Here is a 54,280-nt window from a genome sequence, read left to right as displayed (position 1 = left end):
CCCGCCGCGGGCCTGCGCTCGCTGCGCCTGTCGTGCAGCGCCCTCGCCCCCGACCGGATCGAGGAGGGCGTGCGCCGCCTCGCCCGCCTCGTCGCGGACCGCACGCCGTGACCGACACCGTGCTGGTCTGGCTGGTCGCCGACCTCCCGCCCGGCCCCGCCGTGGACGCCCTGCACGCCGTCCTCGACCCCGCCGAGCGGCGGCGCGCGGCCGGCTACCGCAGCGCCGAGGACCGCCGCCGCTACGTGGTCGCCCACGGCGCGACCCGCCACCTGGTCGCCGCCCGCCTCGGCGTCCCCCCGGCCGAACTGCGCTGGCGGCACGGCCCGCACGGCAAACCCGCCCTGACGGGCCCGCACACCGGCCCCGAGGTCAACCTCTCGCACTCCGCGGACCTCGCCCTGGTCGCCCTCTCCCCCACCCGCCCCGTCGGCGTCGACCTCCAACGCGTCCTCCCCGACCGGCTCTCCGTCGCCCTGGCCGCCCGCTACTTCCCGCCCGAGGAGGCCGCCGCCGTCCGCGACCTCCCCGACCCCGCCACCCGCGCGGCCCACTTCGCCCGCCTCTGGGCCCGCAAGGAAGCCCTGGTCAAGGCCCACGGCGGCCGCCTCACCCAGGGCCTGCGCATCCCTCTCCAACACGCCCCCGCCCCCACCGACCCCGCCGACACCTGGTCCCGCCACTACCGGGTCCACGACCTCCCCGCCCCGCCCGGCTACCACGCCGCCCTCGCCCTCGCGGGCACCGCCCCCTTCCGCACCGCCCTCCACCACTGGCCGTGAGCGGAACTCTCACGCAGGGGAACAAACAGGGGCCCGGGGAACGGCGGTGCCGAGTGGCTGGTGTCCGACGGGCCGCGGGGCGCCACCCCGTTTCGGGCCGAAGGTCCTTGGCGCAAGCCCCGTAGCGCCCCACTGTGTCCCGACCCAAAGCCTCTCGGCCCCGCCGTTCCCCGGGCCCCTGATTTCTCCCGTCCCGCCTGCCTGAAAGTTTCCCGAAAGGAATCCCCCCGTGCCCCTCGACCCCCTGCTGCGGTCTCTGCGCGACGAGCGCTCGCGGAGCGGCGTGCCGCCCCTCTACACGCTCACCGTCGAGCAGGCCCGCGCCGCGGACCTGGCGGCGGTCCGGGCCACCGCCGCCCGCCCCCGTCCGCTGCACGAGGTGACGGACCGTCGGTTCCGGGGCCCGGCCGGCGACCTCCCCGTCCGGGTCTACCGGCCGCGTGCCGGGCGTCCGCTGCCCGTGCTGCTCCACTACTTCGGCGGCGGCTGGACCCTGGGCGGCATCGACACCTCGGACGCGCTCTGCCGCGACCTCGCGGTGGCCGCGGACTGCCTGGTCGTCACCGTCGGCTACCGTCTCGCGCCGGAGCACCCCTTCCCGGCGGCCGTCCACGACTGCTACGCGGCCCTGCGCTGGGTCGTGGAGAACGCGGCGGAGCTGGGCGCGGACCCGTCCCGCCTCGCGGTGGGCGGGGACAGCGCGGGCGGCAACCTGGCCGCGGCGGTGACCCTGTTGGCCCGTGACCTGCCGCTGACGGCGCAGCTGCTGGTGTACCCGAACACCGATCAGCTGGCCGACGACGGGTCGCTGCGCGAGCACACCGACCCGTGGCTGTTCAACCACCGCTCGGTGGCCTGGTACCGGGGCCACTACCTGCCGCCGCACCTGGACGCGGCCCATCCGCTGGCCTCGCCGCTGCGCGCCCCGGACCTGTCCGGCCTGCCCCCGGCCCTGGTGCTGACGGCGGAGTACGACCCGCTGCGCGACCAGGGCGAGGCGTACGCGGCCCGCCTGGCCGCGGCCGGCGTCCCGACCGAACTGGTCCGCCACCGGGGCATGGCGCACGGCTTCTTCACCATGACGGGCGTCCTCCCGGCGGCCCGTGCCGCCAACGCCCGGGCCGCCGCCTTCCTGCGCGACCGTTTCGCGGCGGCGGCCCGGCCCGGGAAAAGTGCATAAATACTTCATATAAATCGGCTATGCTTCGGCCATGGACTCCGAGGACGCCGCGCGCGGCGCCACCACCGACATCGGCTCGGCCCTCTACGGGCTGGCCACCAGGGCCGTGCGGCGCCTGCCCCGCGACCTGAGCCTCACGTCCGGCGCCACCCTGGCGACCCTGGACCGGACCGGGCCGCGCCGGATCACCGACCTGGCCGCGGACGCGGGCGTCACCCAGCCCGCGATGACCGTCCTGGTGCGGGTGCTGGAGGAGTCCGGGCTGGTCGAGCGCGGGGGCGACCCGTCCGACCGGCGGGTGACCCTGGTGTTCCTGACCGGGGCCGGGGCGTCCTACGTCCGGGAGCGGCGCCGGGCGGGCGTCGACGCGTTCGCGGGGCTGGTCGACCGGCTCGCCGCCGACGAGGTCGAGGCCCTGGCGGCCGCCCTCCCGGCGCTGCGGCGCCTGGCGGCGCTCGACGACCGGGACCGCGACGGGGCCGGGCGGGACGGGGCGGGGCGGTGACGCGGCGGCTGGTCCCCTCCCTGGTGTTCGTCGCCCTGGTCGTGGCGGCGGTCGGCAGCCTGGGGACGCCGCTGGTCACCAGCGTGGCGACCACCTTCCGCGTCCCGCTGGACAGCGCGCAGTGGACGCTGACCGCCACGCTGCTGAGCGGGGCCGTCGCCACGCCCGTCCTGGGCCGGCTCGGGTCCGGCCCGCACCGGCGGGCCGCGGTCCTGGCCACGCTGGCGGTCGTGGTGGCCGGCAGCGCGCTGACGGTGCTGCCGCTGCCGTTCGGGTGGCTGGTCGCCGGGCGGGCGGCGCAGGGCGTCGGGCTCGGTCTGACGGCGCTGATGATGGGCGTGGCGCGCGACCACCTCCCGGAGGAGCGCGGCGCGGCCGTGATCGCGCTGCTCTCGGTGGTCTCGATCGTCGGGGCCGGTGTCGGCTACCCGCTGGCCGCGCTGCTCGCCGAGGTCGGCGGGGTGCGCGCCGCCTACGGTCTCGGACTGGTCGTCACCTCGGTCGCGTTCCTGGCCGCGTGGCGCTCGGTGCCGGCCGCGCCGGGGGGCCGCTCCGCCCGGGTGGGCGCGGCGGGGGCGGTGCTCCTGACGGCCGGGCTGTTCCTGGTCCTGTTCCTGGCGGGCCGGACGGGCCTGTGGAGCCGTCACCTCGCCGCGGCGGTGGGCCTCGCCGTCGCGGCCGTGCTGCTGCTGGCCGCCTGGACGGTCTCGGAACTGCGCAGCGCGACGCCCCTGGTGGACGTCCGGGCGGTGCGGCACCCGGCGGTCGCCGGGGCGAACGTCGCGACGTTCGTCGGCGGGATCGGCATGTACCTCCTCCTCACGCTCGTCACCCGGTACGCGCAGACGCCGGGCGGCGCGGGCTACGGCCCGGGGTTGAGCACCTTCGTCGCCGGGCTGGTCCTGGTCCCGTTCTCGGCGCTGGGGTTCGTCGCGGGCCGCTGCGCGCCCCGGCTCGGGAGGCGGGTCGACGCGTCGCTGCTGCTGGCGGGCGGCGCCGTCGTCGTGGGCGGCGGGTTCGCCCTCTTCGCGGCGGCCCGGTCGCACCCGGTCGAACTGTTCGCGGCCATGGGCGTCCTGGGCTGCGGCGTCGGCGGTTTCTCGGCCGCCCTGCCCGGCGTCGTCCTGGCGGTCACGCCCCGGGGCGAGACGTCGAGCGCGATGGGTTTCAACTACGTGGTCCGCAGCGTCGGGTACTCGCTGGGCAGCGCCCTGGGCGGCCTGGTCCTGGCCGCCGGGACGGGTGCCGGCCGCCCCTTCCCGGACGACGGTGCCTACACGACGGCGGCGCTGGTCGGCCTCGCCGCGATGGCGGTCACGGCCGCGGTCTGCCTCGCCCTGGCCCGGTCGCGCCCGCCCGCCGGAGGCCCGGCGGTGCCCCGCCCGTCCGCCGCCGCCACCGCCGGGCGCGACCGCTCCGGAGCCTGACGTCCCATCCGGCCCCGTTCTCCGTTCCCTCCCACCCGTCCCCGTTCTTCCCCATGTCTATCTGGAGGCTTCCATGGCCAAGGGCTACTGGGTCAGTTCCTACCGCGCGGTCCACGACCCCGAGCGGCTGGCCGCCTACGACCGGCTGGCCGGTCCGGCCGTGCGGGCCGGAGGCGGGCGGGTGCTCTCCCGCGGGGCGCTGTCCGTCGTGCACGACGACGGGGTCGCGGGGCGCACCGTGCTGGTCGAGTTCGACAGTTTCGAGCAGGCCGTGGCGGCCCGTGGGAGCGCGGCCTACCAGGAGGCGCTGGCCGTCCTGGGCGACGCCGTCGAGCGCGACTTCCGGATCGTCGAGGGCGTCGACTGACCGGCGCGTCCGGGAACGCCGGAGCCCGCCCGGCCGGCAGCGGCGGGGCGGGCTCCGGGGCGGGTCACTTGGAGATCGACGCCCAGAACTCCTCGAAGGACAGGCGGCCGTCGCCGTTGGCGTCCTTGGCGTTGATGATGGCCTGCGCGACGGTCTCGGTGACGTGGTAGTCGCCGAGCTGCGCCATGACGCTCTTGTACTCGGTCGCGGTCACGCGCCCGTCACCGTCGACGTCCAGACGCGCGAACGCCGTCCGTGCCGCTTCGATGTCAGCCACGGTGGCCTCCCCTTAAGTGTTCTCGGTTGCTCATCGGTGCCGGTCGCTGGACCGGCGGGAGTCACATTATCCGTTCACCGGTACCGGCCCGGTCCCGGGTCCGTCGCAGCTCCGTCCCGAACCGGCCCGGACCGTCCCGCCCGGGTTCAGCCCCTGCTGACCCGGACGCCGCCGAGCAGGCCCCAGGCGGCGACGTGCACGGTCGGGCCGCCCGGCGCGGTCGGGCCGTCGTCGCTGACGCCGCCCAGCCGGATGCCCGTCACGACCACCCGGACGTCGGGGCGCACCCGCAGGTGGACGCCGCCGATCAGGCTGAGCTTGGTGATCCGCAGTTCGGCCCCGTCCGGGATGTCGACCTCGGTGAGGTCGATGTCCGCGCCGCCGATCAGCGAGGCGGTGAGCGTGCGGCCGTGGATCTCCGCGCCCTCCAGCCGCGCCCCGCCGATCAGGCTGATCCGGACCGTCGTGCCGTCGTCGCCCTCGGTGTTCCCCGTCTTCGTCATGGGGCACACCCTAGGGCCTGCCTCCGGGCCGCCCCGGCTGCTTCGGGGTGCGCGGGAGGGTGCGCCGGTGGATGGTGCCGCCGGGGGCGTACCAGCCGGACTTCTTGCGGACGGCCGGGCTCGGGTCCTGCCGGTGGGACGTCAGGATGGCGGCGAGGGCGGTGGCGTCGGTGTGGACGAACTTGCCGACGAGTTCGACGGCCCGGAGGCGGACCTGCGGGTCGGGGTCGCCGGCGAGGTGGCGCAGCGCGGGCTCCAGGACGCGGTCCGCGCCCGGGGCGCAGGTGTCGTTCTTGCAGCGGTCGCAGGCCAGGGCGTGGAACGCGGCGATCCGGACCTTGGCGTCGGGGTCGTCGGCCATCTCGATGAGCCGCGGCATGGAGTCGGTGTCGACCAGGTGGTCGAGCAGCCGGCAGCAGCCTTCGCGGACGGCCGGGTCGGGGTGGTCGAGGCCGGCCCGGACGGCGTCGAGCGCGTCGTCGGCGCGGCGCAGCAGTTCGTGGTAGGCGCCCACGGTGCGCTGGGGGTCGCCCAGGCAGGAGACGAGGGCTTCGTCGTCGGTTCTGAGAAATCCGAGCACGGTCCCAGTGTGGAACCGTGCTTCCCTTGCCCGCAAAGGGATTTCGGGGTCTCAGCCGTGCAGGCCGGTGAGCAGCCGGGCGATGTCGAGGCCGGAGCGCAGGTAGTCCTGGAAGGTCTCGTTGGCGAGGGCCCGGGGCGAGCGGCGCTGCCGCAGCAGCCGGACGGCGTCCTCCCGGTCGTGGCCGAGCGAGACCAGCGCCTGGGCGACGACCAGGCCGGAGCGGTTGTAGCCGGAGTGGCAGCGGACCAGCACCGTGCGCCCCTCGGCGAGGGCCCGGACGACGGCGTCGGCGAGGCGCTGGACGGCGCCGATCTGATCGGACGTCAGCGGGGCGTCGGGCAGTTCCGCGACCAGGTGCTCGACCCCGGCGTCGGGCCCGTGCCCGGGCCGCACGTACAGGCTGACCACCAGGTCGAATTCGGCCTCCACCACGACGGGTCGGAGTTCCCCGGCCGGGTCGGTCCAGTAGTGCCCGCCGATCCACAGGCCGGTCACCACCTCGTCCCACGGCGACCCCGGCCCCCGCAGCTCCCGGTCCCCCTGCCGTGTCCCGCCCACCCGTCCCCCTCGCCGCGCCGCCGCCGTCACCCTGTTCAACGCGCGGAGATCACCGGGCGGTTCCCCGGCGGGAGGACGCGGCCCGACCGGATCTGACGGGGCGTCACCGCGCGCGTCACCGCGCACGGCGGAGGGCACGGCGGAGCGCACGGCGGAGGGCGCGCGGTCACCCCGCCCCGGCGGGCCGCGGGTCGCCGAACTGGACGTACTCGACGACGGCGCCGCCCGGGTGGCGGAGGGTCGCGTTGCGGCCGGTGGGGACGGTGTTCGGGCCGTCCAGCACGGTGCCGGTGGGGAGCACGGCCTCCAGGTCGTCCACCAGGACGGTGGCCTGGGTCTCCCGGTACGGGGCGAGGGCCTCGGGGGTGCCGGCGATCAGCAGGAAGCCGCCGACCCGGGCCAGTTCGAGGTCGCGGTAGGGGAAGCGGAGCCGGGCGGGCTCGCCGGCGAGGGCGGTGAAGGTCGGCAGGGCGGTGTCCAGGTCGTCCACGTAGATGCGGGCCAGGGTGGCGAGCGCGGGCATGGCGGGGCCTCCGGGGTCGGTGTCGCTGTCGATGTCCGTACCAGCTTGATCATTTCGACTTTCCCGAATCGTCGAAACGATGGGCATACTACGGGCATGGCGGAGGACATGGAACTGGCGGCAGTGCTGCACGCGTTGGGCGACCCCGTGCGGCTGTCGCTGGTGCGGCGGATGGCCGCGCTCGGCGAGAGCGCGTGCAGCCCGGACGGCCTGGCCGTGCCGCGCTCCACCCTCTCCAACCACTGGCGCGTCCTGCGCGAGGCGGGTCTGACGACCACCCGGCAGGAGGGCAAGAACCGGATCATGGCCCTGCGCCGGGACGAACTGGACGCCCGCTTCCCGGGTCTGCTGGCGGCGGTCCTGGGAGCGGCCGGTCCGGGCGGGGACGGGCGGACGGGCCCGGCCTGACGGTGCGTCGGGCCGATTCCCGAACGGGCGTCCGATCGGCGGGCCGCGGCGGCTAGGGTGCGCGATGAGCTTGGGGACGGTGGCCATCGCGGTGACGGGCGTGGCGGGGACGCTGGGGGGCGCGCTGCTGACCCAGTGGGGCGCGGAGCGCAACAAGCGGCGGGAGCTCGAACTCGCCCGCGCCTTCCAGGAGTCCCGGGAGAGCGCGGCGCTGCGCCGGGACTGCTACACCCGGCTGTACCGGGACGCCCGCCAGTTCGCCACCGCCCTCAACCGCCACCTGCACGTGCTGCGCGAGCGCGACCCGGCCGAGCCGGACGTCCGCGCCCTGGAGGAGGCCAAGGACGCGCACCGCAACCACTGGTCGGAGACCCAGATGGTGGCCCCGGACCGGGTGATCGTCGCGGGCGAAGCCGCCAACCACGCCCTGACCGGGGTCTACGCCGCCGTCAAACGCCTGGAGCAGGGCCGGGCCCGGCCCGACGAGACCCTGGACTCGGCCGCCGCGGCGCAGCGCGAGCTGTGGGAACTGATCAAGGCGATGCGCCACGCGATGCGCCACGACCTCGGCGTGTCGAGCGAGTTCTGAACCTCCCCCGCCCGCCCGCGGGGTGACGGCCCGTCATGGACGTTTCGGCGCCCGGGCCCGGCCCCGCCGGGGGCGGCCCGGCCGGGCCTTGACGGGGTTCCGGCGCCCTCCCCAGCATGACGAGCCGGAGCCGCCCCCTCGCCCAGGAGCCCGCCATGCGCCCGTCCGCCGCCCCCGCCGTCCCCACCGCCCCCATCGCCCGCGCCCGCACCGCCGCCGCCCGGGTCGCCGGGCCGCTGTTCGCCTCCGCCGTGCTGTGCGGGTCGCTCGCCGCCCCGGCCGCCGACGCGGGCGACCTGGGGCACGCGGTGCTGGCGGCGAAGGACGGCTGGGCCTCGGCCACCACGGGCACCACGGGCGGGTCGAAGGCGGACGCGGCGCACACCGTCACGGTCTCGACCCGGGCGCAGCTGGTCGCGGCGCTGGGCGGGAAGAACTCCGGCAACGGCGCGAACGCCACCCCGAAGATCGTCCAGGTCTCGGGGGTGATCGACCTGAACACCGACGACGCGGGCAGGCACCTGGACTGCTCGGCGTACACCACCGGCGGCTACGCCCTGGGCGCCTACCTGGCGGCCTACGACCCGAAGGCGTGGGGGACGTCGAAGGTGCCCTCGGGGGCGCAGGAGGACGCCCGGGCGGCCTCGCAGAAGAAGCAGGCCGACCGGGTGCAGATCAACGTGGGCGCGAACACCACCATCGTCGGCGTCGACGGCGGGACGCTGCGCGGCGGCGGACTGGTCGTCAAGAACGTCGACAACGTGATCGTCCGCAACCTGTCCTTCGAGAACGCGGCGGACTGCTTCCCGCAGTGGGACCCGACGGACGGCTCCGACGGCAACTGGAACTCGATGTACGACGCGGTGACGGTGTACGGGGCGACCCACGTGTGGGTGGACCACGACACCTTCTCGGACGGGGCGGTGCCGGACTCCTCGCTGCCGAAGTACTTCGGGCGGCTCTACCAGGTGCACGACGGGCTGCTGGACGTGGTCAAGGGCGCGGACTACGTCACCGCCTCGTGGAACGTGTTCCGGGACCACGACAAGACCGACCTGATCGGCAACAGCGACGGCGCCTCGGCCACCGACGCGGGCCACCTGCGGGTGACCTTCCACCACAACCTGTGGCAGAACGCGGTGGAGCGGGCGCCCCGGGTCCGGTTCGGGCAGGTGGACGTCTACGACAACCTGTACGCGCCCAGGGCGGGGAGCTTCGACTACGGGATCGGGGTCGGCAAGTCCTCGCGGATCATCGCGGAGAACAACGCGTTCACCCTCCCGTCGGGGATCACGGCCGCCGACGCCCTCCGCAACTGGGGCGGCACCGGCCTGACCGCGCGGGGCAACACCGTCAACGGCGCCGTCACCGACCTGGTCGCCGCCTGGAACACCGCCAACCCCGGCAAGCCCCTCACCTCCTCCTCCGGCTGGACCCCCACCCTCCGCACCGCCCTCGACCCGGCCGCCGCCGTCCCCGCGAAGGTCACCGCCGGCGCGGGCGCGGGCCGGCTCTGACGGACCGTCAGGGAGATCCGGCCGGAGCGGCGAACGACGCGATGAACTCCCGCAGGGGGCGGGCCGCCTGCTCCGGCGGGAGCCGGGTGTCGAGGCCGAACACCTCGATCGCCCCGAGCGGCCCGCGCGGGCCCAGGACCCGCAGGGTGCGGTGGGAGGTCCCGCTGCGGGCGGGGTGGACGATGGCGGCCACGGGCGCGGCGGGGGTGGTGTATCCGGCGATGTAGGTCAGGAGTTGGTGCCGGTCGTCGGCGTCCACGTTCGTGTTCTGCAGGTCCTTGTGCTTCGCGTCGACGGCGAGGAAGCGGGTCGGCCCGGGGTGGTCGAAGGCGAGCAGCGTGTCGGGGCGGAAGGACCGGAGTCCCGGGGGAAGTCCGCCGAGGGTGACGATGCGGCCTTCGTCCGGCCGCGCCGCACGGCCGCCCGCCCGCCTGGCCGCGTCCTCGGCCATCCGTCCGACCACGAGTTCCCAGAGCCGGTCGACGCTCAGCAACAGGCTTCCGGCCCGGTGGCCGCGGTGGTCGAGCAGGTCGCTGACGCCACCGCCGCGCAGGACCAGCGCGGACCAGGCGTGTGCGGCCCGGTAGTGCTGGTTGACCCGGGTGTAGCGGGCCCGGTCCAGCAGGCGGGTGGCGGTGCTGTCGAGCCGGGGGTTCGGGAAGCCGGCCGCGACGGCCGCGAGCTCCCGGGCGAGGGCGGGCCGACCGGCGGCCAGCCGGACGGCGGCGGCGAGGGCGGCCCCGCAGATCTGGTTCTCCCAGATCACGGGTTGGCGCTCGTGGGTCCGGACGTGCAGGCGGTCGACCGCGCCGTAGCGGCGGACCACCTGGCGGCGGATGTCCAACTGTCCGCGCAGCCCCGGTTCGATCCGGTCGACGGGCCGGTACCCGCAGTTGGGGCCCCGGCGGAGCACGGCCTGGCACTCCGCCAGGAGCGCGGGCAGTACCAGGTCCGCGTAGCCGGTGCTGCTGGTGCGCCAGCGGCGAAGCGTCTGTTCGTGCGGTACGGGCGTGCCGTGGGCGTAGCAGAGCCAGGTGATGAGCTGGTCGCCGGGGACGGGGAGTTTGGGGGTCAGGGTGAGCCGGACCCGGTCGAGGACGAGGATGCCCGTGACCGACCTGGTGCTGATCGCCCAGCCCCGCCGGGTGTCCCGCAGCGCGAGGGCGCCCGTGGACCCGAGGGCGCGCAGTCGGCGGACGTCGTCCTCGGTGAGTTGTCCGCGGCCGAGCTCGACGGTGCTGTGCTCGCCGATCTCCACTTCGGGCGGGCCGGTGCGGCGGTCACGCATCGCGGGTGTCGTCCCGGCCGACGGGGGTGAATTCGGCGGCCAGCAGCGCGGGCAGGTCGGCGGCGCTGCTCCAGGCGATCCGTCCGGTGTCGGGGTCGGCGAGGCTGCCGAAGATCGCCCGCAGTTGTTCGGGGCGCCCGAGGCAGTGGTCGTCCACGAGCGGGACGATGTCGTGCCGGAAGGCGGCGGCGAGCTCCTCGGGTGTGGCGACGGGGCGGTCCTCGCGCATCAGGGCGGCCTGGCCGATCACCTGGTCCGGCCCGAAGGTCTCGTACAGCCGGACGTTGAGTTCGCCCAGCAGGTCGGCGAGTTCGAGGCCGCCGACGTTCCCCGCGACGGCCTCCGGGTCGGGCGGCACCTCGATGGTGGCGAAGCGCCGGCGGATCGCGGCGTCGAGGTGTCCGGTGCTCCGGTCGGCGCTGTTCATGGTGCCGATGATCCGGACGTTCGGCGGGACGGCCTGCTGCTCCTCGCTGATCGGCAGGGTGACGGGGATGCCCCGCTTGTCGAGCTCCAGGAGGGTGATCAGTTCGCCGAGGATGCGGGGCAGGTCACCGCGGTTGATCTCGTCGATGATCAGCAGGAAGGTCTCGTCCGGCTCGTCCCGGGCGGCCCGGCAGACCCGCCGGAACAGTCCCTCGCGCAGGTCGAGCCGGAGCCCGGCCTCGCCGGACGCCTTGACGGGCTTGAACCCCTCGACGAAGTCCTCGTAGCCGTAGGACGGGTGGAAGGTGACCATGGTCAGCCGCCCGGCGGGCGGCTGCTCGGCCGGGCCGGTCCCGGCGGGCGCCTGGGGCAGCGCCAGCAGTTCGGCGACGGCGGCGGCCCGTTCGGCGGGCCCGGCGTCGATCAGGTGGACCCGATCGGCCAGGGCCAGGGCGGTGCTGAGGGCGAGCCGGGTCTTGCCGGTGCCGGGCGGCCCCTGCAGGATGACCTGCCCCTTGTGGTCGAGCGCCTCGAGCACCCGGCGCACCTCGGCGGGCGGTTCGGCGGGCGGCTGCGGGGCGGGGGCCTCCGCCCCGGTCGCGGCAGGGTCGCGCACGGTCCGCCGCCGACTGCGGATCTGCCGGAGCAGCCGGTCCGGCACCTTCGCGAAGGTCTGCTGCCAGGCGTGGACGGGGCTGTCGAGGTACTGCGCGTAGGAGGTGTCCCAGTCGACCGCCAGCCGGTGAGGGTAATCGGGCCGGAAATCGTCGTAGACGTAGCCCCCGGTCACGGTACCGAGCGCCAGCACTTCGGACTTCCCGCGGTTGGCGACGATCTGCTCGCCGGGTTCGAGGTCGCGGAACTCCAGCAACTGGCGGGCGAGCCGGAGGTTGTGGCCGGCCGAGCCGGGCCGGTGGCCGTCGAGCACCTGCTTCAGGGCGCGGTCGCTCTCGTACTGTCCGAGGTCACCGACCTCGCCCCAGCCGACCCGGATGCAGCCGTCCTCCCGGAATTCCGGCCAGAGCTGTCCCTCCGCCCCCGGTGCGATCTTCCAGACGTCGCCGTCGGGAATCCTGGGGTCGAACTCGGTGTAGAGGAACCGCATCACCTCGAACGGCGACCAGCCGTCGAACTCCGGCCGCTCCTGGACGAGGCGGTACAGGTACCTGTTCGCCGTCCAGGTCCGCACGCCCGGCTGGTTGGGGAGTCCGATTCCGTCGAGCAGGGCGGTGAAGTGCCGTACATGCTCGGCGGAGAAGATCGGCAGGAAGTAGTGGGGGTAGTAGACCGACAGCGCCTTGGTCACCATCGCCTGTCCGAAGGACAACGTCCCGAGGTCGTCCAGGGCGCGGAAATCCCTGGCCCCGGCCATCTCCAGCGCCATGACGAACTCGGCCCGAATCCGCCGCCATGCCTCCTGCTCGTCCAGGTGCCCCAGGGGCGCGGGGTAGCGCCACTCCCCCGTGTTGTGCTGGTAGATGATGTGCTTGGCGGCGCTGCCGCCGCGGATGCTGCCGAGGGCGTCGGTGCCGTACTCCAGGACCCGGCAGAAGGACGACCCGACGGAGTCGGGCCCGAGCGCGTAGCGTTCGAGCGGCAGTCGGAGCCACTGCTTCTGGGGAAACTCGGACAGCACCCGCCTGCGCTGCCCCTCCCGTTCCTCCTCCGCCCCACGGACCTCGTCCCGGTCGAATTCCCGGGCCTTGCGTTCGAGGTCGATCTGCTGTCCCGCCCCTGCGTCCATGAGGCCATGATCCCCGACAGCCGTTCAGCGGCGGAACCCGACCTCCGGGGCCGGGGCGGCCGGGCCGGCGGCGGCCGGGTGCGGGGTGGAGGCGAAGAGGTTGAGGCCGAGGGCGCCGGAGAGGTGGTGGGTGACGCGTTGGCCGCGGACGCTGTTGCCGGCGTCGTCGAGGCGGGGGGAGAAGACAGCGATGCCGCCCTTGCCCGGGGCGACGGTGACGATGCCGCCGGAGACGCCGCTCTTGCCGGGCATGCCGACCTCGTAGAGCCAGTCGCCGCTGTGTTCGTAGAGGCCGGCGGTGGCCAGGGCGGCGAGGGTGTCGCGGCAGACGTCGGGGGCCACGACGCTCTCGCCGGTGAGCGGGTTGACGCCGCCGCCGGCCAGGGTCGCGCCCATCACGGCGAGGTCCCGGGTGGAGACGGCGAGCGAGCACTGCCGGGTGTAGAGGTCGGTGGTGGTGACGGGGTCGCGGGCCAGCGCGCCGTAGCTGTCGAGCAGGCGGGCGATCGACTCGTTGCGCTGGTTGGTGGCGGACTCGGAGGCGTACACCTCCGGGTCGAGGGCCAGTTCGCGGCCGGCGAACCGGGACAGGCCGCGCCGGACGAACTCCCAGCGCTGCTCGGGCGTTTCGCCGGGCACCAGCGCGGTGGTGGCCAGCGCCCCGGCGTTGACCAGCGGGTTCATCGGGCGGCCGTGGTTGAGTTCGACGGCCAGCACCGAGTTGAAGGGCAGTCCGGTGCTGTTGACGCCGATCCGGCGGCGGACGGTCTCGTGGCCGAGTTCCTGGTCGACCAGGGCGAAGACGAACGCCTTGGAGATCGACTGGATCGAGAACCGGTGGTCGGCGTCGCCCGCGGCGTGCACGGTGCCGCCGACGTGCGCGACGGCGACGCCGAACAGGTCGGGGTCGGCGGCGGCCAGGACCGGGATGTAGTCGGCGACCTGCCCGCGCCGGTCGTCGCGGAAGCGCCGCAGCACCCCGGTGAGCGCCGCCTCGACGGCCTCGCGGGACGGGAGCCGCCCGGTGGAGACCGCGGCCTGCGCGGTGCGGATGTCGACGACGTCGTGCGGGTCGTGGATGACACCGACCTCCTGCGGCGCACCGACCTCCCGCGCACCGGTCTCCCGCGCACCGGCCTGCGGCGCACCGGTCTCCCGCGCACCGGTCTCCTGCGGGCCGGTGTCCTGCGGGTCGTGGGTCGCGCTCTCCATCGGGCACCGTCCGTTCGTCCGTCCCGGCTGCCCGGGCCCTGCCCCGTCGGCCCCATCCTGCCCGGGCCGGGGCGGGGCCGCCCGGGTGTCAGGCCGTCCAGGTGGTGAGCAGGGCGGCGGCGGTGACGCCGGGGCCGAGGCCGAAGACCAGGCCGCGGGCGCCGGGGCGGGGCGGGGCGCGGTGGGTGCGGTCGAGGACGGAGAAGAGGGTGGCACCGCCGAGGTTGCCCTCCTCGGCGAGGACGTCGCGGGAGTGCCGGACGAACTCCTCGTCGACGCCGAGGACCTTGCCGAGCCGAGTGAGGATGGCGGGGCCGCCGGGGTGCAGGACGCCGAAGTCGAGCGGGCCGTCGGTGTTCCGGTCGAGCCAGTCGCGCAGCGCGGGGGCGAGGTCGGTGACGGAGCGCAGCGAGTCGCGGGTGGAGGAGAAGTGGTCGCCGCGCTCGTCGGTGACCTTGCGGTAGCGCTCGACGGTGCCGGGGAGGGTGTACTCCCAGGTGTGGTCGATCCGCAGGGTGGGGGCGGGGCCGAGCGGGCGGGCGGCGACCAGGGTGGCGGAGACCAGGTCGCCCCAGAGCGCCTTGTAGATCTGGTCCTCCAGGGTGCGGGCGCTGTCCTGGTAGAGCGCGGAGAGGAATTCGCCGACCAGCACCAGCACGATGTGCCCGGGGTGCCGGGCGAGGTGCTCCTCGGCCATGACCAGCGCGAGCGCGCCGCCCGCGCAGGCGGCCTGGGTGGTGCTGCGGATGCGGGTCTCCGGGCGCAGCCCGAGGTCGTTGAGCAGGTGGACGCCGAGGCCGGGGACCTTGTCGGCGGTGGCGCTGGAGACGATCACGCAGTCGAGGTCGGCGGGGGCGAGTCCGGTGTCGGCGAGGACGGCGCGGGCGGCCCCGGCGGCGGCGCGGCGGACGGTGTCGAAGGTGTCGTCCTTGCGGCGCCGGGTGTCGCGCTCGCCGACGATCTCCTCGTAGGGGGCGAGGTAGCGGCGGGTGCCGGGCAGGTTGGTGAGGGCCTTGCGGATGGTCTCGCGCTGCGGGTGGTCGGGGTTGCGGGCCAGGATGTCCTCGCGGATCCGGGCGGCGTCCACCACGTGCGGTCCGGGCACCAGCGCGGGGCGGGTGATGTGGACGGGTGTGCAGCTCATCGGCGTCTCCCTCGTCTCGGGTGCGACGGGTCGTCAGGCGGGCCCCGGCGCCGGGCGGAGGCCCCGGCGGAGGACGTCCGCGGAGTCGGCCTCGGGGTCGAGCAGGACGTGTTCGCGGACCAGGTCGACCCCGGCGACCCGGGCCACCACCATGCTGCCGGGCAGGGCGGCGCCCCGCAGCACGGCGGGCAGGCCGTCGAGTTCGGTGCGGCCGTCCTCGCCCGCGACCACGGCGACCCGGTCGCCGAGCGGCAGGGCGCGCAGCCGGGCCCAGTGGGCGTCGTCCGTCCCGGGTTCGGGGCGCCAACGGGCCCGGAGGACGCCGTCGGGGTCGGGGAGCACGGCGGTGAGCAGCGGCCGGCGCTCGTCGAGGGCGAGCGGCAGCAGCGCGGCCCGGCTCCCGACCGGGAGGGCGGCGAGGGCGGCGAGGTGTTCGGCGGCCCCGGCGAGGGCGGCGGTGATCCGGCCGTCGGGGGGGTCGACGAGCAGTTCGACCAGTTCGTCGGCGGGGAGGGCGCGCAGCGCGGCGGTGGCGGCGGGGAGGGCGGTGAACGGGTCGGGCCGGGCGGCGAGCCGGGCGCGCGGGGCGAGGCCGGCCAGCACGGCGTCCAGGGTGGCGGGGGTGAGGCGGTGCCAGCGGGTGTCGTTGTCCGCGTACTGCTCCTCGAGCAGGGCGACCGCGCCGGACTCGACGCAGTGCCGCAGCCGGTCCCGGAACACCCGGTCGGCGGGGCGGGCGGGGCCGGGCGGCTCGTCCTCGTCCCGGTGGTCGTACGGGGAGGCGTCGATGCGTTCGGGGAACAGGCCGGCGGCGGCGGTGCGGGCGAGGGCCCGCTCGCAGGGGGCGTGGCTGCCGAGGTACAGGTACTGGTCCCGGCCGACGTGCGCGGTGAAGCGGTCGCCGTCCTCCAGCCGGCACCAGAGGCCGTGGTCGCGCAGCATGGCGCGGACGAGTTCGCGGGCGGTGGCGAGCGGGACCCGCAGGCCGTCGTGCAGGGCGGCCCGGCCGCCGGGCAGCAGGCCGTCGAGGCCGGAGCCGTCGAGGGCGGGTTCGAGTCCGAAGTGCACCGGACCGGCCACGCCCGGCTCCCGGAGCTCCAGCTCGTCCACCCCGGAGTCCTCGGCGAAGGCGGTGACGGCGTCGAGGTAGGCGGCCTCGACGGGGCCGTGGTCGCTGACGGGCTCCGCCGTCCCGGTGTAGTGGCCGCGTCCGTCGCGGTCGGCGGGGTCGTACTTGGTCACTCGGTACACGTGGGTCGGCACGGGAGGATCATCGCAGGGCGGGGCGTGGGCGGGGCCGGGCGGGGCGCTGGGCCGAACGGGGTGATCACGGGGCGGTGCCGCGCGCCGCCCGGCGGCCGCGGGGCGGCGGCATAGATTCCCGGGCATGGGTGAGCGTGGCGGTGTGGGCCGCCGGTCGGTGTTGAAGGCGGCCGCGGCGGTCGGTCTGGCGGCGGCCGACGGGCTGGGGTCCGGGTGGCGGGCGGCGGCGGCCGGGGGCGGTTTTCCGCAGCCCGCGGTGGTGGCGGCGGGGCGCTCGGGCCTGCTGGAGCACACCTTCGACGTGCGGTTCGCGGAGGTCCGGGTGCCGGGCCTGGGGACGGTGGTCTGCCGGGCCTACGGCGGGACGCTGCCGGGGCCGACCCTGCGGGTGCGGGCGGGCGGCACGCTGCGGCTGACGCACGTCAACGGCCTGCCGCCGGACCCGCCGCACGCGGGGGGCTGCAACACGCCGCACCGGCCGAACAGCTTCAACCTGCACACCCACGGGATGCACGTCTCCCCGTCGGGGTGGGCCGACAACGTGCTGCGGGTCTTCGCGCCGCGCACGGCGGAGCAGGCCGCCGCGGGCGCCCCGGAGCCGCAGTACGCCTCGGTGGTGCACGTCCCGGCCGGCCATCCCGCGGGCACCTACTGGTACCACCCGCACCTGCACGGTTCGACGGCCGAGCAGTTGGCGGGCGGGATGGCCGGGGTGATCGTGGTGGAGGGCGACGTCGACGAGGTGCCGGAGATCGCGGCGGCCGCCGACCTGGTGGTGTGCGTCAACGAGCTGAAGCTCCGGGACGGCCGGGTTCCGGCGTTCACCACGGGCGGCTGGCTGAACGGCGTCCCGTCGGTGTTCACCGTCAACGGGGCGGTGAACCCGGGGCTGCGGCTGCGCCCGGGCGAGGTGCAGCGCTGGCGGCTGGTCGCGGCGACGGGTTTCACCGGGCTGCGGCTGCGGCTGGTCGGGGACGGCGCGCCCCCGACGGTGCATCAGATCGCCCAGGACGGCGTCACGTTCGCCCGGCCGGTGGCGGTGGACGCGGTGGAGCTGTCGATGGGCAACCGGGCCGACGTGCTGGTGCGCGGCGGCGCGCCGGGCCGGTACGAGCTGCGGGCGGACGGGGTGCCGGGGCCGCTGCTGACGGTGGAGGTGGCCGGTCCGGCGGTGCGGCCGCCGATGGGGCTGCCGGCCGTGCTGCCGCCGGGGCGGCCGTTCCTCGACGAGCGGGACGTGACCGACCCGGGGGCCTGCCGCGAGGTGGTGTTCCACGCCGACCCGGGGGTCTTCCCGGAGCCGTTCCCGAACGCCTTCCGGATGCTGGGCAGCGGGGCGACGCCCGCGGCCGACCCGGCGGGCGATCCGGCCCGCGACCCGGCGTACGGGCTGTTCGACCCGGCGTTCACCAACCACACGCTGCGGCTGGGCGCGGTGGAGCGCTGGACGGTGCGCAGCGGCGAGTCGCTGCCGGCCTTCCACCACCCGTTCCACCTGCACACCAACCCGGTGCTGGTGACCCACCGGGACGGGCGGCGGCTGGACCCGCCGGTCTGGCACGACACGGTGGGCCTGGCCGGGGGCCGTCCCGGGGAGTCGGTGACCCTCCTGGTCCGGTACGAGGACTTCACCGGCCGGACGGCCGCGCACTGCCACCAGCTCCAGCACGGGGATCTCGGCATGATGCAGACCGTCGAGTACGTCGACCGCTGAGCCCCCGGGTTACGACACGGCGTCCGGGGAGGAGGCGCCGGGGACGCGCAGGGCGGGGGCGCCGGAGCCGTCGGCGGGGACGGTCCAGAGGTCGGTGCCGCGCCCTCCGCCGCTGCCACTGCCATTGCCGTTCGGGAGGGCGTAGCCGAGGGTGGCGCCGTCCAGCCAGGCGGCCTGGTCGTCGACGCTGCGGGTCTCGGCGACGGGGTGTTCGCGCAGGTCGGCGAGGTCGAGGACGTAGAGCCGCCAGGGGGCGGCGGGGTCGTCGGAGACCTTCTTCTTGAAGGCGAGCCGGGTGCCGTCCGGGGAGAGCGACGGGCACTCGACGTTCTCCCGCAGGGTGTGCGCGGACCAGGCGGCGAGGTCGCCCTCGATCAGGTGGGTGCGGCCGCCGGTGGAGACGGTGGCGTAGAACCGGTTGTCGTCGGCCGCGAAGCTGACGCCCCAGTAGTTGACGTCGGCGGCGTGGTAGCGGGTGCCGTCCATGGTGAGCGGGATGTTCTCGATCGACTTGATCAGGTAGCCGGTGCGCAGGTCGAGGACGGAGGTGCGGGTGGAGAAGCCGCTGACGGCGTAGGAGTCGCCGACGGCGAAGGCCGTCCAGGACAGCAGGTTGCCGGAGGCGGAGACCCGGGCCCGGTTCGGGATGCCGGGCACGGTGATGCTCTGGACCTGGGTGAACTTCCGGTCGTAGACGACGGCTTCGGTGCGGGCGGGGGTGCCGGGCAGGGCGCGCAGGCACAGGGCGCGGTCGCCGCCGGCGTAGAAGCGTTCGCAGGACGGGCCGCCGGCGGGGCCGCCCTCGCGGGCGACCCGGCCGGTGGCGGCGTCCCGGTAGTAGAGGCCGGGCCGGTCGAGGGCGAAGGTGGCGTCGGCGGCGACGGCCCGGTGCGGACCGCCGCGGGCGCGGGCGTGCAGCACGTAGCCGAGCGAGCCGCCGAGCAGGGCGAGCACGGCGACGCCGAGCACCACCAGCCGCAGCACCGGGACCTGACGCCCCGTCGGCTCCTCCCGCACCGCCGTTCCGGGCGTGTCGACCGTGGTCATGAGGGCTTCCCTTCGGGGAGGACGCGCCGGGCCGCGAGCAGGGCGGCGGCCAGCGCGAGCGCGGCGGCGGCGAGGGCGGGGCGGGTGCCCCACCAGGTCCAGGCGGCGCCGAAGCCGGCGGCGCCGACCAGGCGGGCCAGGGCCTGTCCGGTCTGGACGACGGCGAGTCCGCCGGCCCGGCCGGCGGCGGGCAGGACGGGGCCGGCCAGCGCCATCAGGACGCCGTCGGTGGCGGCGTAGAAGACGCCGAGCAGGACGAGGACCAGGACGAGGGTGGCCCAGCCGATCGGGGCGAGCAGCACCAGGTAGCCGGCCAGCAGGGCGAGGTGCCCGGCCAGGAACGGGGCGCGCCGGCCGGTGCGGTCGGCGAGCCGTCCGGCGGGGACGGCGAGCAGCAGGTAGCAGGTGGCGGAGCCGAGCGGCAGCAGCGGGAACAGTTCGGCCGGCAGGTCGAGCAGGCGCTGGAGCAGCAGGTAGAGGAAGGAGTCGCCGACGGTGGCGGCGCCGAGCAGCGCGGCGGCGGCGGTGATCCGGCGCAGCGCGGGGTCGCGCAGCAGTTGGCGGACCGTCGGGCGGTCGGGGGCGGTGCGGGCGGGGGCGGTGCGGTCGGGGGCGGTGCGGGCGGTCCGCGCGGGCGCGGCCGGGTCGTGGGCGCCGTCGCGGACGAACAGCGCCAGCACCAGGACGCCGAGCAGGCCGGTGGCGAAGGAGACCACGAAGACGGCGTCGTAGGCGTCGGCGGTGGCCCAGAGCACGGCGAAGGCGACCAGCGGGCCGAGCAGGGCGCCGGTGGTGTCCATGGCGCGGTGCACGCCGAAGGCCCGGCCGAGGTGCTCGGGGGGTGTGCTGAGCGAGATCATCGCGTCCCGGGGGGCGGTGCGGACGCCCTTGCCGAGGCGGTCGGCGGCGAGGGCGGCGGCGATGCCGGTGGCGGCGCCGCCGGCCAGCAGCAGGCCGAGCCGGGAGAGCGCGGAGAGCAGGTAGCCGGCGCCGGCGACGTGCTTGTGCCGGCCGCCGCCGCGGTCGGCGAGCCGTCCGCCGAGGAGGCGCACCAGGGCGGTGGCGCCGTTGAACATGCCGTCGAGGAAGCCGAATTGGAGGGGTGACAGGCCGAGGCCCAGCACCAGGTAGAGCGGCAGCACGGCGGTGACCATCTCGGAGGAGACGTCGGTGACCAGGCTGACCGCCCCGAGCGCGAGGACGGTGCCGGGGACCCGCCGCCCCGCCCCGGTGGCGGGGCGGGACGGCGCGTCGGTGCGGCGGCCGGTGGTGGCCAGGTACATCATCAGTGGCAGGTGTAGTTCGGGCTGGTGTCCTTGATCTGGCCGTCGGTGCCGACGTAGCTCCAGCTGTAGCCGTTGTCGGTGAAGTCGAGCTTCAGGACGCCGTAGTCGCCGCTGATCCGCTTCTGGCTGTTGGGCTGGACCTGCTCGATCGGGTAGGGCTCGGCGCCGCCCATGCCGCCGACGATCTCGACCATGCCGTCGGCGGTGGCCTTGCCGTCCGGGTCCTGCGGGGCGAAGCGCTCGTAGTGGTGGTCGTGGCCGTTCAGGACCAGGTCGGCCTTGGCGGCGTAGAGGATCTTCCAGACCGGCTTGGAGACCGGGTCGTTGCCGTGGCCGCCGGAGGAGTAGAGCGGGTGGTGCCAGTAGGCGGCGATGCACTTCTTGCTGTTGGCGGCCAGGTCGGCCTTCAGCCAGTCGATCTGGGCGCTCTGGTCGAAGGAGTTGGAGTCGAGGGCGAGGAAGTGCCAGTTGCCCTGGTCGTAGCTGTAGTAGCTCTTGCCCTGCGGGTAGGCGATCGAGCCGAAGTACGACTTGTAGCCGGACAGCGAGCCGGCCGGGTCGTAGGTCTCGTGGTTGCCGGGGATCGGGTGGGTCTTCGCCTTGAAGGCGCCCCAGGTCTTGTCGTAGTAGTTCTTGAAGTCCGACAGGCGGGCGTCGTCGTACTGGTTGTCGCCCATGGTGATGTAGAACGCCGGGTTGATCTGCTGGGCGAGCTTGGCGGTCTTCGGGTGGGCGCAGTTGCTGTCGGAGGCGGTGCACTGGGCGGCGATGTCACCGGCGGCGACGACGGTGAACGCGCCGGTGGGGGGCGGGGTGCTGCCGCTGGGCGAGGGACTCGGCGTGCCGCCGTCGGGGGTGCCGTAGACCTCCATCTCGTACAGCGAGTAGCCGTACGAGGTGCCGCGGGCGGTGCCGTACATCCGGACGTAGCGGCCCTTGCCGGTCAGGCCGGTGAACTCGTCGGTGCCGCCGTTGCCGGCCTTCTCGGTGGCGACGGCGGTCCAGGTGACCGCGTCGGTGGAGACCTCCAGCCGGTAGGCCTTGGCGTAGGCGGCCTCCCAGCTGAGCTTGATCCGGGTGACGTTGGCGTTCGCGCCGAGGTCGACCTGCAGCCACTGCGGGTCCTTGCCCTCGGCGCTGGCCCACCGGGTGCTGGTGCTGCCGTCGAACGCCTTCCCGGCGGCGTACGAGGAGCTCTCGGTGGAGGAGGCCGTGGCGGCCTTGCCCTTGGAGAGCAGCGGGTCGGCCGCGGCTCCCGCGCGCTGGGACCAGCCGAGCAGCAGTCCTGCCAGTAGCGCGAGCACGGCGGCGTACACGCCGATCCGGGCTCGTCGGGCCGTCATTCCCTGGTGCATCTGAACTCCCTGACCTGGAACGGGGAGAGCTGGACGCCGGCGCACACCGCGGAGGGGCCGCACCGGAGAAGCGGTGACCGCACACCACCGCGGCGGCCGGGTCAGAGCTCTCACTGAGCGCGTCACGCCCCATCCGGTGCGGGCGCCGCGCCGAGCCGCCGGAAGCGAGAGTAGTAGAAAGTAAAGTTTCCTTCCAGTACCAGTAATAATCGAACTTCCATGCGAAACCGGCCCGTTCGTCACTCCGGGTGAACCCCCGGCCGGTCCGACGGACCGTCAGGTCGCCCCGTTCCCGTGCGGGTGCATGCCGTGCCGCTCGGCGACGGCGGTCGCCTCCGGGGCGGCGAGGAGGCCGAGCAGGGTGCGGGCGGGGCCGGGGGCGGGGGCGGAAGTGAGGACGGCGGCGGCGAAGAGGGAGGTGATGGCGGTGTCGCCGGGGAGCGGGCCGAGGACGCGGACGCCCGGGAGGGCGGCGAGTTCGCTGTGCTGCTGGAAGGCGACGGTGGCCGCGCCCTCGCGCAGCAGGCGGCCGGCCGGGACGCCCGGCGGGGCCTGCACCAGCCGGACCTCGCCGGCCAGGCCGAGCCGTTCGACCAGGGCGCGCAGCGCGGTGCCGCTGGGGCCGGTGGAGTGGGCGACGCCGTCGGCGGCGCGCAGCAGGGCGCACAGGTCGGCGGTGTCGGCGAGGGCGACCGGCGGGGCGTCGGCGGCGACCGCGGCGACCGTCCGCGACACCCAGAGCGGGCGGGGCCGCTCCGCCAGCCCTTCGGCGTGCAGCGCGGCGAGCGCGTCGGCGGCGAGCACCGCGAGGTCGGCCCGGGCGCCCGCCCGGATGCGGCGGGCCACCTCGACGCCGCCGCCGGCCTCGATCCGGACGGGCGCGCCGGGTCGGCGCAGCAGCGGGGCGAGCGCCTCCAGGGCGGGGCGGACGGCCATCGAGGCGAGGGCGAGCAGGGTCATCGGGAACTCCTCCGGTACTGGTCAGGGGTGGTCTGCGAGACTGGCGGGATGGACGGAACGGGCGGAGCGGACGCGGTGGACACCGGGGCGGAGCGGGTCTCGGCCGCCGGGAAGGTGCTGCGGGTGCTGGCGGCGTTCGACCGCGAGCACCCGTCCCGGACGCTGTCGGAGATCGCCCGGAGCGCCGGCCTGGCGGTCAGCACGGCGCACCGGGTGGTGGCGGAGCTGGCCGCGTGGGGCGCGCTGGAGCGGGCCGAGGACGGCTCCTGGCACGTCGGGCTGCGGCTGTGGGAGATCGCCTCGGGCTGTCCGCGCACCCAGATCCTGCGGGACGCGGCGCTGCCGTTCATGCAGGACCTGTACGAGGCCACCCACGAGAACATCCAGCTGGCGGTGCGCGAGGGCACCGAGCTGGTCTTCGTGGAGCGGATCGCCGGGCACCGCTCGGTGGAGCTGCTGACCATGGTGGGCACCCGCTTCCCGGTCGCCTCGACCGGGATGGGCCGGGTGCTGCTGGCGCACGCGCCGCGCGAGTTCCAGGAGGAGGTGCTGGCGGAGCCGCTGCGGTCCTGGACCGAGCACACCGTCACCGACCCGCGCGTCCTGCGGGCGCAGCTGGACCTGATCCGGCGCGAGCAGGTCTTCGTGAGCGACCGTCAGCTCTCCGACAGCACGGTCGCGGTGGCCGCGCCGGTCCGGATCGGGCGGGGCGGGCCGGTGGGCGCGGCGCTCGGCATCGTGGTGGCGGCGCGCGGCGCGGACCGGGCGCGGGGCCTGCGGGAGCCGCTGCTGCGGGCGGTGCACGGGATCTCCGAGGAACTGGGGCGGCGGGCCCGGACGGCGCTGTAGTCCGGAGTCTGCGGCACGGGTGCCCCCCGCCGACGGCGGCTTTCCGCCAGGCGGAAAGGGTGCGGACGGCCGGTGCGGCGGGGTGCCAACGTTCGGGGCGTGCCCGGTCGGCCTGCCGCCCCGGGTGCGGTCACCCTCCCCGCCGTGCCCTGGAGCCGTCATGCCCGAATCCGTTGTCGATACCGTCACCGAGGTGCCCGTCGCGGTGGTCGGCGCGGGCCCGGCCGGGCTGATGCTGGCCCACCTGCTGGGCCGGGCGGGCGTCGAGGCGGTGGCGGTGGACCTGCGCACCCGGGAGGAGATCGCCGCCACCCACCGGGCCGGCATCCTGGAGGCCGGCGCGGCCCGCGACCTGGTGGAGACCGGGGTGAGCGACCGCGTCCTGCGCGAGGGCCACGAGCACGAGGGCACCGAGCTGCGCTTCGGCGGCCGCCCGCACCGGATCGACTTCCGCGCCCTGGTCGGCGCCTCGGTGTGGCTGTACCCGCAGACCGAGGTCTTCGTCGACCTGGCGGACGCCCGCGAACGGGACGGCGGGGCGGTGCACTTCGGCGTCCGCGACACCGAGGTGCTGGACGTCGACACCGCCGCGCCCCGGGTCCGGTACACCGCCGCCGACGGCACCCGGCACGAGATCCGGGCCCGCTACGTGGTCGGCGCGGACGGCTCGCGCGGCACCTGCCGCAACCTGGTCCCGGAGCGGCTGCGCACCCGCTACGGCACCGAGTACCCCTTCGCCTGGTTCGGGGTGCTGGCCCAGGCCCCGGCCAGCGCCCCCGAGTTGGTGTACGCGCACTCCGCGCACGGCTTCGCGCTGATCAGCCGACGGACGGCCGACGTGCAGCGGATGTACTTCCAGTGCGACCCGCACGAGCGGACCGAGGACTGGTCGGACGAACGGATCTGGGAGACCCTGCAGGCCCGGGTCGCCGGGGAGGACGGCTTCCGCCTGGTCGAGGGCCCCGTCCTGGAGCGGGCGGTGCTGCGGTTCCGCTCCTTCGTCCAGGAGCCGATGCGCTGGGGCTCCCTGCTGCTGGCCGGCGACGCCGCCCACACCGTCCCGCCGACCGGCGCCCGCGGCCTCAACCTCGCCCTGCACGACGTCAAGGTCCTCGCCGCCGTCCTGCTCCGCGCCCTCGGCCCCGAGGGCGAGCCCGCCCTCGCCGACTACCAGCCGCAGGCCCTGCGGCGCGTCTGGCGCGCCCAGCACTTCTCCTCCTGGATGACCCGCCTGCTGCACAACACCCCGGACGCCACCCCCTTCGACCACCACCGCCAACTCGGCGAACTCGACACCCTGGTCAACACCCGGGCCGGCCGCACCTACCTCGCCGAGCAGTACACCGGCTGGCCCACCCCCTGACCCACCGCCCCCGGCCACGCGCAGCGCGAACGGACCGCCCTCGCCGGCGAGTCGCCCGAGCACTTCGCCGAGCCCCCTCACCGCCCCCGGCCACGCGCAGCGCAGGCCCCGGCCTCCCGTCCGGCAGCCGCGCGCAGCGCGAACAGGCCGCCCCCCGCCCACGAGTTGCTCAAGCAGTTCACCGACAGTCCCGCCCCGTCCTCTCGGCCGCGCGCAGCGCGAACAGACCTCCCTCGTAAGCGAGTTGCCCGAGCACTTCACCGACCGCCCCTGACCCACCACCCCGACCGCGCGCAGCGCGAACCTCCCCCGTTCCCTCGGCCCGCGCGCGCAGCGCGAATCCTCTCCCGCCCTCCCGGCCCGCGCGCAGCGCGGTTCCCGGCCTTCCGGCGCCCCCGGCCGCGCGCAGCGCGGGTTCCCGCCCCCTGACGATCCCTCAGGAGACCAGCACCCCATGATCATCGACTGTCACGGCCACTTCACCACCGCTCCCCCGCAGCTCGCCGCCTGGCGCTCGCGGCAGGTCGCCGCCGCCGGCTCCTCCGCCGGGATGCCGGACCCCGCCGACCTGGTGATCTCCGACGAGGAGTTGCGGGCGGCGGTGGAGTCGAACCAGTTGCGGTTGATGGACGAGCGCGGCACCGACCTGACGGTCTTCTCGCCGCGCGCCAGCTTCATGGCCCACCACGTCGGCGACTTCGCGGTGTCCTCCGCCTGGGCGCGGATCTGCAACGACCTGGTGCACCGCGTCGCCACGCTGTTCCCGGAGCGGTTCGCGATGGGCGCGATGCTGCCGCAGTCGCCGGGGGTCGATCCGGCGAGCTGCCTGCCGGAGCTGCGGCGGGCCGTGGAGGAGCTGGGCGCCGTCTCGGTGAACCTCAACCCGGACCCCTCGGGCGGGAGTTGGACGGCGCCGCCGCTGACGGACCGGAGCTGGTACCCGCTGTACGAGGCGCTGGTGGAGTACGACGTCCCGGCGATGGTGCACGTGTCGACGTCCTGCAATCCGGCGTTCCACACCACCGGGGCGCACTACCTGAACGCCGACACCACCGCGTTCATGCAGCTGCTGCAGGGCGACCTGTTCGCGGACTTCCCGACGCTGCGGCTGGTGGTCCCGCACGGCGGCGGCGCGGTGCCCTACCACTGGGGGCGCTTCCGCGGGCTGGCGCAGGCACTGGGGCGGCCGGAGCCGGAGGAGCTGCTCGGCCGCAACGTCTTCTTCGACACCTGCGTGTACCACCGGCCGGGGATCGACCTGCTGGCGCGGGTGGTGCCCGCCGAAGGCGTGCTGTTCGCCAGCGAGATGATCGGCGCCGTCCGGGGCGTGGACCCGCGCACGGGCCACCACTTCGACGACACCCGCCGCTACGTCGACGCCACCGAGCACTTCTCCGCCGAGCAGCGCGCCGCCGTGTACGCGGGCAACGCCCTGCGCGTCCACCCCCGCCTGGCCGCCCGCCTCGCGGCCCGCACCGCCACCCGCTGACCCCGAACCGCACCCGCACCCGCACCCGCACCCGCACCCGCACCTGAGGAGCAGACCCATGCACACCGAACTCGGTGTCGTCCACACGAAGATCGAGCGGGCCGAGGAGTCCGCGGTCGCCGCGCTGGCGGCGTTCGGCACGGCCACCGTCCACGAGGCGATGGGCCGCACGGGGCTGACCCGGCCGTACCTGCGGCCGGTGTACCCGGGGGCGCGGCTGTGCGGGACGGCGGTGACGGTGCTGCTGCAGCCGGGCGACAACTGGATGCTGCACGTCGCGGCGGAGCAGGTCCGGCCCGGCGACGTGGTGGTGGCGGCGTGCACGACGGAGAGCGAGGACGGGTTCTTCGGCGAGCTGCTGGCCACCTCGCTGCGGGCCCGGGGCTGCGCGGGCCTGGTGATCGACGGCGGGGTGCGCGACGTCGCGGACCTGGCCGCGATGGACTTCCCGGTGTTCTCCCGGGCGGTGAACGCCCGCGGCACGGTGAAGGCGACCCTGGGGTCGGTCAACGTGCCCGTGGTGTGCGCGAACGCGCTGGTCCGGCCGGGCGACGTGGTGCTCGCGGACGCGGACGGCGTGGTGGTGGTGCCGCGCGAGCGGGCCGCCGGGGTGGCGGAGGCGTCGGCACGGCGCGAGGCGGACGAGGCGGGCAGGCGCGAGCGGCTGCGCGCGGGCGAACTCGGCCTGGACATGTACGCGATGCGCGGCCCGCTGGCCGCGCTCGGCCTGCGCTACGAGGGCTGAGCGCCGTGGAGCAGCAGAAGACCCCGGGCTGGCTGGACTGGCACCCGGCCCCCGCCCGCCCCTCCTGGGAGCTGCCCGCGGGCGCGGTGGACGCGCACTGCCACGTGTTCGGCCCCGGCGCCGCGTTCCCGTACGCGCCGGAGCGCAAGTACACGCCGTGCGACGCCTCCGCCGAGCAGCTGTTCGCGCTCCGCGACCACCTCGGCTTCGACCGCAACGTGATCGTCCAGGCCACCTGCCACGGCGCCGACAACCGGGCCCTGGTGGACGCGCTGCGCCGCTCCGGCGGCCGGGCCCGGGGCGTGGCGACCGTCCGCCCGGGCGTGGGCGACGCCGAGCTGCGCGAGCTGCACGCGGCGGGGGTGCGCGGCGTGCGGTTCAACTTCGTCCGCCGCCTGGTCGACGTGACGCCGCCCGAGGACCTGCGGGACGTGGTGGCGCGGATCGCGCCGCTGGGCTGGCACGTGGTGCTGTACTTCGAGGCCGCGGACCTGGCGGAGCTGCGCGAGTTCTTCCTGTCGATCCCGGTGCCGCTGGTGGTCGACCACCTGGGCCGCCCGGACGTGTCGAAGGACGTGGACGGGCCGGAGTTCGGCGCGTTCCTGGACTTCCTGCGGGCCCGGGAGGACATCTGGTGCAAGGTCGGCTGCCCGGAGCGGCTGTCGCTGACCGGCCCGGCCGCGCTGGACGGCGAGCGCGACGCGTACCGGGACGCGGTGCCGTTCGCCCGCCGGGTGGTCGAGGAGTTCCCGGACCGGGTGCTCTGGGGCACCGACTGGCCGCACCCCAACCTGAAGGACCACATGCCGGACGATGGCCTGCTGGTCGACTTCCTGCCGCACGTCGCGCCGACCCCCGAGCTGCGCCGACGGCTGCTGGTCGACAACCCGAACCGCCTGTACTGGCCCGAGAACGAAGGGAGTTGAGCGGCATGGCGATCGACCGCAGCTACCGGCTGGTGCCCGGCACCACGATCTTCGACGCCGAGCAGTCCGCCCGCGGCTACCACCTCAACCAGTTCTGCATGTCGCTGATGACGGCCGAGAACCGGGCCGCCTACCTGGCCGACGAGCGCGCCTACCTGGACGCCTGGCCGCTGCGCGAGGAGCAGAAGCGGGCCCTGCTGGACCGGGACCTGAACGCGGCGGTGCGCGAGGGCGGGAACATCTACTTCCTCGCCAAGTGGGGTGCCACGCTGGGCTTCTCGTTCCAGCGGATGGCGGGCTCGATGACCGGCATGACCGAGCAGGAGTACCGGGACATGATGGTCTCCGGCGGCCGCTCGGCCAGCGTCCCGGCCAGCCGGATCGACCACGCCGTGCTGGAGGCCGCGCACGCCGGCCAGGCGCCGCCCGCCGAGCACGCGGCCGTCTCGGCCGCCGTGTTCACCTCGCACGTCCCGGCGATCGGCGCCGCGCTGGACCACGGCAAGACCGACGAGCCGTACTGGCGGCCGGTGTTCGCCGGGTACGAGCACTCCCGGCGGTGGGCCGCCGCGCACACCCCGGACGTGGTGATCCTGGTCTACAACGACCACGCCAGCGCCTTCGACCTCTCGCTGATCCCGACCTTCGTGCTCGGCACCGGCGCCGCCTACCCGGCCGCCGACGAGGGCTACGGGCCGCGCCCCGTCCCCGGCGTCGAGGGCGACCCGGAGTTCGCCGCGCACCTGGCGCACTGCCTGATCCAGGACGACTTCGACCTCACCCTGGCCAACGAGATGCCGGTCGACCACGGCCTGACGGTGCCGCTGTCGCTGATGTTCGGCGAGGTGGAGCGCTGGCCGTGCAAGGTGGTCCCGCTGCACGTCAACGTGGTGCAGTACCCGGTGCCCTCGGGCGCGCGCTGCTTCGAGCTGGGCCGGGCGCTGCGCCGGGCGGTCGAGTCCTACCCGCGGCCGCTGGACGTGCAGGTCTGGGGCACCGGCGGGATGAGCCACCAACTCCAGGGCCCGCGCGCCGGGTTGATCAACCGGGAGTGGGACAACGCCTTCCTGGACCGGCTGGTCGCCGACCCGGCGGGCCTGGCCCGGGTGCCGCACCTGGAGTACGTCGAGGAGGCCGGCTCGGAGGGCATCGAGCTGGTGATGTGGCTGATCGCGCGCGGCGCGCTGGGCGACGTCGACGGCGGCGGCACGGTGGACGTCGAGCACCGCTTCTACCACGTGCCGGCGTCCAACACGGCCGTCGGCCACCTGATCCTGAACAACCACCCCCGGCCCGTCGAGGAGAACTGACATGACCATCCAGCAGCCCCTGCGGATCGCCCTGGCGGGCGGCGGCGCGTTCGGCGCCAAGCACGCCGCCGCACTGCACCGGATCGAGGGCGTGGAGCTGGCCGCCGTGGTCTCCTCCTCGCTGGAGAGCTCGCGCCGGTTCGCCGCCGAGCAGCAGGTCGCGCGGGCCGCCGCCGACCTGGACGAGGTGCTGGCGATGGACGACGTGGACGCGGTGATCCTGGCGACGCCGACGCCGCTGCACGCCGCGCAGACCCGGGCCTGCCTGGCCGCGGGCAAGCACGTGCAGGTGGAGATCCCGGTCGCGGCCTCGCTGCCGGACGCCGAGGCGTGCGTCGCGGACGCCGAGCGGACCGGCCTGGTCGCCATGGCCGGGCACACCCGGCGCTTCAACCCCAGCCACCAGTGGGTGCACCGGCGGGTCCGGGCCGGGGAGTTCGCGCTCCAGCAGCTCGACGTGCAGACCTACTTCTTCCGCCGCTCCAACCTCAACGCGCTGGGCCAGCGGCGCAGTTGGACCGACCACCTGCTGTGGCACCACGCCGCGCACACCGTCGACCTGTTCGCGTACCAGACCGGCGCGCCGATCGTGCAGGCCAACGCGGTCCAGGGCCCGATCCACCCGGAGCTGGGCATCGCGATGGACATGTCGATCCAGTTGCGGGCCGCGACCGGGGCGATCTGCACCCTCTCGCTGTCCTTCAACAACGACGGCCCGCTGGGCACCTTCTTCCGCTACATCGGCGACACCGGCACCTACCTGGCTCGCTACGATGACCTGATGACCGGAGAAGAGGAACCGATCGACGTCAGCGGCATCGACGTCTCGCTGGACGGCATCGAACTGCAGGACCGCGAGTTCGTGGCGGCGATCCGCGAGGGCCGCGAACCCAACGCCTCGCTCGCCCAGGTGCTGCCCTGCTACCGCACCCTGGCCGATCTGGAGCGGCAGCTCGCCGCCCCGGTGCCCGCGTGACGGGCGCCCCCGCCGCCGGCCCGAACCGCGCCCCGCGCCGGCTCGGGCCGTTCGGCGTCCCGGCCGTCGGCCTCGGCTGCATGAACGTCAGCCACGCCTACGGCACCCCGCCCTCCGCCGAGGACGCGGCGAAGCTGCTGCTGACCGCGCTGGACGCGGGCGTCACGCTGTTCGACACCGCCGCGCTGTACGGCTTCGGCGCGAACGAGGAACTGGTCGGCAGGGTCCTCGGCCCGCACCGGGAGCGGATCGTGCTGTCCTCCAAGTGCGGCATGACGGGCGTGGACGGGCGGCGCGTCATCGACGGCCGGCCGGAGACGATCCGGCGCACCGCCGAGGAGTCGCTGACCCGGCTGCGCACCGACGTCATCGACCTGTACTACCTGCACCGCCTGGACCCGGCCGTCCCGGTCGAGGAGAGCGTCGGCGCGCTGGCCGACCTGGTCGCGGCGGGCAAGGTCCGCGCCATCGGGCTGTCCGAGGTGTCGGCGGCGACGCTGCGCCGGGCGCACGCGGTGCACCCGGTCGCGGCGCTGCAGAACGAGTACAGCCTGTGGACCCGCAACCCGGAGCGCGGCACCCTGGCGGCGGCCCGCGAACTGGGCGTCGCCCTGGTCGCGTTCAGCCCGGTCGGGCGCGGCTTCCTCACCGACGCCCCGCCGGACCCGGCGGCGCTCCCGGCGGGCGACATCCGGCGGGCGATGCCCCGGTTCGGCCCGGCCCACTACCCGGCGAACCTGGCGCTCCGTCAGGAGCTGGCCGGGCTGGCCCGCCCGGCCGGGCTGACGCTGCCCCAGCTGGCGCTGGCCTGGGTGCTGTCCCGGGGCGAGCACGTCATCGCCATTCCGGGCACCCGTTCGACGGCCCACCTGCGGGAGAACGTCTCCGTCCTGGACCTGGACGTTCCGGCCGAGGTCCTGGACGCCGCGGGCCGGGTGCTCTCCGACGCGACGGTGCACGGCGCGCGCTACGCCGAGGCGACCCTGCCGGAGATCGACACCGAGCGCTGCGGTGCGGCCGGCTGACGCCCGGCCCGCTCCCCGCCCCGCCGCCCGTCGTCGCCCCGGGGCATGATCGGACCGTTCGGCAACCGATCGATCGACGGGGGCGCGGCCGTGACCGGGAGCGCGGAGGGGCCGGAGCGCCTGCAGGACGGCCGGGCCGTCCTGCAGGCGCTCGAACGCGCCCTGGGCCGGAGGTTCTCCGAGAAGACCCCGCCGTGGGCGGACCTCGGCTCCCCCGTGATCGACCGCGGCGCGCACGCGATCTTCCCGCTGGCGGTGGCCCGGCTGCCGGAGGACGGCGCCGGTGCCGGTGCCGGGCCCCGGGGGCTGTCGGACGTCGAGCTGGCCCTGCGGCGCGACTTCGTCCACTTCCACGGCGGCGGCGGCATCCACCGGGAGCTGGACCTCGACCCGGAGGAGGGGTACGGCCGCGGGCTCGTCGACGCCGGGGCCCTGGTCGACGGGCCGCCCTGGTACTGCCTGTGGTCCGTCGAGCGCTTCGCCGCGGTGCTCGCGCGCTCGGCCGACCGGCGGGGCGGGTGGGAGACCCTGGCCCTGCACGTCATGCCGCTGGACTGGGTCCGCTACCGCCCGGTGAGCCCCGGCACCGCGCGCGAGGCGTCCCGCCACCGACGGATCGTCAGGGCGCGGGACGCCGCGGACGCGGCCTGGTCGTGGCCGCTCCCGGGCCCGGCGGGGTGAGCGCCCGCCCGGTTGTCCGCCCGGTGCCCGCCCGGTTGTCCGCCCGGTGTCCGTCCGGGGCCCGGCGGCGGGTCAGAATGGCGGGGTGACGGAGGAACGACTGCGCGTGGTGCTGGCCGAGGACTCGGCGGTGCTGCGGGACGGCATGGCCGAGCTGCTGACGGTGCGCGGCTGCGAGGTGGCGGCGGCCGTCGCCACGGCCGAGGAGTTGCTGGCGGCCGTGGCCGAACACCGCCCGCGGGCCGCGGTGGTGGACGTCCGGATGCCGCCGACGCACACCGACGAGGGCGTCCGGGCCGCGCTGCGGATCCGCGGGTCCTGGCCGGAGGTCGGCGTGCTGGTGTTCTCCCAGCACCTGGAGACCTCGTGGGTGACCCGGCTGCTGGCGGACGGCGCGGCGGGCGTCGGCTACCTGCTCAAGGAACGGGTGGCCCGGACCTCGGAGTTCGTGGACGCCCTGCACCGGGTCGCGGCGGGCGGCACCGCCCTCGACCCGGAGGTGGTCACCCACCTGATGCGGGCCCGGCGGCGCGGCGCGGTCGACGACCTGACGCCCCGTGAGCGGGAGGTGCTGGCCCTGATGGCGGAGGGCCGCTCCAACCGGGCGGTGGCCGAACGGCTCGCCGTCTCGGAACGCGCCGTGGAGAAGCACGTCGCCGCGGTGTTCGCGAAGTTCGGCCTGCTGGCGTCCCCCGCCGACAACCGGCGCGTCCTGGCCGTCCTCGCCTACCTCGCCGAGACGGGCTGACGGCCCGGCGCGCCACCCCGGGCCGCGCAGCGCACCTCCCGCGGGGGCGCTCCGCCGGGGGCTCAGAGCCGGAGCGGGAGTTCGGCGACGGCGGTGGTGGGGCCGCCGGGCGGGCTGGTGATCCGCAGCCGGCCGTCGATCGCGGCGAGGCGTTCGCGGAGGCCGCGCAGTCCGCTGCCGCCGTCCCGGCCCGGGGCTGCTCCGCCGTGGCCGTCGTCCCGGACGGTGAGCCGGACCAGGGGGCCGGTGGTGGTGACGGCGAGTCGGGCGGTGGTCGCGCCGCTGTGGCGGGTGATGTTGGTGAGGAGTTCGGCGGCGCAGTACCAGAGGGCCTGTTCGACCGCCTCGTCCGGGCGTTGCGGCAGGTCGAGGCTGAGCGTCACGGGGACGGCGCAGCCGGCCGCGAGGGCGGGGAGGGCTTCGGCGAGGCCGCCGTCGAGGCCGGTGGGGCGGAGTCCGCGGGTGAGGACGCGCAGTTCGGCGATGGTGTCGTCGGTCTGGGTGCGGGCGCGCCCGACCAGGGTGCGCAGCCGCGCCGGGTCGGGGCGCGGGTCGGCGAGGACGTCGTCGAGCAGGGAGAGCGTGATGGCGACGGCGACCAGCCGGGCCTGGGTGCCGTCGTGCAGGTCGCGTTCCAGGCTGCGGAGCCGGTCGCTGCCGGTGCTGAGCAGGGTGTGGCGGGCGGCTTCCAGGGCGCGGACCCGCTGGTCCGCCCGGCCCGGGCCGAGCAGGTGGCGGGCGAGCCGCCGGTTGGCCCCGGCGAGCAGTCGGACGGCGGGCGGGGCGAGGGCGAGGAGCAGCAGCCCGAGCGGCGGCGCGGCCAGGTCGGCGGGGCGGAGGGGGTGCGGCCCGTCCTCCAGCAGGCGGAGCCAGAGCGGGAACCCGAGGAGCCAGCCGGCGCCGAGCGGGAGCAGCGCGGCGACCGGGCCGAGCAGGCCGAGCGGCAGCCGCAGCAGCAGGTAGCCCAGGGCGCGCCAGGCGGCGGCGTCGGTGAGGGCGGCCCTGGTCCGGGCGGCGGCCCCGGCCGGCCGGCGGACGGGGCCCGGCCCGGGCACTTCGGTGCCGAGCAGGCGGGCGACCAGCCACCGGTGCGGTCGCCCCAGGGCCCGGGCCCCGGCCAGTTCGACGGCCACCAGGGGCAGCCCGAGCACCGTCAGCGACAGCAGTGCCCCGGCGTACAGCGCGGCCAGCGCGTACGCCCCGCCGAGCACCGCCACCGGTGCCCCGAGCAGGGCGAACACCCACTCCCCCGGCCGCACCGACCCGCGCACCGCCGCCGCCTTCCCCCGCACCACCGGCCCCCTGACGCCCGGCCACCCTCTCACTGCCCTGCTCTCATCCGCGCTCACCCCCTGCCGCCGCCGTCGCAGGCCCCCGCAGGGCGACGGCTGTTGCCGCCAGGGTGACGGGGACGGTCAGCAGGAGGGCTGCGGCGGCGATCCGGGCGCAGGTGGCGAGGGGGACGACGGGCAGGGGGGTGCCGGTGGTCGCGGTGCTGAAGGCGGTGGTCGCGGCGGCCGTGACGAGGGCGCCGAGCAGCAGGCCGACGGCGCTGGTCAGGACGGTTTCGACGGCGACCGCGCGCAGGACGTGCGGGCGGGTCGCGCCGACCATGCGGAGCAGGGCGAACTCGCGGCGGCGTTCGGCCGTCAGCGCGACCAGGGTGGTGAGGACGGCGATCGCGGCGAACCCGGCGAGCAGGCCGAGTTCGGTCTGGCGGAGCCAGCTGTCGGTGCCGGAGGTGGCGCCGTTCGCGGTGCCGGTGGTGCGGGCGGCGTGCCGGGCGGTGGCGGTCATCGTGGCCGTGGTCGCGCTGAGGCCGGTGAGCAGGGCGATCGGCACGACGGCGGCGGCGAGCCGGTGGGCGTGGCCGCGCCGGTTGGTGTCGGCGAGCCAGCCGGTGCCGGGGGCGGCGGCCCGGAGCAGGGCACCGAGCGGGGCGCCGGCCGGGCGGACCAGCAGCGGGCCGGCGAGGGCGGTGGCGGCCAGCAGGGCCAGAGTGCCGAGCAGGGTGGCCTGGGCGGATTTGTCGACCTCGGCGGCGGGCCTGGTCGCGGCGAGGCGCAGTAGCAGCACGCCGCCGGTGAGTGCGGCGGCGGCGGTGAGCAGCCGGACCGGGCCGGGGCGCGGTTCGGCCCCGGTGTGGGCGGTGAGTGCGGCGGCGGGGGCGGGGCGGGTGATCCGGCGGGCGGCGGCGGTCGCGGCGGCGGTGGCGAGCAGCAGGGCCACCGCGGTGGCGGCGGCGGTGGTGGGGGCGGTGCCGGTGATCCGGGCGTGCGGGGCGGCGAGGCCGCGCCGGCGGAGGCCGTCGAGGAAGGCGCGGGCGGCGGCGGTGCCGAGGAGGCCGCCGGGGGCGGCGACCGCGAGCACGACCAGGGCGCTCTGGGTCCGCAGCAGGCGGCGGACCTGCCGGGGCGTGGCGGCGACGGTGCGCAGCAGGGCGAGGTCCCGGCCCTGGTGGCGCAGGGCGAGGCCGAGGGTGTGCAGGGCGAGGAAGAACGCCACCAGGACGGTGATCTCGCCGAACGCCCCGGCGATCAGCGTGACGCCGGGCCCGTCGCCGGGCCGCCGTTCGGCGGCGGGGAGGCCGCGTTCGGAGCCGAGCAGGGCTCCGACGGCGGTGACGGCGGCGACGGCGAGCAGCAGTGCGGCGGCCGGTCCGGCGAATCCGGCGGGGCGGCGGCGCAGTTGCCCCCAGGCGAGTGCGACGGTCATGTTCCTTCTCCTCCTCGGTCTCCGGGCTTCCGGCCGGTGCCCGTGGTCGGTGTCGGCCCGGGTGTGCGGGGCTCCGTGCCGGCGGGTGCGGCGCGGGTGCTCATCGGGTGGTTCCGTCCAGTGCGCCGAGGGCGCGGGCGACCCGGTCGGCGGTGGGCCGGTCGAGTTCGTCGACCAGGAGGCCGTCGGCGAGCAGCAGGACGCGGTCGGCGTACGCGGCGGCGGCCGGGTCGTGGGTGACCATGACGCACGTCCGCCCGTCGTGGTCGACGCCGGTGCGGAGCAGGGTGAGGATCTCCCGGCCGGTGGCGCGGTCGAGGGCGCCGGTGGGTTCGTCGGCGAAGAGGAGCGGTGGTCGGGAGACCAGGGCGCGGGCGATGGCGACGCGCTGCTGCTGGCCGCCGGAGAGGGCGGCCGGGCGGCGGCGTTCGAGACCGGCCAGGCCGACCCGGGCGAGGGCCTCCCGGACGGGGGCCCGGCCGGGGCGTCGGCCGCCGAGGCGGCCGGGGAGTTCGACGTTCTGGGCGGCCGTCATGGCGGGCATCAGGTTGAAGGACTGGAAGACGAATCCGAGGTGGTCGCGGCGCAGCGCGGCGAGTCGGCGCTCGGGCAGGCCGGTGATCTCCGTGTCGCCCCAGCGGACCCGTCCGTGGTCGGGCCGGTCCAGGCCGGCCAGGCAGTGCAGCAGGGTGGTCTTGCCCGACCCGGACGGCCCCATCACGGCGGTGAAGGTGCCGGGGTCGAAGGCCGCCGTCACTCCGCGCAGCGCGGCGACCGCGCCGGGCCCGCGGCCGTACACGCGCCGCAGCCCTTCGGCCCGGGCCGCGGCCCCGGGCCGGGCCGTCGTCTCGATCGGCTTCTCGTTCATGCGGCCCATCGTGGCCCGGGCCGGCCTGCCGTTTCGATAGTGCCAACGCCCGTCTTCGGGGCGTGGAAACCCGCACCCCCGACCTGTACCGGGCCTCCGGGCACGGGCCACGGGACGGGCACGGGCCGGGCACGGGACGCACGGGCCACGAGCCGGGCACGGGACGCCGCCCGGAGGGCGGCGGGCGGAGGGCGGCGGGCGGAGGGCGGCGGACGGCGGTTCGGCGGGCGGCGGTTCGGCGGGCGGCGGTTCGGCGCCGGGGCCACGGACCCGCCACCGGAACCGACCGCGGGCCGCCGCCGCCCCGGGCGAAGAGCCGGGTACGGGCCGCCGCCTCCGTGGGCGCGGGGCCGGCGGCCGTCCGGTGGTCGGCGGTCGGCGGTCGGCGGTCGGTGGTCGGCGGTCGGCGGTCGGGTCCGCGGTGCTTCCCCGGCGGGGCGGGCTGCACTACTGTTCGGTAACATGCTGCGCCGCCGAGCCCACCTGGAGAGCCGATGACCGCCGACCGTTCCGCCCGACTGCTGGGCGGGCTGCTGCTGGGCGCGGGGGTCGCGCACTTCGTCGCGCCGGGGCCGTTCGACGCGATCGTGCCGCGCAGCCTGCCGGGCCCGCCCCGGGCCTGGACCAAGGCGAGCGGGGTGGCCGAACTGGCCGTCGGGGCCGCCGTCCTGCTGCCGTCGACCCGCCGCCACGGCGCGCTCGCCGCGGCCGGCCTGTTCGCCGCCGTCTTCCCCGCCAACGTGAAGATGGCCTACGACTGGCGCCACCGCCCGGCCCCGCTGCGCGCCGCCGCGCTGGCCCGCCTCCCCCTCCAGGCCCCGCTGATCGCCTGGGCCCTGAAGGTCTCCCGGGGCTGACCCGGGGCTGACCCAGGGCGCTCAGCGCAGGGCGTAGACGCGGATGACGACGGTGCGTTCCTCGTTCTCGGGGCGGGCCAGGCCGACGAAGACGGTCTCGGCGAGCCGGCGGTGGGCGGGGGCGTCGGTGCGGAAGACCGGTGCGGTGCGGTAGTAGACGCCCTGTTCGGCGGTCCGCAGGCCGTCCTCGTACTGGTCGGGGCAGTCGGGGCCGAGCCGGTAGTAGCCGCGGTTGACGATGTCGATGACGCTGCCGTCCTCGGCGCGCAGCAGGTAGCGGGCATCGAGCTGGCAGACCTCGCCGCGGGTGCTGCTCCAGTCGCCGCCGCCGGGCAGCACGGTGCCGGTGAGCAGCGGGCCGGCGACGGTGCCGCCGGTGATGGGGGTGAATTCGACGGTCTCGCCGTCGCCGTGGCCGATGTGCAGGCTCGGGGCGAGGTCGGCGCGGATCTCGAAGGCGAAGTCGAGGTGCGGGCTCATCGGGGGTCGGCCTTTCGGGCGGGCTTCCAGCCGGGGCGGGGGACGGAGTCGACCAGGGTGCGGGTGTAGGGGTGCTGCGGGTCGGTCAGGACGTCGGCGGAGCGCCCGGACTCGACGATCCGGCCGTGCCGCATGACGACCACGTCCTCGCAGAGGAACGGGACGATGCCGAGGTCGTGGGTGATGAACAGGTAGGCGATCGGGCGCCGGGCGCGGATGCGGACCAGCAGGTTGACGATCTGGGCCTGCACGGAGACGTCGAGCGCGGCGACCGCCTCGTCCAGGACCAGCAGGCGCGGGGAGACGGCGAGCGCCCGGGCGATCGCGGCGCGCTGCCGCTGCCCGCCGGAGAGGGTGCGGGGGCGGGAGCGGGCCTGCCGGGTGTCCAGGCCGACCTGGTCGAGGAGTTCGTCGCGGCGGGCTTCGAGCGCGGCGCCGCGCAGCGGGGTGTGCAGGGCGAGGGCCTCGGCGACGGCGTCGCCGATCCGCTGGTGGCGGTCGAGCGAGGTGGCCGGGTCCTGGAAGACCAGTTGGGCCCGGCGGGCGTGCGCGAGCCGTTCCGCGGGGCGGGCCCGGGGGCCGGGCGGCGGGGCGCCGTCGAGGCTGATCCGGCCGCTGTCGGGGGTCTCCAGGCCGGTGATCAGGCGGGCGGTGGTGGTCTTGCCGGAGCCGGACTCGCCGACCACGGCGAGTGCCTGACCGGGCATCAGGCGCAGCGAGACGCCGTCGACGGCGGTGTGGTCGCCGTAGCGCTTGGTGAGGTTCTCGACCTCCAGCAGGGCCTTCACGGGGTGTCCCCTTCCTGTGGCCGGGCAGTGCCGTCGGGGTGGACGGGGTGGACGGGGTGGACGGGGTGGTGGCAGGCGGCGCGGCCGTCGGCGAGCGGGCGCGGGGTGGGCGGTTCGGTGCGGCAGCGGGTGTCGGCGGCGGCGCAGCGCGGGGCGAACGGGCAGCCGGGCCCGGCCTCGGCGGCGGACAGCGGGCGGCCCTCGACGGCGCGCAGCGCGGCGCCGGGGACGGTGGGGTCGGGGCGGGAGGCGAGCAGGGCGCGGGTGTAGGGGTGGGCGGCCCCGGCGGCCAGGCGTCCGGCGGGGAGTTCCTCGACCAGGGTTCCGGCGTACAGGACGGCGATGCGGTCGCAGACGGCGGTGGCGAGGGCGAGGTCGTGGGTGATGAACAGCAGGGCGAGGCGGTGGCGTTCGCGGGCCTCGGCGATGACGGCCATGACTTCGGCCTGGGTGGTGACGTCGAGGGCGGTGGTGGGTTCGTCGGCGAGCAGCAGCCGGGGTTCGGCGGCGAGCGCGGCGGCGATCATGACGCGTTGCAGCAGGCCGCCGGAGAGTTCGGCGGGGTACTGGCGCAGCCGGCGCGGGGCGTCGGCGACGTGCACCTCGTCGAGCAGGGCGGTGGCGCGGGCCTCGGCGGCGGCCCGGTCGAGGCCGCGGACGGCGACGAGCGCCTCGGTGAGGAAGTCGCCGACGGTGCGCAGCGGGTTGATGTGGGCGCGCGGGTCCTGGAAGACCATGGCGGCGGTGGTGCGGCGCAGGGCGCGCAGGGCGGGCGGGCGCATGGCGGGGACGGAGGCGCCGTCGACCCGGACGTCGCCCTCGATCCGGGCGCCGGGCGGGAGCAGGCCGAGCACGGTGCGGGCGGTGAGGGACTTGCCGGAGCCGGACTCGCCGACGAGTCCGACGGCGCCGCCGGCGGGCAGGGCGAGGTCGACGCGGTGGATGACGGTGCGCCGGGTGCCGTGCGGGCCGGGCAGGGTGACGCGCAGGGCGTCGAACTCGAGCAGGTGGTTCATGCGGGGTCTCCGGCGAGGCGCTGGGCGAGCTGGTTGCCGAGCAGTCCGCAGGCGACGGTGAACAGCACGATCGCGGCTCCGGCGGCCAGGGACTGTTCGGGGCGGCCGGCCAGGATGCCGGGGGCGCCCTGGGCGACCATCAGGCCCCATTCGGCGGTGGGGGGTTGGGCGCCGAGTCCGATGAAGGAGAACGCGGCGATGTCGAGCAGGGTGTAGCCGAACGCGGTGGCGGTCTGCACCAGGACCAGCGGGGCGAGGTTGGGCAGCAGGTGGCGCAGGCAGCTGCGGGCGCCGCCGAGGCCGAGCAGCCGCAGCGCAGCGAGGTAGGGCAGTTGCCGTTCGCGCAGGGCGCTGCCGCGCACGACGCGGGCGACGTAGGGCAGGTAGGCGACGGTGAGGGTGAGGACGGCGACGGGCAGTCCGGCGCCGAACAGGGCGGCGCCGACGACGGCGAGGACGAGGCCGGGGAAGCCGAAGACCACGTCGAGGGCGGCGGTGACGGCGCGGTCCCACCAGCCGCCGAACCAGGCGGCGCTGACGGCGAGGGCGGTGCCGATCGCCCCGGCGGCGAGGGTGACGGCGAGCGGGGCGAGCAGGCTGGGCCGGGCCCCGTACAGCAGGCGGGAGAGGAGGTCGCGGCCGGTGTCGTCGGTGCCGAGCCAGTGCGCGGGGCTCGCGGCCTGCGAGACGGCGAACGGGTCGACGGCGTCGGGGTCGTAGGGGGCGATCAGCGGGGCGAGGGCGGCGGCGAGCACGACCAGGGCGACGACCGTCCCGGCGAGCAGCAGGGTGGTCCGGCCGCGCAGCACCCGGCGCGGGGTGCGCCGGACCAGGGCGGCGAGTTGCAGGGTGGTCATGCGGCGCCTCCGACGGGCGTGCGGTGGTCGAGCGCGGCGCTCGCCACGTCCACGGCGGTGTTGACGAGGGCGAAGGCGGTGACGGTGAGCAGGGCGAGGGCCTGGACGACGGCGAGGTCCTGGCGGGCGGCGCTCTGCACGAGCAGGGCGCCGACGCCGTTGAGGCCGAAGGTCTGCTCGACGACGGAGCTGCCGGCGATCAGTCCGGCGACGGAGACGCCGGCCACCGACAGGATGGGGCCGGAGGCGTTGCGCAGGACGTGCCGGCGGATCACCAGCCGTTCGGGGATGCCGCGGCTGCGCGCGGTCTGGACGTGTTCGGAGCCCTGTTCGGCGTGCACGGCGGCGCGGGTGACCTGGGCGACGTAGGCGAGCCAGGACGCGGCGAGGGCGAGCGCGGGCAGGGTGAGGTGGCGCAGCCGGTCGGCGGGGCCGGTGCCGGTGCCGTAGGCGGGGAACCAGCCGAGGCGGACGGCGAACAGCCAGATCAGCAGGACGGCGGAGACGAAGGTGGGGACGGCCATCAGGGTGCCGGTGGCGGCGGTGACGGCGGTGGCGACCTTGCCGCCGCGCAGGCCGGCCAGGGTGCCGGCGGCGATGCCGAGCAGCAGGATCAGCGCGGCGGCGTAGCCGATCAGCAGGGCGGTGGTGCCGATCCGGCTGCCGATCAGGTGGGCGACGGAGTCGTGGTAGGCGAGCGAGGTGCCGGCGTCGCCGTGCAGCATGCCGGTGAGCCAGCGCCCGTACTGGGTGAGGAAGGGGTCGTCGAGGTGGTGCTCGCGGTGGATCTGCGCGAGCAGTTCGGCGCTGGGGGGTTTGCCGCCGCCGACCAGCAGGGTGGCGGGGTCGCCGGGGGCGAGGAAGAGGCCACCGAAGACGGCGAGGCTGGCGATCAGCAGGGTGGCGGCCAGGCCGAGGGCCCGGCGGCCGAGGTAGCGGAGCATCATCGGGTGCCGCCGAGGTACGCGGCCCAGGGCATGTTGATGTAGGCGAAGCCGGCGGGGGCGCCGCTGAGCCGCTTGTTGAGGAACATCCGCTCGTCGGGGGCGACCAGCGGGACGACCGGCAGGTCCTGCACGAAGGCGGCCTGGGCCTGGTTGAAGGCTTCGGCGGCCCGGACGGGGTCGGTGCTGGCCCGGGCTTCGGCGAGCTTGCCGGTGACGGTGTCGTTGCGGTACTTCACCCAGTTGAACAGCGAGCCGGGGTCGGTCATCTGCTGGACGTAGGAGGCGGGGTCGGGGAGTTCGACGTAGCCGAGCACGATGACGGCGTCCAGGCCCTGGCGGAGCGTCGGGTCGTAGAACAGGCCGGACAGCTGGGTGGGCTGGAGCTGCTCGATCTGGACGTCCAGGCCGATCTTCTTGGCGGCGGCCTGCAGGAAGGTCAGGGTCTGCAGGGACTGCTGGTCGCCGGCGGCGGTGGCGACGGTGAGGCTGAGGCGGCCGTTGAAGGCGCCGGCCAGGGTGTCGCGGGCCTTGTCGAGGTCGACGGCGGGCGGTTCGGGGAGCGCGTCGTAGCCGCGGGCGTAGACCTCGGCGGCGGGGTCGTGCGCGCGGACCAGGGCGGGGACGAAGGTCTTGAGCTTCTGCGCGGCGCCGTCGTAGACGTTGCGGATCAGCGCGTCGCGGTCGAGCAGCAGCTGCAGGGCCTCGACCATGCGGTGGTCGGCGAGCGGCGAGTCGGGGCCGGTGGGGGTGAGGAAGACGGTCTGCGCGGAGGGGCCGCGGTAGAGGGTGCCGGCCTTGCTGCCGGCCAGGGCGCGGGCGGTGGCGGTGTTGATCTCGTAGGAGCCGTCGACCTCGCCGGAGAGCAGGGCGCCGGTCAGGGTGGACCCGTCGGTGATGAACCGGAAGGTCAGCTCCTTGACCTTGGGGGTGAGTTGCTTGTCCCAGTAGGCGTCGTTGCGGCGGACGGTGATCGACTCGCCGGCCTTCCACTCCCCCAGGGTGAACGGCCCGGTGCACATCAGGCCGCCGGCGGCGGTGCCGTAGCCGGCTCCGGCCCCGGCCAGGTAGGAGGCTTCGCCGACGGCGCCGAAGCCGTTGGTGAGGGCCTTCACGAACAGCTGGTCGGGCTGCTTGAACCGGACGGTGACCCGGTGGGCGCCGTCGGCGGCGATCGCGGTGACGTTGCGCAGCGCGTCGGCGTTGACGCTGCGGGTGGCGGGGTCCTGCTGGCGGCGCAGGCTCGCGACGACGTCGGCGGAGGTCATCGGGTTGCCGTCCCAGAACGTCACGTCCTCGCGCAGGTCGAGCACCAGCGTGGTGGGGTCGCTCCAGGTCCACCGGGTGGCCAGGCCGGGGCCGTAGGTGTAGTCGGCCTTCAGACGCAGCAGCGGTTCGCACAGGTTGGAGACGACGGTGCTGGGCGAGTAGTCGCCGGCCTTGGCGGGGTCGAGGCCGAGCGGTTCGCCGGTGGGCAGGTTCCAGGTGACGTGGTCGAGTTCGCCGGTGGCGGCGGGGGTGAACTCGGTGAGCGCCAGGGTGCTGGAGACGCCCGCGTTGCCGCCGCCCTGCGAGGTGCAGGCGGTGGTGAGCGCGAGGGCGGCGGCGAGCGTGACGGCGCCGGCGGCTCTGCGGGTCGTGGCGGCGGTGCGGGGAGCGCGGTGCATGGGGGAGCTCCTGAAGGGGGTGAGGGCGGGTCAGCGGGCTTCGGCGGGCAGGACGGTGAGGGTCAGCCGGGACGGCGTGGCGCCGCCGCTGGTGAGGGTGTGGACGGCGGGGCGGACCTCGGTGGCGGTCCACGGGTTGTCGCCGGTGCCGGTGGCGGTCAGGAACAGCGGGAAGTCGGAGGCGGCGACCAGCAGCAGCAGGCGGTGTCCGGCGCGCAGCCGGTAGCCGGTGTGGGCGAGGTCGAGGTGGAGCAGTCCGCCGGCGGTGGCCTGGACCTGGCCGCGGACGATCAGGCGGGCGGTGCCGTCGGGGGCGAGGTCGGCGAGCCGGGCGAACACGTCGAACACCGGGGCGTCGGCGGTGACGTGCAGTTCGGCGCCGACCGGGCCGGCCAGGTCGAGCGGGTGGTCGAGCGGGTCGCCGGTGAAGGCGAGCACGTCGGGGCGGTCGGCGAGCGGGGCCAGGTCGGGGTGGGTCTGCAGGTAGGCGAAGGAGTTGTCGACCAGCGACGGGACGGGCGCGTCGGGGTCGTGCGTCCACACGGCGCGCTCCTCGCCCTCCGCCGGGACGCCCTCCGGCAGCGTGGCCGCGCCCGGGGCGACCGCGCCCGGGGCGTCCACGGCCGGGGCGACCGCGCCCGGGGCGTCCACGGCCGGGGCGTCCACGGCCGGGGCGTCCACGGCCGGGGCGACCGCGCCCGGGGCGACCGCGCCCGGGGCGACCGCGCCCGGGGCGACCGCGCCCGGGGCGACCGCGCCCGGGGCGACCGCGCCCGGGGCGTCCTCGGCGACCAGGCCGCCGCCGGGCAGCGGGCCGCCGGCCCGGGCGGCGCCGGTGAGGCGGAGCGTCAGCGGGCGGGCCCCGGGCGGCGGCCAGCTCGGCGCGGTGCGCCAGCCGGCGTGCCCCAGCTCCCAGCGGACCTTGGGGAGGTCGGCGGCCGGCCGGCTGCCCTTGAGGAAGACGTCGAGGAAGTCGGCGGCGGGGCCGAGGTAGCCGTCGAGCATCCGCTCCAGGGCCCGTTCGTCCTCGGCGTGGTCGTCGGCGGGGGCGACGGGGGCGAGGTCGAGCCGGTAGTTCTCGTGGTCGACGGCCCCGGCCCACAGGTACTGGACGGCGTCCCACTCGGGCCGGGCGGCCAGTTCCCGGTAGTCGGCGAGGTGGGCGCGGACGATGTTGTCGTACCAGCCGACGCAGTGCAGCACCGGGACGGGGCGGGCGTCGAAGGGGTGCAGTCCGAACTGGGTGCACAGGTCGACCCGGTGCGGCGCCAGCAGGGTGAACCAGGCGGAGCGCGCGCCGAGTTGGCGGAACGCCTGCTCGTAGGGGGCGATCGCGGGCCGGGCGGCCGGGTCGGCCAGGTACTCGTAGGTGTCGCGGCCGACCCAGTGGTGGGCGAAGTAGCCGATGCCCTCGCGCCAGGGCGGGGGCGGCAGGTCACGGCCGCCGTCGCGGAACATCGCGTTGAAGTCGGCGGCGGTGACCCGGGGCACGACGGCCCGCAGCGCGGGGTGCTGGGCGGCGACGGCGGCCCACTGGGTGAAGCCGTAGTAGGAGTCGCCGAACATTCCGACCCGGCCGTTGGACCAGGGCTGCCGGGTGATCCACTCGATGGTGTCGTGGCCGTCGGCGGACTCGTGGACGAACGGCAGCGTCTCGCCCTCGGAGCGGAACTTGCCGCGCACGTCCTGCACGACGACGGCGTAGCCGCGGGCGGTGAGCCGCTGCGCGATCCGGTCGGTGAACACGTAGCGGCTGTTCTTGTCGTACGGCAGCCGGATCAGCACGGCGGGCCACGCCGGGCCGTCGGCCCCGGGCAGGTGCACGTCGGTGGCGAGGTGGACGCCGTCGCGGACCCGGACGCGGTGCTCGCGGGCCTGCGGGGGGACGGGTGCGGGGACGACCCGTTCGATGGAGAGGGGCATGGGGGTGTCGCTCCAGCCTGGGAGGGCGCGGCGGGGAGGGGCGCGGCGGCAGGGTGCGCAACGGGCGGACGCGTACGGGGGCCGGGGCCGGTGGCCGGGCGTCGCAGCGTCATGCAACGGCGTTGTGCAACGTTGTTGTATGACAAGATTGCACCTGCCCGCCACCCGGTCAACACTTTGCGGAGGAGCACGCCGATGCCGATCGAGGTCGACCAGGAAGACCGACTGGCCCGGATCGCCGACGCCACCATCCAGGTCGCCCGCGAACGCGGCGTCCGCGCCGTCACCATCCGGGCGGTCGCCCAGCAGCTCGGCGGGTCCACCGCCATGATCACCAACTACCTGCCCAGCCGCTCCACCCTGATCGCCAACGCGCTGCGCCACGCCGAGCGCGACTGGTCGAAGGAGACCGAGGCGCTGCTCGCCGACCGCACCGGCCTGGACCGGGTGCTGGTGCTGGCCGAGTGGATGTGCACCACCGAGCGCGACGACGCGGTGATGCGCCGCCTGCTGGCCGAGATCGTCAGCGAGGGCGACGGCTCCGACGCCGCGGCCCTGGCCGCCGAACTGGCCCGGGACCACCGCGCCGCCCTCGGCGCGCTGCTCGCCGACGCCGGCCTCGCCGATCCCGCCGCCGCGGACCTGCTGCACCTGGTCTTCCGCGGCTACTGGCTCTCCACCCTGGAGGACCCGGCCCACTGGCCCGCGGCCCGCGGCGCGGCGGCGGCCCGCGCGGCGGTGCGCCTGCTGGCGGGCGGCGCGCCGGACTGAGCCGTCCCGGGCGCCGGGGGGCCTTGACTTCATCAAACGCTGTTGCATAACGTCGTTGCATCTGGTGCGTCCGCGCCATCCTCCGCCCCCTCCGCGCGCTCCGCCGGAGCGCGCGCCCCCGTAGAGGCGTTCATGGACAACTCCCTCCCCACCCAGCCGTGGCAGCTCACCGCCGTACAGGCCGCCGGGGCCGTGCGCGAGCGCACGCTCTCCGCCACCGAACTGGTGCGGTCCTGCCTGGACCGGATCGCCGCGGTCAACCCGACCGTCAACGCCCTCGCCGACCTCCGCCCGGACGAGGCGCTGGCCGCCGCCCGCGAGGCCGACCGCCGGACCGCGGCCGGCGAGGAGCTGGGCCCGCTGCACGGCGTGCCCACCTCCACGAAGATCAACACCGACCAGCGCGGCCACGCCAGTTCGCACGGCGTCACCGCGCTGGCCGGCACCCCCGCCGCCGAGGACGCGGCCTGCGTGGCCGCGCTGCGCGGGGCCGGCGCGGTGCTGCTGGGCCGGAGCAACGCGCCCGCGTTCTCCTACCGCTGGTTCAGCACCAACGACCTGCACGGCCGGACCCTCAACCCGTGGGCCCCCGACCGGACCCCGGGCGGCTCCAGCGGCGGCGCCGCGGCGGGCCTGGCCGCCGGGATGACCCCGCTCGCCCAGGGCAACGACATCGGCGGCTCGATCCGCTACCCCGCCGCCTGCTGCGGCGTGGTGGGCATCCGGCCGACCGTCGGCCGGGTCTCCAACTGGACGGCGCCCGCCTACGTGGACACCCCGGCGGGCCGTCAGCAGCTGGTGATGCCGATGACGGTGCAGTCCTGCGCGGTGGAGGGCCCGCTGGCCCGGACGGTCGCCGACGCCCGGCTCGCCCTGCACGTGATGAGCGCCCCCGACCTGCGCGACCCGGTCGGCGTCCCGGCCCTCCCGGACCGGCCCCGCCCGGACGGGCCGCCGGTGGTGACCGTGGTCCGCTCGATCGGCACCGTGCCCAACCACCCCGCCGTGGAGCGGGCGATCGACGAGGCGGTGCGCAAGCTCGCCGAGGCCGGCCACCGGATCGAGGAGGTCGACGGCCTGCCGCTGCTGGCCGAGGCGGCCCGGATCTGGTCGCTGCTGATCTACGAGGACTTCCGCCCGAGCATGCCGATGGTCGAGCAGATCGGCGACGAGGGCGTCCGCACCTCGCTGAAGCTCTCGTTCGCCGCGGCGGCCGAGGTCTGGGGCGCCGCCCCCTCGCTGGCGACCTACATCCACGGCTGGTCGCGGCGCGCCGCCCTGATCACCGAGCTCCAGCAGCTCCTGGGCCGCGAGCGCCTGCTGCTCACCCCGGTGAGCGCCGAGCCGCCGTTCGAGCAGGACGCCGACCTCGCCTCCCCGGAGCGCGCCGCCGAACTGGTCGCCGCGCAGTGGCCGATGGCGGCCGTCCCGATCCTGGGCTTCCCCGCCGCGACGGTGCCCGCCGCGCTGGTCGACGGCCTGCCGATGAGCGTCCAGCTGATCGGCGGACGCTTCGAGGAGGACCTCGTCCTGGACGCCGCCCAGGCGATCGAGGACCGCACCCCGCGCCTGGTCCCCGCCCTCTGAGAGCGGTCGCCGACGTACGGCCCCCGCCCGGTCGCCGGGCGGGGGCCGTACGTCCTGACGCCCCGTCACGCCCGGTGCGCCCGGGCGGGGTTGGCGGCCCGCCGGTCGGCGCGGGTACGCTGCGGGCCGCCCCGGAAGAGCACCCCGCACGGAACGAGGACACCTGCCCATGCGAGTGAACGCCTACGCCGCCCCCGCCGAAGGACTGCCGCTCGGCCCCACCACGGTGGAGCGCCGCCCGGTCGGGCCGGAGGACGTGCTGATCGCGGTGGAGTACGCCGGCATCTGCCACTCCGACATCCACACCGTGCGCGGCGAGTGGGGCCCGAAGCCGTACCCGCTCGTCCCGGGCCACGAGATCGTCGGGACGGTCGTGGAGGTCGGCCCGCGGGTGACGGCACACCGGGCGGGCGACCGGGTCGGGGTCGGCTGCATGGTCGGCTCCTGCGGGCGGTGCGCGCCCTGCGCGGGCGGCGACCAGCAGTACTGCGTGGACGGGCCGGTGTTCACCTACGGGTCCGCCGACCGCGACGGCCGCGCCACCCAGGGCGGCTACGCCACCCACCTGGTGGTGGACGCGGGCTTCGTGCTGTCCGTCCCGGCCGCGCTCGACCCGGCCGCCGCCGCGCCGCTGCTGTGCGCGGGCATCACCACCTACGCGCCGCTGCGGCGCTGGGGCGCGGGGCCCGGCCGCCGGGTCGCGGTGGTCGGCCTCGGCGGCCTCGGCCACCTGGCGGTCAAGCTCGCCCACGCGCTGGGCGCCGAGGTCACGGTGCTCTCCCGGTCGCCGAAGAAGCAGGAGGACGCGCGGCGGCTCGGCGCCGACCACTGGTTCGACGGCTCCGACCCCGCCGCCTTCGCCGAACTCGCCGGCCGCTTCGACCTGATCGTCAACACCGTCAGCGCCGACCTGGACACCAACGCCCTGCTCGGCCTGCTCACCCTGGACGGCGTCCTCGCCAACGTCGGCGCCGCCCCCGGCCCGATGCAGGTCGACGGCCACCGGCTGGGCAGCGCCCGGCGCGTCCTGACCGGCTCGATGATCGGCGGCATCCCGCAGACCCAGGAGATGCTGGACTTCTGCGCCGCCCACGGCATCGCCGCCGACGTCGAACTGATCCCGGCCGAACACATCAACGCGGCCTACGAACGCGTCCTGGCCTCCGACGTCCACTACCGCTTCGTCATCGACGCCGCCACCTTCGCCTGACACCCCCGCCGGACCTGCGGCCCCGCGCACGTCCGCCCCGGCCGCCACGGGGGGCGGCCGGGGTCGGGCCGGGGGGCCGGGGGGCCGGGGGGCCGGGGGGGCCGGGGGGCCGGGGGCCGGCGCGCCGTCAGGCGTAGAAGCGCGAGATGCTCTGCAGCACGGCGGCGGGCTTGGCCGCGCCCTCGATCTCGACGGTGCCGTCGACGGTGATCTGGAGGCCGCCGGGGACCTCCTCGACCTCGGCGAGGCGGGCGACCAGGCGGATCCGGGAGCCGGCCTTGACCGGCGCGGGGAAGCGGACCTTGTTGAGCCCGTAGTTGACCTTGGTGCGGACGCCCTCGACCTCCAGCAGTTCGGTGAACAGCGGGATGAACAGCGAGAGCGTCAGGTGGCCGTGCGCGACGGGCGCGCCGAACGGGCCGGCCGCGGCGCGCCCGGGGTCGGTGTGGATCCACTGGTGGTCGTCGGTGGCGTCGGCGAAGGTGTCGATGCGCTGCTGGGTGACGTCGAGCCAGCTGCTGGCGCCGAGGTCGGTGCCGGCCAGGGCCTTGAGGGCGTCGAGTCCGTTGACGGTGCGGGCCATGGGAGGGTGCCTTTCCTGGGGGTGAGCGGTGGTCAGCTGCCGTGCCGGGCACGGAGCCGGTGCTTGAGGATCTTTCCGGTGGCGGTGCGCGGGAGTTCGTCGGCGAGCAGCACCGTGCGGGGGAGCTTGTACTTGGCGAGGACGCCGGCCAGCGCGGCCAGCAGGGCGTCCGGGTCGAGCACCGTGCCGGGCGCGGGGACGACGACGGCGCGGCCGACCTCGCCCCACTTGGGGTCGGGGACGCCGAAGACGGCGCACTCGGCGACGCCGGGCAGGGCCAGCAGGGCGTCCTCCACCTCGGCCGGGTACACGTTCTCGCCGCCGGAGATGTACATGTCCTTGATCCGGTCGGCGACGGTGAGGTAGCCGTCGTGGTCGGCGCGGGCGGCGTCGCCGCTGCGGAACCAGCCGTCCCGGAAGGCCGCGGCGGTGGCCTCGGGCAGGCCCCAGTAGCCGGGGCCGACGTGCGGGCCGTCGACCAGGACCTCGCCGATCTCGCCGACGCCGGCCTCCCGGCCGTCGGGGGTGTGCAGCCGCACGTCGGTGAAGAAGTGCGGGACGCCCGCGCTGCCGGCCTTGGCGACGGCGTGTTCGGCGTCCAGCAGGAGCACGCCGGGGCCGGTCTCGGTCATGCCGTAGCCCTGGAGGAAGGTGAGGCCGCGGCGCAGGTAGGTGTCGATCAGGGGGGTGGGGACGGGTGCGCCGCCGCAGTTGAGGACGCGCAGGCTGCTCAGGTCGGCGTCGGCCCAGCCGGGTTGGCGGGCCATCAGGTCGTACATGGTGGGGACGCCGAACATGCAGGTGACGCGCTCGCGGGCGATCAGTTCCAGGGTGCCGGCCGGGTCGAAGGACTCGACCAGGTGGCAGGCGCCGCCCTTGAGCAGCACCGGGAGGGTGAGCATGTTGAGGCCGGCGGTGTGGAACAGCGGGGCGGAGACCAGGGCGACCTCGTCGGCGGTCAGGTCGGTGTCGACCAGCACGTTGTAGGCGTTCCAGGTCAGGTTGCCGTGGGTGAGCAGGGCGCCCTTGGGGCGGCCGGTGGTGCCCGAGGTGTACATGATCAGGCAGGTGTCGTCGAGGCCGACCGGTTCGTCGATCGGGGTGCTGTCGCCGCTGGCCAGCCAGGACTCGTACGGTTCGCCGGTCTCCACCACCAGCGGCACCGCGCCGGGCGGCACCAGGTCGGCGCAGGCCGGGGCGTGGATGAGCACCTTCGCCCCGCAGTCGTCGAGCTGGTGGGCGATCTCGGGGCGGGCCAGCCGGGTGTTGAGCGGGACGAAGAGCGCGCCGAGCAGTCCGGCGGCGAACAGCGTCTCCAGGAAGGCCGGGTGGTTGGGGCCGAGGTGGGCGATCCGGTCGCCGCGCCGGACGCCGGCGGTGCGCAGCGCGTGCGCCAGGCGGGTGGAGCGTTCGTGCAGCTCGGCGTAGCTGTGGCGGCGGCCCCGGTGGACGAGGGCGGTGCGGTGCGGGGTCTTCCGGGCGCGGCGGGCGGGCCAGGAGCCGATTCCCTGGTTGCGCATGGGGGTGTGACGACCTTTCAGCTCAGGGCCGGTCCAGGCCGAGCAGGCGGGCGGCGTTGTCCTTGAGGATCTTCGGCCGGACCTCGTCCTTGATCGGGAGCTGCGCGAAGTCGGCGAGCCAGCGGTCGGGGCTCAGGACGGGGTAGTCGGAGCCGAACAGCACCTTGTCCTTGAGCAGGGTGTTGGCGTACTGGACGAGCTGCGGCGGGAAGTACTTGGGGGACCAGCCGGAGAGGTCGATGTGCACGCCGGGCTTGTGGGTGGCGACGGCGAGCGCCTCGTCCTGCCAGGGGAAGGACGGGTGGGCCAGGATGATCTTCAGGTGCGGGAAGTCGGCGGCGACGTCGTCGACGTGCAGCGGGTTGGAGTACTTCAGCCGGATGCCGCCCCCGCCGGGGACGCCCGCGCCGATGCCGGTCTGGCCGGTGTGGAAGAGCGCGACGGTGCCGGTCTCCTCGATCAGCTCGTACAGGGGGTGGGCGAGCCGGTCGTTCGGGAAGAAGCCCTGGATGCTGGGGTGGAACTTGAAGCCCTTGACCCCGAACTCCTCGACCAGCCGCCGGGCCTGCCGGACGCCCGCCTTCCCGCGGAACGGGTCGATCGAGGCGAACGGGATCAGGACGTCGGCGTTGGCGGCGGCGGCCTCGGCGACCTCCTCGTTGGGCACGGGCGGGCGGCCGGTGGCGTGCTCGGCGTCGACGGTGAAGACCACGGCGGCCATCTTCCGCTCGCGGTAGTACGCGGCCATCTCGGGCAGGGTGGGCCTGCGGTGCGCGCCGTCGACCTTGAAGTAGCCGCTGGAGGCGTCGTTCAGCTCCTGGTCGAGCGAGGCGTGGCCGTGCGCGGAGACCTCGGCGTGGGTGTGGACGTCGATCGCGGTCAGCTCGGCGGGGTTCACTTCGCGCCCCCGGGGACGACCGGGGCGGGGATGCCGACGGACTGCGGCTCGCGGCCGACGGAGGTGGCCCAGGCGGCGGCGATCGCCTCCGGGGTCCAGCCGCCGTCGGCGTAGGCGGTGGCGACCTCCTGCGGGTGCGACCAGAGGGCGAGCTTGTCGCCGCCGATGCCGATGCACTGGCCGGTGACGCCGGCGGCGGCGTCGGAGGCGAGGAACGGGACGAGCGCGGCGCAGTCCTCGGCGGTGCCGAAGCCCTCGCCCTTGCGCAGGAAGTCGGGCAGCGGGGCGCCCTGCTTCATCGCCTCGATGTACGGGGCGAAGGCGGGGACGGTCTCGGTCATCGCGGTGGCGGCGATCGGGACGATCGCGTTGACGGTGATGCCGGCCCGGCCGAGCTCCATCGACCAGGTGCGGACCATGGCGGCGATGCCGGCCTTGGCGGCGGCGTAGTTGGTCTGGCCGAAGTTGCCGCGCTGCCCGGCCGGGGAGCCGACCATGATCAGCCGGCCGCCCTCGCCCTGTTCGCGCATCCGGACGGCGGCGGCCCGGGCGCAGGTGAAGGTGCCGCGCAGGTGGGTGGCGAGGACGTCGTCGAAGTCCTGGTCGGTCATCTTCCACAGCACCTTGTCGCGCAGGATGCCCGCGTTGGTGACCATCACGTCGAGCCGGCCGAAGGCGTCGACGGCCCGGTCGACCAGGGCCCGGGCGGCTTCGGCGGTGCCGACGGCGGCGGCCTGCGGGACGGCCCGGCCGCCCGCGGCGGTGATGGTCGCGGCGGCGGCCCCGGCGACCTCGGCGTCCAGGTCGTTGACCACGACGGCGGCGCCGGCGGCGGCCAGCGCGGTGGCGTAGGCGAGGCCGAGGCCGCGGCCGGAGCCGGTGACGACGGCGACCTTGCCGGTCAGGTCGAGGGGGCCGGGCTCGGCGGAGGAGGGTTCGTTGCTCATGACCATTGAAGCTAGGAACAATCATTGTTGATGTCAATGATTGTTCCGAACATCTTCGTTCTGGCATGATGACCCCCATGAGCGACGCCCCCTGGATGCACGGCATGCACGCCGACACCGGCTACCTGCTGTACCGGCTCGGCCTGCGTTCCGGCAGCCTGTTCAACGCCGCCTTGGAGCAGCACGGCCTGCGCCTGCGCCACCACGCGATCCTGCGCTACCTCGCCACCGTGGAGGGCGCCCGCCAGCGCGAGCTCGCCGACCGCCTCGGCTACGACCCGAGCGCGATCGTCAGCCTGCTCGACGACCTCCAGCGCCTGGGCATCGCCGAGCGCCGCCCCGACCCGGCCGACCGGCGCAGCCGCCTGGTGGTGCTCACCGAGGCGGGCCGCGAGCTGCTGCGCACCGCCGACCGGGACAGCCGCCGGGTCACCGAGCAGCTCCTCGAACCGCTCTCCCCCGCCGAACGCGCCACCCTCAACGAGCTGCTCCAGCGGATCGCCCCGCTCTGACGCGGCGTCGGCACCCGTTCCGGGCCCGCCCCTTGCCGGGCGGGCGCCCCCGGTGGCACCGTGGTTCCCGTGATCGACTCCGCCGCTCCGGGCTCCGGCGCCACCGCCCCCGCACCCGACGCCACCGAGGCGTTCACCGCGCACCGCGGGCTGCTGTTCGGCACCGCCTACCGGCTGCTCGGCAGCGTCGCCGACGCGGAGGACGTCCTGCAGGACGCCTGGATCAAGTGGGCCGCGGTGGACCGGAGCGGCGTCGACAACCCGCGCGCCTACCTGGTGCGCACCGTCACCAACCTGGCGCTGAACCGGCTGACGTCGGCCCGGGCCGTCCGGGAGGCGTACGTCGGGCCGTGGCTGCCCGAGCCGGTGCTCACCGACCCGGACGTCGCGGACGGGGCGGAGCTGGCCGACTCGGTGTCGACCGCGCTGCTGGTGGTGCTGGAGAGCCTGGGGCCGGTGGAGCGGGCGGTGTTCGTGCTGCGCGAGGCGTTCGGGTTCAGCCACGCGGAGATCGCCGGGTTCCTGGACCGCAGCGAGGCGACGGTGCGGCAGACCGCGCACCGGGCCCGCGCGCACGTCCGGGCCCGCCGCACCCGCTTCGACACCGACCCGCGGGCGCGCCGCGAGGTGACTGGCCGCTTCCTGTCCGCCTGCGCCGGCGGCGACCTGAACGCGATGCTCGAACTGCTCGCCCCGGACGTCACCGCCTGGTCCGACGGCGGCGGAAAGGTCACCGCCGCCCGCCGCCCGCTGCACGGCTCCGACGCGGTCGCCCGCTGGATGCTCGGCGTCCTCGCCAAGACCGAGGTCCGCGACATCGCCCGGCAGCCCGCCCACATCAACGGCGAGGAGGGCGTCCTGTTCACCGTGGCCGGCCTGCCCCTGGGCGCGCTCACCTTCGACCTCGCCGACGGCCTGATCCGCAACCTCCGCTTCCAGGTCAACCCGGACAAGCTCCGCGGCCTGCACCCGCACCCGACCGGGGAGCCCCCCGCATGACCCCCCGGCGGCAGCGCCGCCCCCGCCCGGCCACCCCGGCCCCGGCCGACGGAGCCCCGGCCGACGGAGCCCCGGCCTTCGACCTGGTCCGCCGCGGCTACGACCGCGCCCAGGTCGACGCCCACCTCGCCCTCCCGCCCGAGCGGCGCCCCCGCCCGGCCGCCTTCGACCTGGCCCGGATCGGCTACGACCGCACCCAGGTCGACCGGGCCCTGGCCACGGAGGACTGACCGGCCGTCAGGGGGCGGCGGGGGCGGTCAGAGGCGGCGGGTGCGCAGCACGCAGGTGACCATCGGGAGGGTGAACTCGCCCTCGGCGGTGGCGGGGTGGGCGGCGAGGCAGTCGCGGAGGCGGGTCAGCAGGGCTTC

Annotated in this window: 56 protein-coding genes (2 of these 56 only partly in view); 27 read left to right on the top strand and 29 right to left on the bottom strand. The window is 75.7% G+C overall.

All coding sequences use genetic code 11. The features are described from left to right. From ACIQBJ_RS15955 to ACIQBJ_RS15930, 6 genes are all read left to right on the top strand, one after another. On the top strand, positions 1-111 hold the final stretch of the coding sequence (locus ACIQBJ_RS15955; protein ID WP_400709419.1) for a PLP-dependent aminotransferase family protein. Its footprint begins 1,173 nt before the window's first position; 111 of the gene's 1,284 nt are visible here — the last part of the coding sequence; its start codon lies off the left edge, out of view; its stop codon occupies positions 109-111. Beyond that, positions 108-782 (top strand): 4'-phosphopantetheinyl transferase family protein, encoded by a 675-nt coding sequence (locus tag ACIQBJ_RS15950; protein WP_400709416.1) that lies wholly within the window; start codon positions 108-110, stop codon positions 780-782. The genes ACIQBJ_RS15955 and ACIQBJ_RS15950 overlap by 4 nt, the downstream gene beginning before the upstream one ends. A gap of 229 nt (positions 783-1,011) precedes the next feature. Further along, positions 1,012-1,962 carry an alpha/beta hydrolase gene (locus ACIQBJ_RS15945; RefSeq protein WP_400709413.1) on the top strand — a complete coding sequence of 317 codons (951 nt, stop codon included), beginning with the start codon at positions 1,012-1,014 and terminating at the stop codon, positions 1,960-1,962. A gap of 31 nt (positions 1,963-1,993) precedes the next feature. After that, positions 1,994-2,467: a MarR family winged helix-turn-helix transcriptional regulator gene (locus tag ACIQBJ_RS15940; protein WP_400709410.1), complete on the top strand. Its 474-nt coding sequence runs from the start codon at positions 1,994-1,996 to the stop codon at positions 2,465-2,467. Further along, positions 2,464-3,894, top strand: a complete 1,431-nt coding sequence (locus ACIQBJ_RS15935; RefSeq protein WP_400709407.1) for an MFS transporter — start codon at positions 2,464-2,466, stop codon at positions 3,892-3,894. The genes ACIQBJ_RS15940 and ACIQBJ_RS15935 overlap by 4 nt, the downstream gene beginning before the upstream one ends. A gap of 73 nt (positions 3,895-3,967) precedes the next feature. Then, positions 3,968-4,261 carry a DUF1330 domain-containing protein gene (locus ACIQBJ_RS15930; protein ID WP_400709404.1) on the top strand — a complete coding sequence of 98 codons (294 nt, stop codon included), beginning with the start codon at positions 3,968-3,970 and terminating at the stop codon, positions 4,259-4,261. 64 nt (positions 4,262-4,325) lie between these two features. Here ACIQBJ_RS15930 and ACIQBJ_RS15925 read toward each other — a convergent pair whose 3' ends face one another. From ACIQBJ_RS15925 to ACIQBJ_RS15905, 5 genes are all read right to left on the bottom strand, one after another. Further along, positions 4,326-4,538 (bottom strand): EF-hand domain-containing protein, encoded by a 213-nt coding sequence (locus tag ACIQBJ_RS15925; protein ID WP_400709401.1) that lies wholly within the window; start codon positions 4,536-4,538, stop codon positions 4,326-4,328. Between the two features lie 146 nt (positions 4,539-4,684). Beyond that, entirely contained in the window at positions 4,685-5,041 is a 357-nt protein-coding gene (locus tag ACIQBJ_RS15920; RefSeq protein WP_400709398.1) for a hypothetical protein, read from the bottom strand. 10 nt (positions 5,042-5,051) lie between these two features. Continuing rightward, a complete protein-coding gene (locus tag ACIQBJ_RS15915) occupies positions 5,052-5,621 on the bottom strand; it encodes a HEAT repeat domain-containing protein (protein WP_400709395.1) in 570 nt (189 codons plus the stop codon). 51 nt (positions 5,622-5,672) lie between these two features. Continuing rightward, positions 5,673-6,182, bottom strand: a complete 510-nt coding sequence (locus ACIQBJ_RS15910) for a protein phosphatase (protein WP_400709392.1) — start codon at positions 6,180-6,182, stop codon at positions 5,673-5,675. Between the two features lie 166 nt (positions 6,183-6,348). Further along, entirely contained in the window at positions 6,349-6,705 is a 357-nt protein-coding gene (locus ACIQBJ_RS15905) for a hypothetical protein (RefSeq protein WP_400709389.1), read from the bottom strand. Positions 6,706-6,801: 96 nt separating this feature from the next. Between ACIQBJ_RS15905 and ACIQBJ_RS15900 the strand changes: the two genes are divergently transcribed. From ACIQBJ_RS15900 to ACIQBJ_RS15890, 3 genes are all read left to right on the top strand, one after another. After that, positions 6,802-7,113: an ArsR/SmtB family transcription factor gene (locus ACIQBJ_RS15900; RefSeq protein WP_400709386.1), complete on the top strand. Its 312-nt coding sequence runs from the start codon at positions 6,802-6,804 to the stop codon at positions 7,111-7,113. Between the two features lie 64 nt (positions 7,114-7,177). Beyond that, the gene (locus ACIQBJ_RS15895; protein ID WP_400709383.1) at positions 7,178-7,702 is read left to right on the top strand and encodes a hypothetical protein; all 525 of its coding nucleotides are present in this window, start codon (positions 7,178-7,180) and stop codon (positions 7,700-7,702) included. A gap of 116 nt (positions 7,703-7,818) precedes the next feature. Next, positions 7,819-9,219, top strand: a complete 1,401-nt coding sequence (locus ACIQBJ_RS15890; protein WP_400709380.1) for a polysaccharide lyase family 1 protein — start codon at positions 7,819-7,821, stop codon at positions 9,217-9,219. A 7-nt stretch (positions 9,220-9,226) separates the two neighbouring features. On the opposite strand, the gene ACIQBJ_RS15885 is transcribed toward ACIQBJ_RS15890, so the two are convergent. The 5 genes from ACIQBJ_RS15885 to ACIQBJ_RS15865 all read right to left on the bottom strand — a co-directional run bounded on the left by ACIQBJ_RS15885 (position 9,227) and on the right by ACIQBJ_RS15865 (position 16,296). Further along, a complete protein-coding gene (locus tag ACIQBJ_RS15885; RefSeq protein WP_400709377.1) occupies positions 9,227-10,507 on the bottom strand; it encodes a PE-PGRS family protein in 1,281 nt (426 codons plus the stop codon). Continuing rightward, positions 10,500-12,677 (bottom strand): AAA family ATPase, encoded by a 2,178-nt coding sequence (locus tag ACIQBJ_RS15880; protein WP_400709374.1) that lies wholly within the window; start codon positions 12,675-12,677, stop codon positions 10,500-10,502. The genes ACIQBJ_RS15885 and ACIQBJ_RS15880 overlap by 8 nt, the downstream gene beginning before the upstream one ends. Before the next feature lie 24 nt (positions 12,678-12,701). Next, positions 12,702-13,889, bottom strand: a complete 1,188-nt coding sequence (gene glsA / locus ACIQBJ_RS15875) for a glutaminase A (protein WP_400709371.1) — start codon at positions 13,887-13,889, stop codon at positions 12,702-12,704. 88 nt (positions 13,890-13,977) lie between these two features. After that, entirely contained in the window at positions 13,978-15,033 is a 1,056-nt protein-coding gene (locus ACIQBJ_RS15870) for a PhlD (protein WP_400709368.1), read from the bottom strand. A 33-nt stretch (positions 15,034-15,066) separates the two neighbouring features. After that, positions 15,067-16,296 (bottom strand): RNA-binding protein, encoded by a 1,230-nt coding sequence (locus ACIQBJ_RS15865; RefSeq protein ID WP_400709365.1) that lies wholly within the window; start codon positions 16,294-16,296, stop codon positions 15,067-15,069. A gap of 124 nt (positions 16,297-16,420) precedes the next feature. Between ACIQBJ_RS15865 and ACIQBJ_RS15860 the strand changes: the two genes are divergently transcribed. Further along, positions 16,421-18,010: a multicopper oxidase family protein gene (locus tag ACIQBJ_RS15860; RefSeq protein ID WP_400709362.1), complete on the top strand. Its 1,590-nt coding sequence runs from the start codon at positions 16,421-16,423 to the stop codon at positions 18,008-18,010. Positions 18,011-18,019: 9 nt separating this feature from the next. Here ACIQBJ_RS15860 and ACIQBJ_RS15855 read toward each other — a convergent pair whose 3' ends face one another. The 4 genes from ACIQBJ_RS15855 to ACIQBJ_RS15840 form a co-directional block, all read right to left on the bottom strand. Then, on the bottom strand, positions 18,020-19,057 hold the full coding sequence (locus ACIQBJ_RS15855) for a hypothetical protein (protein WP_400709359.1): 1,038 nt from the start codon (positions 19,055-19,057) through the stop codon (positions 18,020-18,022). After that, positions 19,054-20,340, bottom strand: coding sequence for an MFS transporter (locus ACIQBJ_RS15850; protein ID WP_400709797.1), 1,287 nt, complete (start codon positions 20,338-20,340; stop codon positions 19,054-19,056). The genes ACIQBJ_RS15855 and ACIQBJ_RS15850 overlap by 4 nt, the downstream gene beginning before the upstream one ends. Before the next feature lie 2 nt (positions 20,341-20,342). Beyond that, positions 20,343-21,686 carry a discoidin domain-containing protein gene (locus ACIQBJ_RS15845; RefSeq protein WP_400709356.1) on the bottom strand — a complete coding sequence of 448 codons (1,344 nt, stop codon included), beginning with the start codon at positions 21,684-21,686 and terminating at the stop codon, positions 20,343-20,345. Positions 21,687-21,974: 288 nt separating this feature from the next. Beyond that, a complete protein-coding gene (locus ACIQBJ_RS15840; protein ID WP_400709353.1) occupies positions 21,975-22,658 on the bottom strand; it encodes a molybdate ABC transporter substrate-binding protein in 684 nt (227 codons plus the stop codon). Positions 22,659-22,706: 48 nt separating this feature from the next. Between ACIQBJ_RS15840 and ACIQBJ_RS15835 the strand changes: the two genes are divergently transcribed. From ACIQBJ_RS15835 to ACIQBJ_RS15790, 10 genes are all read left to right on the top strand, one after another. After that, complete coding sequence (locus tag ACIQBJ_RS15835; RefSeq protein ID WP_400709350.1) at positions 22,707-23,507, top strand: IclR family transcriptional regulator; 801 nt, start codon at positions 22,707-22,709, stop codon at positions 23,505-23,507. Between the two features lie 160 nt (positions 23,508-23,667). After that, positions 23,668-24,870: a 4-hydroxybenzoate 3-monooxygenase gene (locus tag ACIQBJ_RS15830; RefSeq protein ID WP_400709347.1), complete on the top strand. Its 1,203-nt coding sequence runs from the start codon at positions 23,668-23,670 to the stop codon at positions 24,868-24,870. 454 nt (positions 24,871-25,324) lie between these two features. Continuing rightward, complete coding sequence (locus ACIQBJ_RS15825) at positions 25,325-26,359, top strand: amidohydrolase family protein (protein ID WP_400709345.1); 1,035 nt, start codon at positions 25,325-25,327, stop codon at positions 26,357-26,359. Positions 26,360-26,417: 58 nt separating this feature from the next. Then, a complete protein-coding gene (gene ligK, locus ACIQBJ_RS15820; RefSeq protein ID WP_400709342.1) occupies positions 26,418-27,104 on the top strand; it encodes a 4-carboxy-4-hydroxy-2-oxoadipate aldolase/oxaloacetate decarboxylase in 687 nt (228 codons plus the stop codon). Between the two features lie 5 nt (positions 27,105-27,109). Next, positions 27,110-28,030, top strand: coding sequence for an amidohydrolase family protein (locus ACIQBJ_RS15815; RefSeq protein ID WP_400709339.1), 921 nt, complete (start codon positions 27,110-27,112; stop codon positions 28,028-28,030). A gap of 5 nt (positions 28,031-28,035) precedes the next feature. After that, positions 28,036-29,340 (top strand): protocatechuate 4,5-dioxygenase subunit alpha, encoded by a 1,305-nt coding sequence (ligA, locus tag ACIQBJ_RS15810; RefSeq protein ID WP_400709336.1) that lies wholly within the window; start codon positions 28,036-28,038, stop codon positions 29,338-29,340. A 1-nt stretch (position 29,341) separates the two neighbouring features. After that, the gene (locus tag ACIQBJ_RS15805; RefSeq protein WP_400709334.1) at positions 29,342-30,316 is read left to right on the top strand and encodes a Gfo/Idh/MocA family oxidoreductase; all 975 of its coding nucleotides are present in this window, start codon (positions 29,342-29,344) and stop codon (positions 30,314-30,316) included. Continuing rightward, complete coding sequence (locus tag ACIQBJ_RS15800) at positions 30,313-31,341, top strand: aldo/keto reductase (RefSeq protein WP_400709331.1); 1,029 nt, start codon at positions 30,313-30,315, stop codon at positions 31,339-31,341. The genes ACIQBJ_RS15805 and ACIQBJ_RS15800 overlap by 4 nt, the downstream gene beginning before the upstream one ends. Positions 31,342-31,431: 90 nt before the next feature. Then, on the top strand, positions 31,432-32,022 hold the full coding sequence (locus ACIQBJ_RS15795) for a hypothetical protein (RefSeq protein ID WP_400709328.1): 591 nt from the start codon (positions 31,432-31,434) through the stop codon (positions 32,020-32,022). An 85-nt stretch (positions 32,023-32,107) separates the two neighbouring features. Further along, a complete protein-coding gene (locus tag ACIQBJ_RS15790) occupies positions 32,108-32,770 on the top strand; it encodes a LuxR C-terminal-related transcriptional regulator (RefSeq protein WP_400709325.1) in 663 nt (220 codons plus the stop codon). 62 nt (positions 32,771-32,832) lie between these two features. Here ACIQBJ_RS15790 and ACIQBJ_RS15785 read toward each other — a convergent pair whose 3' ends face one another. The 3 genes from ACIQBJ_RS15785 to ACIQBJ_RS15775 form a co-directional block, all read right to left on the bottom strand. Further along, positions 32,833-34,062: a sensor domain-containing protein gene (locus ACIQBJ_RS15785; RefSeq protein ID WP_400709322.1), complete on the bottom strand. Its 1,230-nt coding sequence runs from the start codon at positions 34,060-34,062 to the stop codon at positions 32,833-32,835. A 43-nt stretch (positions 34,063-34,105) separates the two neighbouring features. Next, positions 34,106-35,485, bottom strand: a complete 1,380-nt coding sequence (locus ACIQBJ_RS15780) for an FtsX-like permease family protein (protein WP_400709319.1) — start codon at positions 35,483-35,485, stop codon at positions 34,106-34,108. Between the two features lie 100 nt (positions 35,486-35,585). Then, entirely contained in the window at positions 35,586-36,353 is a 768-nt protein-coding gene (locus ACIQBJ_RS15775; RefSeq protein WP_400709316.1) for an ABC transporter ATP-binding protein, read from the bottom strand. Between the two features lie 494 nt (positions 36,354-36,847). On the opposite strand from ACIQBJ_RS15775, the gene ACIQBJ_RS15770 reads away from it, so the two are divergent. Then, positions 36,848-37,210 (top strand): hypothetical protein, encoded by a 363-nt coding sequence (locus ACIQBJ_RS15770; RefSeq protein WP_400709313.1) that lies wholly within the window; start codon positions 36,848-36,850, stop codon positions 37,208-37,210. A gap of 21 nt (positions 37,211-37,231) precedes the next feature. Here the strand turns inward: ACIQBJ_RS15770 and ACIQBJ_RS15765 are convergent, their stop codons facing one another. The 7 genes from ACIQBJ_RS15765 to ACIQBJ_RS15735 are packed head-to-tail and all read right to left on the bottom strand — an operon-like array spanning position 37,232 to position 44,885. Beyond that, positions 37,232-37,690, bottom strand: a complete 459-nt coding sequence (locus ACIQBJ_RS15765) for a DUF3237 domain-containing protein (protein ID WP_400709310.1) — start codon at positions 37,688-37,690, stop codon at positions 37,232-37,234. Further along, positions 37,687-38,478, bottom strand: a complete 792-nt coding sequence (locus tag ACIQBJ_RS15760) for an ABC transporter ATP-binding protein (protein WP_400709307.1) — start codon at positions 38,476-38,478, stop codon at positions 37,687-37,689. Before ACIQBJ_RS15760 ends, ACIQBJ_RS15765 begins: the two co-directional genes overlap by 4 nt. Then, positions 38,475-39,494, bottom strand: coding sequence for an ABC transporter ATP-binding protein (locus ACIQBJ_RS15755; protein WP_400709304.1), 1,020 nt, complete (start codon positions 39,492-39,494; stop codon positions 38,475-38,477). Before ACIQBJ_RS15755 ends, ACIQBJ_RS15760 begins: the two co-directional genes overlap by 4 nt. Beyond that, the gene (locus tag ACIQBJ_RS15750) at positions 39,491-40,351 is read right to left on the bottom strand and encodes an ABC transporter permease (protein ID WP_400709301.1); all 861 of its coding nucleotides are present in this window, start codon (positions 40,349-40,351) and stop codon (positions 39,491-39,493) included. The genes ACIQBJ_RS15755 and ACIQBJ_RS15750 overlap by 4 nt, the downstream gene beginning before the upstream one ends. Next, positions 40,348-41,298, bottom strand: a complete 951-nt coding sequence (locus ACIQBJ_RS15745; RefSeq protein ID WP_400709298.1) for an ABC transporter permease — start codon at positions 41,296-41,298, stop codon at positions 40,348-40,350. Before ACIQBJ_RS15745 ends, ACIQBJ_RS15750 begins: the two co-directional genes overlap by 4 nt. Beyond that, positions 41,295-42,962, bottom strand: coding sequence for an ABC transporter substrate-binding protein (locus ACIQBJ_RS15740; protein ID WP_400709295.1), 1,668 nt, complete (start codon positions 42,960-42,962; stop codon positions 41,295-41,297). The genes ACIQBJ_RS15745 and ACIQBJ_RS15740 overlap by 4 nt, the downstream gene beginning before the upstream one ends. 30 nt (positions 42,963-42,992) lie before the next feature. Further along, positions 42,993-44,885 (bottom strand): CocE/NonD family hydrolase, encoded by a 1,893-nt coding sequence (locus tag ACIQBJ_RS15735; protein ID WP_400709292.1) that lies wholly within the window; start codon positions 44,883-44,885, stop codon positions 42,993-42,995. 195 nt (positions 44,886-45,080) lie between these two features. On the opposite strand from ACIQBJ_RS15735, the gene ACIQBJ_RS15730 reads away from it, so the two are divergent. The 3 genes from ACIQBJ_RS15730 (at position 45,081) to ACIQBJ_RS15720 (ending at position 48,453) form a co-directional block, all read left to right on the top strand. Further along, positions 45,081-45,656, top strand: coding sequence for a TetR/AcrR family transcriptional regulator (locus tag ACIQBJ_RS15730; protein WP_400709289.1), 576 nt, complete (start codon positions 45,081-45,083; stop codon positions 45,654-45,656). Positions 45,657-45,788: 132 nt separating this feature from the next. Continuing rightward, positions 45,789-47,243, top strand: a complete 1,455-nt coding sequence (locus ACIQBJ_RS15725; RefSeq protein WP_400709286.1) for an amidase — start codon at positions 45,789-45,791, stop codon at positions 47,241-47,243. A gap of 169 nt (positions 47,244-47,412) precedes the next feature. Further along, positions 47,413-48,453, top strand: coding sequence for an NAD(P)-dependent alcohol dehydrogenase (locus ACIQBJ_RS15720; RefSeq protein ID WP_400709283.1), 1,041 nt, complete (start codon positions 47,413-47,415; stop codon positions 48,451-48,453). A gap of 127 nt (positions 48,454-48,580) precedes the next feature. Here the strand turns inward: ACIQBJ_RS15720 and ACIQBJ_RS15715 are convergent, their stop codons facing one another. The 4 genes from ACIQBJ_RS15715 to ACIQBJ_RS15700 are packed head-to-tail and all read right to left on the bottom strand — an operon-like array spanning position 48,581 to position 52,407. Next, complete coding sequence (locus ACIQBJ_RS15715) at positions 48,581-49,036, bottom strand: MaoC family dehydratase (protein ID WP_400709280.1); 456 nt, start codon at positions 49,034-49,036, stop codon at positions 48,581-48,583. Between the two features lie 32 nt (positions 49,037-49,068). After that, complete coding sequence (locus ACIQBJ_RS15710) at positions 49,069-50,556, bottom strand: long-chain fatty acid--CoA ligase (protein WP_400709277.1); 1,488 nt, start codon at positions 50,554-50,556, stop codon at positions 49,069-49,071. A gap of 22 nt (positions 50,557-50,578) precedes the next feature. Beyond that, positions 50,579-51,454: an amidohydrolase family protein gene (locus ACIQBJ_RS15705; RefSeq protein ID WP_400709274.1), complete on the bottom strand. Its 876-nt coding sequence runs from the start codon at positions 51,452-51,454 to the stop codon at positions 50,579-50,581. Continuing rightward, positions 51,451-52,407: an SDR family oxidoreductase gene (locus tag ACIQBJ_RS15700; RefSeq protein ID WP_400709271.1), complete on the bottom strand. Its 957-nt coding sequence runs from the start codon at positions 52,405-52,407 to the stop codon at positions 51,451-51,453. The genes ACIQBJ_RS15705 and ACIQBJ_RS15700 overlap by 4 nt, the downstream gene beginning before the upstream one ends. A gap of 71 nt (positions 52,408-52,478) precedes the next feature. Between ACIQBJ_RS15700 and ACIQBJ_RS15695 the strand changes: the two genes are divergently transcribed. The 3 genes from ACIQBJ_RS15695 to ACIQBJ_RS15685 all read left to right on the top strand — a co-directional run bounded on the left by ACIQBJ_RS15695 (position 52,479) and on the right by ACIQBJ_RS15685 (position 54,142). Continuing rightward, entirely contained in the window at positions 52,479-52,913 is a 435-nt protein-coding gene (locus ACIQBJ_RS15695; protein WP_400709268.1) for a MarR family winged helix-turn-helix transcriptional regulator, read from the top strand. A gap of 69 nt (positions 52,914-52,982) precedes the next feature. Next, positions 52,983-53,912, top strand: a complete 930-nt coding sequence (locus ACIQBJ_RS15690) for an RNA polymerase sigma-70 factor (protein WP_400709265.1) — start codon at positions 52,983-52,985, stop codon at positions 53,910-53,912. Then, complete coding sequence (locus ACIQBJ_RS15685) at positions 53,909-54,142, top strand: hypothetical protein (protein WP_400709262.1); 234 nt, start codon at positions 53,909-53,911, stop codon at positions 54,140-54,142. Before ACIQBJ_RS15690 ends, ACIQBJ_RS15685 begins: the two co-directional genes overlap by 4 nt. 27 nt (positions 54,143-54,169) lie before the next feature. Here ACIQBJ_RS15685 and ACIQBJ_RS15680 read toward each other — a convergent pair whose 3' ends face one another. Further along, a protein-coding gene (locus ACIQBJ_RS15680) for a class I SAM-dependent methyltransferase (protein WP_400709259.1) crosses the window boundary here: on the bottom strand, positions 54,170-54,280 show its 3' end. It continues 669 nt past the right edge of the window; only the last 111 of its 780 coding nucleotides appear in the window; its start codon lies beyond the right edge, outside the window — the gene reads right to left on this strand; the stop codon is at positions 54,170-54,172.

Origin of the sequence: Kitasatospora sp. NPDC088391 (assembly GCF_044753345.1) — a bacterium.
In the GTDB taxonomy this organism is placed as follows: Bacteria; Actinomycetota; Actinomycetes; order Streptomycetales; family Streptomycetaceae; genus Kitasatospora.
This window is presented reverse-complemented; position numbering and strand designations above follow the sequence as displayed.

Bases quoted from the DNA above. Each gene is read 5' to 3' on its own strand.
- ACIQBJ_RS15805 (WP_400709334.1), top strand. From the start codon at position 29,342: ATGACCATCCAGCAGCCCCTGCGGATCGCCCTGGCGGGCGGCGGCGCG.
- ACIQBJ_RS15780 (WP_400709319.1), bottom strand. From the start codon at position 35,485: ATGACCGTCGCACTCGCCTGGGGGCAACTGCGCCGCCGCCCCGCCGGA.
- ACIQBJ_RS15775 (WP_400709316.1), bottom strand. From the start codon at position 36,353: ATGAACGAGAAGCCGATCGAGACGACGGCCCGGCCCGGGGCCGCGGCC.
- ACIQBJ_RS15755 (WP_400709304.1), bottom strand. From the start codon at position 39,494: ATGAACCACCTGCTCGAGTTCGACGCCCTGCGCGTCACCCTGCCCGGC.
- ACIQBJ_RS15735 (WP_400709292.1), bottom strand. From the start codon at position 44,885: ATGCCCCTCTCCATCGAACGGGTCGTCCCCGCACCCGTCCCCCCGCAG.
- ACIQBJ_RS15695 (WP_400709268.1), top strand. From the start codon at position 52,479: ATGAGCGACGCCCCCTGGATGCACGGCATGCACGCCGACACCGGCTAC.
- ACIQBJ_RS15770 (WP_400709313.1), top strand. From the start codon at position 36,848: ATGACCGCCGACCGTTCCGCCCGACTGCTGGGCGGGCTGCTGCTGGGC.
- ACIQBJ_RS15940 (WP_400709410.1), top strand. From the start codon at position 1,994: ATGGACTCCGAGGACGCCGCGCGCGGCGCCACCACCGACATCGGCTCG.
- ACIQBJ_RS15860 (WP_400709362.1), top strand. From the start codon at position 16,421: ATGGGTGAGCGTGGCGGTGTGGGCCGCCGGTCGGTGTTGAAGGCGGCC.
- ACIQBJ_RS15835 (WP_400709350.1), top strand. From the start codon at position 22,707: ATGGACGGAACGGGCGGAGCGGACGCGGTGGACACCGGGGCGGAGCGG.
- glsA (WP_400709371.1), bottom strand. From the start codon at position 13,889: ATGGAGAGCGCGACCCACGACCCGCAGGACACCGGCCCGCAGGAGACC.
- ACIQBJ_RS15720 (WP_400709283.1), top strand. From the start codon at position 47,413: ATGCGAGTGAACGCCTACGCCGCCCCCGCCGAAGGACTGCCGCTCGGC.
- ACIQBJ_RS15890 (WP_400709380.1), top strand. From the start codon at position 7,819: ATGACGAGCCGGAGCCGCCCCCTCGCCCAGGAGCCCGCCATGCGCCCG.
- ACIQBJ_RS15715 (WP_400709280.1), bottom strand. From the start codon at position 49,036: ATGGCCCGCACCGTCAACGGACTCGACGCCCTCAAGGCCCTGGCCGGC.
- ACIQBJ_RS15855 (WP_400709359.1), bottom strand. From the start codon at position 19,057: ATGACCACGGTCGACACGCCCGGAACGGCGGTGCGGGAGGAGCCGACG.
- ACIQBJ_RS15930 (WP_400709404.1), top strand. From the start codon at position 3,968: ATGGCCAAGGGCTACTGGGTCAGTTCCTACCGCGCGGTCCACGACCCC.
- ACIQBJ_RS15870 (WP_400709368.1), bottom strand. From the start codon at position 15,033: ATGAGCTGCACACCCGTCCACATCACCCGCCCCGCGCTGGTGCCCGGA.
- ACIQBJ_RS15710 (WP_400709277.1), bottom strand. From the start codon at position 50,556: ATGCGCAACCAGGGAATCGGCTCCTGGCCCGCCCGCCGCGCCCGGAAG.
- ACIQBJ_RS15905 (WP_400709389.1), bottom strand. From the start codon at position 6,705: ATGCCCGCGCTCGCCACCCTGGCCCGCATCTACGTGGACGACCTGGAC.
- ACIQBJ_RS15840 (WP_400709353.1), bottom strand. From the start codon at position 22,658: ATGACCCTGCTCGCCCTCGCCTCGATGGCCGTCCGCCCCGCCCTGGAG.
- ACIQBJ_RS15845 (WP_400709356.1), bottom strand. From the start codon at position 21,686: ATGACGGCCCGACGAGCCCGGATCGGCGTGTACGCCGCCGTGCTCGCG.
- ligK (WP_400709342.1), top strand. From the start codon at position 26,418: ATGCACACCGAACTCGGTGTCGTCCACACGAAGATCGAGCGGGCCGAG.
- ACIQBJ_RS15725 (WP_400709286.1), top strand. From the start codon at position 45,789: ATGGACAACTCCCTCCCCACCCAGCCGTGGCAGCTCACCGCCGTACAG.
- ACIQBJ_RS15740 (WP_400709295.1), bottom strand. From the start codon at position 42,962: ATGCACCGCGCTCCCCGCACCGCCGCCACGACCCGCAGAGCCGCCGGC.
- ligA (WP_400709336.1), top strand. From the start codon at position 28,036: ATGGCGATCGACCGCAGCTACCGGCTGGTGCCCGGCACCACGATCTTC.
- ACIQBJ_RS15880 (WP_400709374.1), bottom strand. From the start codon at position 12,677: ATGGACGCAGGGGCGGGACAGCAGATCGACCTCGAACGCAAGGCCCGG.
- ACIQBJ_RS15750 (WP_400709301.1), bottom strand. From the start codon at position 40,351: ATGACCACCCTGCAACTCGCCGCCCTGGTCCGGCGCACCCCGCGCCGG.
- ACIQBJ_RS15825 (WP_400709345.1), top strand. From the start codon at position 25,325: ATGATCATCGACTGTCACGGCCACTTCACCACCGCTCCCCCGCAGCTC.
- ACIQBJ_RS15830 (WP_400709347.1), top strand. From the start codon at position 23,668: ATGCCCGAATCCGTTGTCGATACCGTCACCGAGGTGCCCGTCGCGGTG.
- ACIQBJ_RS15900 (WP_400709386.1), top strand. From the start codon at position 6,802: ATGGCGGAGGACATGGAACTGGCGGCAGTGCTGCACGCGTTGGGCGAC.
- ACIQBJ_RS15920 (WP_400709398.1), bottom strand. From the start codon at position 5,041: ATGACGAAGACGGGGAACACCGAGGGCGACGACGGCACGACGGTCCGG.
- ACIQBJ_RS15700 (WP_400709271.1), bottom strand. From the start codon at position 52,407: ATGGTCATGAGCAACGAACCCTCCTCCGCCGAGCCCGGCCCCCTCGAC.
- ACIQBJ_RS15895 (WP_400709383.1), top strand. From the start codon at position 7,178: ATGAGCTTGGGGACGGTGGCCATCGCGGTGACGGGCGTGGCGGGGACG.
- ACIQBJ_RS15765 (WP_400709310.1), bottom strand. From the start codon at position 37,690: ATGAGCCCGCACCTCGACTTCGCCTTCGAGATCCGCGCCGACCTCGCC.
- ACIQBJ_RS15885 (WP_400709377.1), bottom strand. From the start codon at position 10,507: ATGCGTGACCGCCGCACCGGCCCGCCCGAAGTGGAGATCGGCGAGCAC.
- ACIQBJ_RS15685 (WP_400709262.1), top strand. From the start codon at position 53,909: ATGACCCCCCGGCGGCAGCGCCGCCCCCGCCCGGCCACCCCGGCCCCG.
- ACIQBJ_RS15745 (WP_400709298.1), bottom strand. From the start codon at position 41,298: ATGATGCTCCGCTACCTCGGCCGCCGGGCCCTCGGCCTGGCCGCCACC.
- ACIQBJ_RS15850 (WP_400709797.1), bottom strand. From the start codon at position 20,340: ATGTACCTGGCCACCACCGGCCGCCGCACCGACGCGCCGTCCCGCCCC.
- ACIQBJ_RS15730 (WP_400709289.1), top strand. From the start codon at position 45,081: ATGCCGATCGAGGTCGACCAGGAAGACCGACTGGCCCGGATCGCCGAC.